The organism is Streptomyces sp. col6, from assembly GCF_008042035.1.
Taxonomy (GTDB): Bacteria; Actinomycetota; Actinomycetes; order Streptomycetales; family Streptomycetaceae; genus Streptomyces.
Genome location: NZ_RDBL01000009.1, coordinates 57,384 through 112,407 on the forward strand (window position 1 = coordinate 57,384; position 55,024 = coordinate 112,407).

Below are 55,024 nucleotides of genomic sequence, written 5' to 3' on the forward strand. Positions count from 1 at the left end.
GTATCCGACGAGATGGCCGCGCTGGCCAAGGGACACCGGCCGGTGATCCCGTTACCGGAACGGCTGGAGATCGTGCGCAGCGTGCGGCATGTGGACGCCGCGTTCGTCGAGACTGTCCCCGACAAGGTCGAGACCTGGCAGCAGGTCCGATTCGACGTCATCTTCAAGGGGGACGACTGGCAGGGCACGGAGAAGGGCCGCCGGCTGGAACGCGCCTTCGCCGAGGTGGGGGTCGAGGTCGTGTACTTCCCGTACACCATGCACACGTCCAGCACCCAGTTGCGGCAGGTGCTGGACGCGCTGGTCAGTGCGCCCGGAGCGCTTTCAGCTCCCTGAACCACTTGGCGAGGAACAGCGCGAGGAACAGGGCGTGCACGGCGGCGAGCACGGCGTATCCGTACCGGAACGCCGTCTCGTCGCCGAGCAGCAGGAACACCAGGCAGAACACCCCGTAGTCGGCGGGCAGCAGTGCCACGGCCCGCAGCCGGGAGGGCGGCGCGGGGGCCTCGGGGGCCTTCTCCGCGCCCCGGGCCGCCGCCTTGCCGAGCTGTTCCCGCAGCAGCCCCGCGCAGAACGTCAGCACGGCGACGAACAGGAAGCCGAGCGGCAGCAGCAGCCAGCCGTCGCCCGGCAGGTCGAACCAGCGGTGGAACGAGATCAGTACGGCGGTGTGGACGAGGATCATCTTGGCGCAGTCGACGACGTGGTCCAGCCACTCGCCGTCGGGCCCGCCCCGGCCGGTCAGCCGGGCGAGCTGCCCGTCGGCCGAGTCCAGGGCGAAGCCCACGGCGAGCCCGAGGTAGACGAGGACGGCGAGCCAGGCCCCGGGGCGGACGAGCGCCACACCCGCCAGGGCGGTGAAGGTGAACGCCGCGCTCACCAGCGTGACCTGATTGGGCGTCACGCCCAGCCGGTACGCGCCCACAGTGAAGATCCGCCCGGCCGGCCGGTTCACGTACCGCGAGTAGAGCGATACCCCCTTGGCCGATTTCTGCGCACCGCGCAGCTGACGCAGCACGGTCGGTGTGCTCTCCATACGCCCCCCAGCGTGTCGGCGTCGCCCGACGCTCCCCCGGCGGCGCACCTCGCGCACCGCCGGAGCCGCATCATGGCACGGGCCGTCCCGCCGCGCGGGTGCTTCACCCCATCTGGTGGGCGTACGGGGGCAGTTGCCCGGAAGCAGCCGCCTCCGCGAGGGCGGTCAGGCGGAGGCGGTGCGGCACTCCGGGTGGCCCCAGCCGTGGTCATTCTTCGCGATCATCTCCTTGGCCGCGTACGGCTTCCCGCAGTGGCAGCGGCCGGCGAACTTGGCCCGGATGGTGGCTCCGGTGCGGCCCGCGCCGCCCGTCCTGCGGGCCGCGCCTCCGGCCCCCTTCACCGGCGCGCCGGTCCGCCGGCCCTCGGTGGCGCGGGAGGGGGCGGGGACGTGCAGGACCGGCTCGGGTTCGGTGTCGACGTACTGCCGCTGGGGGACGAGGTCACCCGCGAGCTGTCGCTGCGCAACTCGAGTGCGGCCGTCATCGGCCGGGCCGAAGGGGCAAAGGCCCTGGCCGCCGTCCGGGACTCCCTGAATCTCGGACTCCGGGAGGGTGGCCCCGAGTTCGCGCCGGGCGCGCTCGGCGACGGCACGGGCGCGGCCGACGGCCTCGGGGTGTCCGGCCAGTTCGGCGGCGACCTGCTCGTCGGTGAGGAACTGCTCGATGGCCTCGCCGTTCAGGAGACGGGTGAGCGCCATCATCAGGTGGCTGGTGAGCATGCCCGTGGTCGCCTCGGTCACGGTGTTGCCCTCCGCCTCCAGGGCGGCCAGCTCGGCCGTGACGAAGTCGGCCACCTCGGGCTTGATCTGTCCGCCTTCGCGGAAGAGCTGAATCCGCAGGGCCAGCTGGTCGTCCATGGCCTTCCTCCTAAAATCGACAATAACCAGGATTTTGTATTTTGATGAGGTCGAAGGTCCCGTCGCGGCAGGACCTTCGACCTGTTCCGGCCGGCCCGTCGGCCGGGGCTCAGTACGAAGGCAGGCGCGTGCCCTCCAGCACCTCGCGCTGGAGCGAGGTGATCAGTCCGAGATTCAGGGAGTCCCGGACGGCGGCCAGGGCCTTTGCCCCTTCGGCCCGGCCGATGACGGCCGCACTCGAGTTGCGCAGCGACAGCTCGCGGGTGACCTCGTCCCCCAGCGGCAGTACGTCGACACCGAACCCGAGCCGGTCCTGCACCTCGTCCAGGTTCCAGACGGTGGCGTCGACCTCTTCGCGGGCGAAGAGGTCGGGCAGCTGCATGTACGAGGCCTCCAGCCGCTGGACGTCCGGGCGCCCGGCGAAGACGAGGTCGACCAGCATGCGCAGATCCTCCGACGCGTGGTCGACCGCGACCCGCAGGCCCGGGGTGTTCAGATCCACGCCGTGCCGCAGGAGCATGCCGTGCGCGCCGACGTAGGTGGCCGGCCCCAGGTCCGCCACCAGCTCCACCGGGTGCTCGGCGATCAGCTCGTCGGCGGCGAAGCGGGACAGGACGACGAGGTCGACCTTGCCTTCGAGCAGGGCCGCTGTACGGGCCCCGGCGCCTCGCATGAACGTGATCGCGAAGGGTGCGCCCGCCTTCTCGAAGGCGCCGCGCAGTCCGGTGGCCAGGCCCTCGTACCGGCGGGAGTACGGAAGGGGCATCGCGGCCAGCAGCGTGCCGAGCCCGGAGAGCCGCCAGAGTATGGAGCGGTCCGAGTGGGCGAGGAAGGTGCCGAGGTGCCCCCGGGCGGTCGTCCTGATGGCGCCGGACTCCTCCAGCAGCTGCAGTGCCGCCTGGACCGTGCCGTTTCCGCAGCCCAGTTCCTCCGCGTAGTCCCGCACCCGGGGCAGTCGCGTGTCCGGCTCATGGTTGAGCAGCAGGACCGCGAGCTGGCGGGCGGCCAGTCCGTTGCGCGTGAGGAAGCGGTCGTCGAAGGCGTTCACAAAGGGAACAGTAAACAGGATTCTGGATATTGACAAGGATCCTCACCGGCCGACGAATGAACCGGCCGGAGCGGACCCGAAGGCCGCGGCGCCGGGTTGCCCTAGCCGGACACGGGGGTCAGCTGCTCGTCCGCCCACTCGGCGAATGTCGTGAGCGGGATGCCCAGCTTCCGGGCGAACTCGGGCCGGGCAGGCTGGAGGACCACGTTGTTCCACTCGTGCCCGGCGCCCCACTTCGGCATCCCCGCCGCGAGGGCCTCCTCGACGTTCATGGAGGGCGCGGTCACGGGGACGCGCCAGGCGGCGGACAAGGTCTGCGCGATCTGGTCCATCGTGCGCAGGTCGCCGGCCAGTTCGAGTTCCACTCGGTGGAACCGGTCGGGATCCCGCAGGGCGTGCGCCGCGGCCGCACCGATGTCCCGCACGGCGACCAGTGCCAACGCCGTGTCCGGCTTCAGCACGGTCATCAGTCCGCCGCGTGGCCCTTTGGGCGCCAGCAGAGGCAGGTTCTCCATGAAGAAGGCCGGCTTGATCACCGTCCAGCGGGCGAAGCCCGCGCCACGCACCGCCTCCATGATCGCCTGCTTCGTGTGGAAGTAGTCCGCCATCGCCGCCCAGCGGCCCTCGGCCCAGCCGGCGGCACGGGTGTGTTCACCGACCCCGCTGGTGGAGGACTGTACGAACTGGCGTACTCCTGCGGCCTTCGCCGTGTCCACCAGGTTGGTGGCCTGGGCGAGTTCGCCCGCGAAATCCACGCCGGCCCCGGTCATGGGCGGCATCTGCACCGAGAACACCGCGCGGACGCCCTCGATCGCCGGGTCGAGGGAGGCCCGGTCGGAAAGATCCGCCCGCACCAGCTCGGCGCCCAGGGCCTCGATCGCCTGCGCGGGCTTCGAGCGTGGATCGCGTACGAGCGCACGTACAGGCACCTCGGCGGCCAGAAGTGCACGAGCCGTGGCCCCGCCTTGCTGACCGGTGGCACCGGTGACCAGGACGGTATCGCTGCTGACGGGCATGGTCGCTGCTCCTCACGGATCGGAGACGCAAAACGGCGGGGCCCGCCGTTTTACGTGCCGCTAAGATATGGCGGGGCCCGCCGTTTAGCAATGGGGAGATCATGACCGGTCAGCGCTCGGACGCCCGACGCAACTACCTGCGCATCCTCGCCGTCGCCGAAGCGGAGGTCGCCGCACAGGGTGCCGAGGCGTCTCTGGAGCAGATCGCCCGTATCGCCGGCGTCGGCTCGGCGACCGTGCGTCGTCACTTCCCCACCCGCCGGGCTCTGCTCGAAGCCGTCTTCCAGGAACGCATGGAGGGCCTGTGCGAGCGCGCCCACCGGCTGGGTGCGACCGAGGACAGCCGCACCGCACTCCTGGAGTGGCTCCACGCCCTCGTCCTCTACGCTGTCTCGGCCCGTGGATTCGCCCATGTCCTCAGCTACGAGCCCCCCACCGAAGAGCCCTCCCCGAACGGCTGTGGCAGCACAATCGAAGCGGCCGGAACTCCTCTGCTCCAACGAGCCGTCCGCGACAACGCCGTAGCGTCGCACGTCACCTTCCACGACCTGCTGACCCTCGCCGTCGGCATCGCCCTGGCCACCGAGCACCACACGGACCCCCACACACAGGCCGACCGCCTCTTCCGCCTCACTGTGGACGGGCTCAGCCCTGAGCGAGGCTGAGCCGGGGTGGCTCGCGCTGCCCGCGAAGTCGCTCGCCCCGAACTGCCTGCGCACTGTCAGGCAATCGAGCCGACCCATAGGCTTCGGACATGACGAACCGTAGCCGCATATCCGGTCTGCTGGGCCACCACGTAATCGTTGTCGGGGTGGCTGTCGCACTGTTCCGCACGCTATTTCTTGAGGAAGCCAGGCCCGCGCCCGGCATGTATCCGCGGGTTCCACCCCCAGAAGGCTTACTTGAGAGAGAAAAGGAGTATGTGGCCTGGTTGGACTCCTATGTCGCATGGCTGGTTCGAGTGGCCAGATCACATCAGAGACGTTTCGTGCTGCTGACATGCGCATCAGGCCTTTCCGCGCTGGCGATCAGTCCCGCTGTGGCTGTTCGGGCACCGATCTGGGTACCTGCGGCCTTGGGCTTCATCACCGCGGCTTGCCAATTCCTGCTGGTCCTCGGGCAGGATCAGAAGCTGTACCTGCTGATTCATGAACAGTCCGTCAAACTGCAGAAGATGCGCAGAGACTTCGGCTTCGGCACGGACTCGACACAGGACGGCTGGGCGATGCGGAAGCGGTTCACAGAGTTCCGCCAGGCCGTGGAGAAGACCAAGGAAAACTACGGGTCCCAGGTATTCAGGATCAAGGGCCAAGAGCCGCCGCCGCCACCGCAGACGGCAATCGCCGGGTGAACCGACGGCCAAGGGGCCGGACCATCGATGCTTCAACACGAATAACGCAGGCGCCCCGGACGCACGGGCATCATGGGCACGCACCGGTGCGTGGGCGCGAGCGTGCCGCCGGTCGGGCGCCCGGGAAGAGGGCCTCGTCTCAGCTCCGCAGGGTGGCGAGCCAATCGGTCAGCAGGCTGTTGACCTCGTCGGGGCGTTCCTGCTGGACCCAGTGACCACAGTCTTCCAGGAGGTGGGAGGCCGACAGGCGGGGGAGCGTGGTGGGGTAGGCATCGATGGCGTCGGACATCCAGGTGGTGGAGGCGTCCCGCGTTCCGCCGATGAACAGGGAGGGCTGCTCGATCGGGGCTCCGCGGTGCGGGGCGAGGTCTTCCCAGTCGCGGTCCATGTTGCGGTAGCGGTTCAGGGCGCCCGCCAGACCGGTGCGCTCGAACTCCCCGGCGAACACGTCGAGATCCTCCTCGCTCAACCAGGACGGGAGCGGACCGGCGGGGAAGCGGTCGCACAGCCGGCCGCCACGGGCGACGAAGTGCGGGTCGGGCTCGCCCTCGGCGGGCATGGTGTCGGCGGACAGGGCCGCGTAGAGGCCGGCGAGCCAGCCACGGACGTCGGGCTCGATCTCCGCCTCGGCACGGCCGGGCTCCTGGAAGTAGGAGACATAGAACTCCTGCTCGGGGCCGCCGATCCGTCCGAAGATGTCGGTGGGGCGAGGGCCACCGGGCGGCGCGTACGGAACGCTCAGCAAACCGACCGCGCGGAAGACCTCGGGGTGGAGCAGGGCTGAGGTGGAGGCGATGTTGGAGCCCCAGTCGTGGCCGACGACCACCGCACTCTCCTCGCCGAGGGCGTGCACGACGGCGACGTTGTCCTCCACCAGGTCGAGCATCCGGTAGGCGTCGAGTGCGGTGGGCTTGGAGGAGCGGCCGTACCCGCGCACGTCGATGGCCACCGCCCGGTACCCGGCCGCGGCGAGGGCCGGGAGCTGGTGGCGCCAGGAGTACCAGGACTCGGGGAAGCCGTGCACGAGCAGAACCAACGGGCCGCTTCCCTGCTCCACCACGTGCAGGCGTCCGGCGGGGGCTTTCACGATGCTGTGGCGAAGTGCGGCAGGCGGCTCGGATCGCATGAGGGACCTCTCCTCGGTTCGCTGGAGTTCGTCGGGAACCAGTCGATCATGCGGCGTTGAGGCCGTTGCGCGCGACAGACGTTGCCGTTTCGGCAAGATGGCGCGCTGCGGACAGGGCGGTCGCGGCAACGTGTTCTACGGTTTTCCGGACGAATCAGCCCACCCGAACAGTTCGAACAGTGATCACTACTGTGAGGCGGATGAAAGACGCGAGTTCGGATCCGGGGGCCCCGGACCACCGCAGCGCCCCTCGGTACCTGTGGTGGCTGGTCACCAGTCAGCGCCGCCGGATCGCCGCCGGTGCGTTGTTCGGCAGTGCCTGGATGCTCTGCCTGGCACTGCCGCCCTACCTCCTGTCGCGCGCCATCGACGACGGGCTCGAACCAGGGCGGTGGACCGCGCTCGTCGGCTGGGTCGCCGCGCTGATGGGCGTCGGGATGCTGAACGCGTGGCTGGCCATCATGCGACACCGGACGATGACCAGGGTGCGGATCGACGCCTCGTTCCGTTCCGTACAGGTGGTGGTCAGGCACGCGACCAGGCTGGGTGGGGCGCTGCCGCGCAAGGTCACCGCCGGGGAGGTGGTGACGATCGGGTTCGGCGATGTCGGTGTGATTGCCCAGACGCTGACCATCACGGGGCCGGGCGTCGGGGCGGTCCTCGTGTATGTCGCCGTGGCCGCGTTGCTGCTGACCGTTTCGCCCTTGCTCGCCGTGGTGGTGCTGCTCGGCGTTCCGCTGCTCGCGGTGCTGGTCGGCCCGCTGCTGGGTCGGTTGCAGGGCATCGAAGCGGCCTACCGGGAGCAGCAGGGCTCACTTGCCGCGCGCTTCGGGGACATCGTCGGCGGGCTGCGCGTGCTCAACGGCATCGGTGGCAAGGAGGTGTACGCCGACCGGTACCGGCGCGGCTCGCAGGCGCTGCGGGCTGAGGGATACCGCGTCGGTACGGTGACCAGCTGGATCCAGGCCCTGGGCGTCGGCCTGCCCACCCTGTTCCTCGGGGCGGTGACCTGGCTGGCGGCCCGGATGGCCACCCAAGGGGACATCTCCGTCGGCGAGTTGGTTGCCGTGTACGGGTACACCGCGGTGCTGGTGGTGCCCGTCTCGTTCTTCATCGAGGGTGGCTACGACCTCACGCGCGGGCTGGTCGCCGCACGTCGGGTCGTCCGGTTCCTGGCCCTGCGACCCGATGCCCCGGACAAGGAGCCCACCTCCGGGGGGCCCGAGGCCCCGGCCGTGCTCCGCGACCCGGAGACCGGGGCCGAGGTGGTGCCCGGCAGGCTGACCGCACTCGTCAGTGCCCGTCCCGCAGAGAGCGCGGCGGTCATCGACCGGCTCGGCCGGTTCGCCGGGTCGGCCGCTACCTGGGGCGGGATACAGCTGGACGAGATTGACCTGACGCAGGTGCGCCGGCGGATCCTGGTCGCGGACAACGAGGCGGACCTGTTCGCCGGTCCGCTGCGCGAGGTGATCTGCGGCGACCGCGAGGTGGACGAGGACACCATCGCCCGGGGCGTCCACGCGGCCGTGGCGCAGGACATCGTCCGCGGTCTGCCGCGCGGACTGGACTCGCCCGTCGAGGCGCAGGGCCGCAATCTCTCCGGAGGCCAGCGGCAGCGCGTCCGGCTGGTCCGGGCGCTGCTGGCCGACCCCGAGGTCCTCCTGGCGGTCGAACCGGCATCGGCCCTCGACGCACACACCGAGGCGGCCGTCGCCACCGGTCTGCGTACCGCACGCTCCGGCCGCACCACGGTCGTCACCAGTACCTCGCCGCTCCTGCTGGACCAGGCGGACACCGTGCACTACCTGGTCGACGGAGCAGTCGCCGCCGTCGGCACCCACCGCGAACTCCTGGACCGCCGGCCCGACTACCGCCACCTGGTCTCCCGGGGCGCGGGGGACGTGGGCCCCGGCCGTACGAACGATGAAACCACCGGGCGAACCCCGTCCCGCCAGGAGGCCGCACGTTGACCACGCCCTCGTCCCTCCCCGTCGCCGAGCGGTCCCGGATACGCAGCGCAGCCCTCCGGCTGGTCCGGCTCGACGGGCGGACGTTTGCCGTCATGCTCGGTCTCAACGCCCTCGCCGCCGCTGCCGGACTCGTCGGCCCGTGGCTGCTCGGCCGCATCATCGACGACGTCAGGGCCGGCGCCCCGGTGGCCTCCGTGGACCGCCTCGCATGCGCCATCCTGGTCTTCGCGCTGGTGCAGCTCGTCCTGGTGCGTTACGCGAGTTACGTCGGCCACCGCTTCGGCGAGCGGGCCCTGGCCCGCATCCGCGAACAGTTCACCGACCGGGCGCTCGCCCTGCCCGCCGCTGTGATCGAACGGGCCGGCACCGGCGACCTGATGACCCGCGGCACCACCGATGTCGCTGCGGTCGGCCACACGCTGCGCAGCGCCGGGCCGGAGATCCTCGTCGCCGGGGTCCAGGCGCTGTTCATCCTCGGCGCGGTCTTCCTGGTGGACCCGCTGCTCGGAGCGTGCGGGGTGGTGGGCCTGTTCGGCATCTGGTTCGCCTCCCGCTGGTACCTGCGCCGGGCGCTCACCGCGTACCTCGCCGAAGGAGCCGCCCACTCGGCGCTCGCGGAACAGCTCGCGGCCACCGCGACCGGCGCTCGTACCATCGAGGCCCTCGGCCTCCAGCAGCAGCGCATCGCCGCGTGCCAGGAACAGATCGAGGCGTGCCGGGCCACCCGGCAGCGGACCCTGTTCCTGCGCAGTGTGCTCTTCCCGGCGATCGACATCTCCTACGTCGTTCCCGTCGCCGGTGTCCTGCTCATCGACGGCCTGCTGCACAGCCACGGTGCGGTGAGCCTGGGCGCCGTGGTCGCCTCGGCCCTGTACCTGCGTCAGCTCGCCCAGCCCCTGGACGTCATCCTCCAGCAGATGGAACAACTGCAGAGCAGCAGCGCCTCCTTCGCCAGGGTCGAAGGGCTCGGCCTGGCCCCGCAGACACCGGCGGCCGCCTCCCTCAATCCGTCCGACGACCGGATCGAGGTGACCGGGGCGCGCTACGCGTACGCCGGTGGCAGCGACGTTCTGCACGGCGTCGACCTGACCGTCCGGCCCGGCGAACGCCTGGTGGTCGTCGGACCGTCCGGTGCGGGCAAGACCACCCTGGGCAGGCTGTTGGCGGGTGTGGAGGCGCCCCGCTCGGGCGCGGTGACGGTGGGCGGCATACCGGTCGCCGACCTGGGTCCCACTCAACTGCGCAAGCACGTTGTCCTCGTCACTCAGGAGCACCACGTCTTCCTGGGCACGCTCCGCGACAACCTGCAGATCGCCTCCTCCCACGCCACTGACGCCGAACTGTGCGCGGCACTCACCGCCGTCGGCGCCGACTGGGCGCGTGAACTCCCCGACGGCCTCGACACCGACCTGGGCCCGGACGGCCACCGCCCGGATGGCGCGCAGTCCCAGCAACTCGCTCTGGCACGCGTGGTGCTGGCCGACCCGCACACCCTGATACTCGACGAGGCCACCGCCCTCCTGGACCCGCAGACCGCCCGCCACACGGAACGGGCCCTGGCCGCCGTCCTGCAAGGCCGGACCGTCATCGCCATCGCCCACCGCCTGCACACGGCCCACGACGCCGACCGGGTCGCGGTGATGGAGGCCGGCCGCCTGACCGAACTCGGCACCCACGACGAGCTGGTCGCGGCCGACGGCGCCTATGCCGCCCTCTGGCACTCCTGGCACGGCGAGCGGCCCTCCACTCGGTGAGACGGCCCCGCGAACCCCGCAGCGGCGCAGGGGCTATGACCACCGGCTTGAGGCCGCTCATCAGCCGGTCTCGCGGCCTCGAAGTCAGGGGCGCCGGACAGTTGGTTCACGCCCCGGCCGCTCCGAGCCCTCGACGAGCGCTGTGTCGAGAGGCACGCGGATGGCTCTCGACCTGGACGTTCACCAGAGCATTGACGTGTCCCTGACCGGTCGATACGCTCCAGAAACCGAGTCTGAGAGCGCTCTCAGACTCGTTCAGGGCATCTCGCACCGGCTACCTCCACAGCACGGCCTTCCGGATGAGGAGTAGAGCATGTCTGCCACCCTTCCTTCCGCCCCCCGCACGCACAGGGCCCGCCACCGCAGGGCCGCCGCCCTGGTCGCCGCGCTCGCGCTGGCCGGCGGAGGTCTCGTCGCCACCCAGGTCACTGCCGCGACCGAGGCCGCGGCCGTCCCCGCGACCATCCCGCTCACGCTCACCAACAACTCCGGGCGCGGCGAGCAGGTGCACGTCTACGTCATCGGCACCGAACTCTCGTCCGGGCGCCAGGGCTGGGCCGACGCGAACGGCACCTTCCATCCGTGGCCTGCCGGCGGCAACCCTCCGACGCCTGCTCCCGACGCGTCCATCGCGGGCCCGGCCAACGGGCAGTCGAAGACGATCCGGATGCCGAAGTTCTCGGGCCGGGTCTACTTCTCCTACGGGCAGAAGCTGGTCTTCAAGCTCACCACCGGCGGTCTGGTGCAGCCCGCGGTGCAGAACCCGAGCGACCCGAACGCGAACATCCTCTTCAACTGGACCGAGTACACACTCAACGACGCGGGCCTGTGGATCAACAGCACCCAGGTCGACATGTTCTCCGCCCCCTACGCGGTCGGAGTGAAGCGCCCGAACGGCACCACCCTGAGCACCGGCCACCTCAAGCCCGGTGGCTACAAGGCGTTCTTCGACTCCCTGCGCAGCCAGTCGGGCGGCTGGGGCGGGCTCATCAGGACCCGCTCCGACGGAACGATCCTGCGGGCGCTCGCCCCCGGCCACGGCATTGAGGCCGGGGCGCTGCCGGCCTCCGTCATGAACGACTACGTCAACCGGGTCTGGAGCAAGTACTCCTCGCAGACGCTGACCGTCCAGCCGTTCGCGGACCAGCCGAACACGAAGTACTTCGGACGGGTCCAGGGCAACACCATGAACTTCACCAACAGTTCGGGAGCGGTCGTCACCAGCTTCCAGAAGCCCGACTCGGACAGCATCTTCGGCTGCTACAAGCTCCTTGACGCGCCCAACGACCTGGTCCGGGGCCCCATCTCGCGTACCCTGTGCGCCGGTTACAACCGGTCGACGCTGCTGAGCAACCCCAACCAGCCCGACGCGAACGACGCGAACTTCTACAAGGACGCGGTCACCAATCACTACTCCGCCAAGATCCACGCCCAGATGGCCGACGGCAAGGCCTACGGCTTCGCCTTCGACGACGTGGGCGCGCACGAATCGCTCGTGCACGACGGCGACCCGCAACAGGCGTACATCACGCTGGACCCGTTCAACTAGACGTCGTCCGTGGACGGGCCCGCCGCCGCCTGGGCTGCGGCGGGTCCGTCGTCATGTGACGGCTGATAACACCACCGGGCCGGACCGGGTATCCCACCCCGGTCCGGCCCCTCACGCGTCCGCTGCGACTCCGACGGGGCAATGGGGGAGGGGTGTCACCGCGAGTTGACCAGCGGCACGAGCTCCCCAACGCCCCGGTAGGCCAACCGTTGCCACAGGTGGTCGTCGGCGGCCGCTCCGGTCACGCCGTAGTCGTGCACTCGCCGGCCAGGAACGGCTTCAACAGCTCCAGCAGGGCGTGTGGGCGATGCAAAGGGATGATGTGGCCGCAGCCCTCGATGACGTGTCCGGTCAGGTCGTCGGTGACGGGGCGGAGCTGGCGTTCCAGCGCAGTACCGACGGGCTGGGCGCCCACTGCCATGGTCGGCACGGTCAGGCGGGTGGTGGCGACGCCCTGCGCGATCTGCCGTGCACTTTCGGGCAGAGCCCGGTAGTACGAGAAGGCGCGGCTCAACGCACCGGTGCCGGTGTACGCCCGGACGAAGGCGTCCCTGATGGCGGAAGGCACTCCGTCGCCGAGCGTGCCAGTGCGCAGGAACCAGTCGATGTAGGTGGCCTCGTGGCCTTCCAGCACGGTCTCGGCGAGGCGAGGTTCGGCAGTGTGGAAGCCGAACCACCACGGTGGCCCGTCGGCCAGGAAGTCCTCGGCGCCGGGCAGCCCGCCCAGTACGGACTCCATGACGACGAGGCGCCGGACGACATCGGGGTGACGGAGGGCGAGCAGGAAGGCCGCCGGTGCTCCCGCGTCGATGCCCACCACTGATGCGGAGCTCTCGCCGAGCTCGGTGAGAAGGGCTGCGGCGTCCTCGGCGAGGCCGGCGGCATCGTATCCGGACGTGGCCGGGCTGCTGGCGCCGAAGCCGCGCAGGTCCGGAGCGATGACGCGGTAGCGGTCGGAGAGGCCGTCCATGATGTCCGTCCACAGCTCCCAGGTGTGGGGGAAGCCGTGCAGCAGCAAGACGGCCGGACCGGAGCCGTCGATGGCGACGTTGAGCTCGGTTCCGTTCACGGCGACGCGTCGCAGTACGGGCATGGAGGCAACTCCCAGGTGGGTGAGGAATGGTGACAGGGTCACCATAGGAAACTAGCCTGGCCCTTCCAAGACGGCACTTTCCCCTCAGGTGGTGAGCTCCCGGTGACCACTCCCACGCCCGGCGAACCCGGTCGGCCAGGTGCACGCGGTGACCTTCTGGACCCGCTCTGTCCGACGCGCCAACTGCTCGACCGGGTCGGCACCAAGTGGACGTCGATGGTGGTCAAAATCCTGGCCGAGACGCATCCCGGCGAAGTCCGGTTCGCGGAACTCAGACGCCGCGTCCCGGGCATCTCCCAGAAGATGCTGTCCGTCACGCTCCAGAGCCTGACCCGAGACGGCCTGGTCTCGCGCCGCGTCGAACCCACGGTGCCGCCGGCCGTCCACTACCGGCTCACCGACCTCGGTCTGTCCCTCGAAGGTCCCCTTTCCGCCCTCCGGGTCTGGGCCGAGACACACATGCCGGAGATCGACCGCAACAACCGGATCGTCGAGGGCCGGTCAGCGGAACAGAAAGAGCTCCAGTGACCTGAGTGGCAGGTTGGCCGGCAGATGGCGGCGACCTCGTCGGGGATCTCCTCGGCGCTCATCGGTCACACGAAGGGCCTGGGGTGTTCGTTCACATGGGCGGACCGCGGGCGGACTCAGCCGCGCCGCCGGGATGCGGCGGCGATCAGGAGGGTGACGTGCTCGCGGTGGTCGTCGTTCCGGCGGGCGATGACGATCCGGCTCGGCCCCGCGTCGGGAACGGGGACGCATACGATGCCCGGCGCCACAGGTGTGACGAGTGAGCGAGGCAGGACCGCGACGACGCGGCCGATCCTCACCAGGGCGATGAGTTCGCCGGCATCCGCGATCTCCGGACCGCTCCCGCCGCCGGGGACACCCGCCCACCGCGGGAAGACCTCATTGCTGAGATCGCCCAAGGAGATACTGTCCCGCCCGGCGAGCCGGTGGCTTTCGGGGAGGACGGCCACCCGGTCCTCGACGTGGAGCGTCTCGGTGACCAGTCCGCCGAGGTCATCGAACGGGGCGTAGAGCAGGCCCGCGTCGGCGCGTCCGTCGCGCAGGTGATCGGTGCGGTCAGCGGCACCGCTGAAGAGGATGTCGACCCGCCGGGCACCGGGCTGCTCCGCATAGGCGGCGAGGATCCCGGAGAGCAGGTTCGCGTCTCCTCCGGGTTTGATCACGAATCTGAGCGGTGCGTCGTCGGCGGCGCGTTGAGTGTTCCTCACGGCGACCGTCATCGCGTTCAGCGCATGCCGGCCGTGCTCCAGCAGGGCCGCGCCTGCGGGCGTCAGTACGACGCTGCGGCTGGTGCGGTCGAAGAGCGTGACGCGCAGCCGGGACTCGATGCGCTTGATGGTCTTCGACAGGGCGGGCTGCGCGACGGCGAGCCTGCCGGCGGCGCGGCCGAAGTGCAGTTCCTCGGCGACAGTGACGAAGTACCGCAGCTCCCTGACCTCCAGCAGATCCATTCCTTCAGGTTATCGAACAGCCGCGGAAGAGGTCTTGGACGCGGCCGGGTAGCCGGTGGTCATATGGATGCATGATCCAGCACACCATGTTCGTCCAGTTCACCGAACCGATTCCCGAAGCTGACCTGAACCAGTACCTAGCGGACCTGGAGAACGCCGCGAAGGGCACCGGCGTGCTCCAGACGTTCGCCGCACAGCGTCACATCCCCGTCCCCGGCGAGGAGCAGATCCCGGCCTTCATCGCCACCGCCGTCGTCCAGCTCGGCGTCGCCGACGTGGAGGCACTGGGCACTCTGTTCGCCGCGCCGCAGGTCGGCGATGTCCTCGACACCTGGCGCACCCGCTATCCGTTCAAGGCGGCGTGGGCGAACCACGAGGCACTGGCCTGAGTGACTTCACGGCAGGGTGTCGTCCTGGTCGCCGGGGACGACAGCGGGATCGGACGGACCATCGCGTCCGGCCTCGCCCGCCGTATCGCGGCGGCACCTGCCCGCGACCACGCGGAACGTGGACGGAACGATCAGATCTGCTGCGATGACGCGGTACGTATCGCGCCTGCCAGTCTTCCGGTCACGGGTCGGACGAACACACTCGGCCGAGCATTGTCGCGGCAGTGGAAGCCGGCGCCGGCGACCTGTGGCCGTGGAGTCGCCCCGAGCCACAACCCCCGCACGTCTACGCCGCCGAGGACGCTCCCGTCACCGGTGTCCGCCTCCATGCCCACGCAGGAAACCGTAGACAGGACCCCTGCACACGAGCGGCACGCACGACGCGAGTCCGTTGGCGAACACCTGATCCGGGTGGTCACCGCCATGCAGGCCTGCGCAGTGGAACTGTGCCCGGCAGCAGGCGGTGACCGATTCACCCAGGGACGATCTCCTTCAGGCTTCAGCATCCGGCACATCTGCAGCCCCTGACGAAATGGGGTGGCGGATGCGCTCCTTGTGGGGTGACGATCTCTCGATACGTGCCGATGAAGGGGCAGCCATGGGCGACATCGCTCCGAGGGAGCTCATCTCTCTCGCCGATGACGAGGGGAACAGCGTCACCGTCAACGTTCTGGGCCGCGATCCGGGCTGGAGCGCCGGGCTCGACGCCGAGATTGTCGTCAGGACGCCGTTCGTTTCCGGCCGTATCGCCCTGGTGCTGTCCGCCTCGAAGCTTGAAAGTTGGGCCACCGCGTTGAACAGGCTCGACGCCGACGAGGACGTCGTGTGGATGGAGTGGGACAGAGGGCCGTCCATCTCCATCCAGCTCACCGGCGAGCGCGACTGTCCGGAGGTGGTCGTGGAGGACGAGTCCGGGTCCATGGTCACCGTTCGGGTGCCGCTCGTCCCGCCGGACGACTGGATCGCCGACCACAGGCACCGTCTGCACAGGGTGATGAATCACTGGGTGCCGATGCTTACGACGTAGGGGAGACAAGCCGGCGCCGGCAGACCAACGCACATCCGAGGTGAGGAAGGCTTCCTGGATGGCGTCCCGTACCTCCCAGCGGATCGGAACCGCGCTTGATGCCCCGGCGGGCCATCACCGGCTCCACTCCGAGGGCGTTCTTGTCGCAGGGAGGCCGACGACATCGGCGACCGCCCCCAGCCAACTGCTCGTTCGGAAAGTCCGCGACCACACCGAGCGCCAGGGCCAGGACGAAGGGGTGGCTGAGCGGAGGTCAGGCCGTTGGTTCACGCAGCGGCGTCCCTGACTCTGTGCGCGAGAACTGCTCGCGAACACCACCGGACGCGCATGTGTCCGCTGTCCTCGAGTGCAGGCTTTCGACGGCGAACCCGATTGCTTCGGCCTCCTTGCCAGTGAACCTGGTCGCACGGACGAGTCGTCCTCTGGCGACCCGTCATCCCTGAGGCGGAGCGTTCGGATTCGTGCTCGCCCGCCCGGCGGACGTCGTTCGGTCTGCGGAGCGATCCTGAGCGGCCGCGCCCGCTGCGAGTCTCGAAGCGCACGGGCCGGTCCCGCCCGTGGACGTGAGGAGTGCGGATGTTCCAGGCCAGGCCGACCACGACTACTGACGAAGCAGCAAACACGTCTCGTCGCGAGAGCCGCCTGCATCGGGCGTGGCGTGCGGCGCACGAGCCCGCCGCAGGGGTGCCGCGCTGGGCCCGCCGGGTCGCCTACGCGGTGCCGTTGGTGGTGCTCCCGTCCGGGATCTGGCGCCTGGGCGTGCTGTTCGCCGCGGACAAGCGTGGCGGGTCGATCGACGACTCGGCGATGAACGCCTACGTCGTCTTCCTCACCCTCATCTCCGAGGCCCTTGCCTTCACGGCCGTCGGGCTGGTCGCCCGCTGGGGCGAGGTGTTCCCGCGCTGGATGCCGGGATTGGGTGGGCGGCGGGTACCGACGGCCGCCGCAGTCGTCCCGGCCACGATCGGGGCGACTGTCCTGACCCTGGTCTTCACGGTCATAGGGATCATCACCACGGTCACCCAGTCCAAGACCAACGGCGATCCGCTGCCGGCCGACTTCCCGAGCAAGGCCGGCGGCTGGGAGACCGTCTACTTCTATGCCTCCTACGCCCCTCTAGTCCTGTGGGGCCCCATGCTCGGCATCCTGACGTACGCATACTGGCACCGACGCAGGTCGGCGACGGCCGGGCCGTTGATGCCGTCGGCAGCCGGCACCACGTGCTAGGCGGCCACCCCGACGTCCCGGCGCCGACGGACAAGGGTGCCATCACGTGATTCGTTGCTGATCAAGCCAGTCGCCGCAGGTCGGGGCGCGGCGGCCGACTCGTCGCGCAGCCCAAGGACAGCACGCCCTGCTCCGGGCTTCGTGCGGCCGTGTACGGCGCTCCGGCGCCCCTGTGGCTTTCGCTCCGGCGGTACGTGCTCCCGCACGCAGAAGCGGCGTCGCACCGCACCGGTGCGACGCCGCTTCGGTGAGGCAGCAGGTCACGTTCGCGGGCGGGTGGCGAAATCGATGGACGGCTCCAGGCGCCGTTGCCGCTGGGCTGCTTGGCCTGTTCCTCCTGTCGACCCGGAAGCGCCCGCGATGATCTGCCCGCCCTGATCGAGCAAGCACAGCAGGCACTCCACCTCGACCCCGCAGCACTGCCTCCGGCACGCCCGCGTCGCCATCGGCACCGCCTCCACCTGGTGCGAGCTGATGATGGACGCCTCGCGGACCCCGCCTCCTCATGGTGCAAAACCTCTGCGACAGCCCCGCCGGTGACCCGCACCCTCACCACGTCGACTGGTCGGAAGCCGTGCAACCAGCGGGATGGCGTGCTCGACGACGCAGCGGTGCACTCCTCGATGCGGGGCAGGGGCTGCAGCCCGTGGTTCAAGTCCCTATCCAAAGTTGGGTATTCGTACTCACGGTGGGGCTGGTCCTTCCGGTGATCATTGATGCAGCGGGGCCCCGGAGGCGCCGTTCAAGCAGACACCATCACGGGGAGAACCATCATGTCTCGACGCATCATCCTGGGCTCGGCTGCCGCACTCGTCATCCTCGGCGGTGCCGGAGCGTTCGCGATGGCTCACGCCGAGGGGCAGCCGCCCGCCCTGAAGAACAGCACCGCCCGATACTCGGCCCCCGCTGCGGAGGGGGAGGGCTCCTTTACGTTCACCACTGACGTCAGGGCGGTTTCCGGCGTCAGGAGTCTCCAGGTACTGGCCTGGCCCGCTGCCGGCCCCTTCACGAAGAACCCGCTGACCGAGAAGGACCTGGTCGGCGCGGACCCTGCCACGTGCAAGCCCGCCGGGGAAGACACCGTTCGCTGCACCTACAAGGTCACGGTGAGCGCGTCCGAGGCCGCCGAGTCGGGGACCGGCCGCTGGCACGTCGCCACCCTCGCCACGGCCGACAACGGCGACACCTCCTTCAACGACAAGACGGCGACCTTTACCGTCGGCTGAGCAACAACTCGTCCAGAGCCGTTGGACCCGGACCGAGTCGGCCGCAGAAGTCGGCTACGTCCCCGCGGTGAGGCAACCCGATAAGTACCTGTTGGAGGCAGAACGCGGAGCAGCGTACGCGCCTTGATCTCGGAATCGGGTGCTTGATCCAACTCTCGCCGAGCATGGTTCGTCCCCACCGACAGGGCCAGGATGCTGTTGTTCGTCCGCTTCTGCATCGCCTGCCACGTCCGAAACGCACGGAACGGGATCAAGTCGCCATCCCCGGCCGCAAGTGCCCACACAGCATATTGCCGACAACTGCTGCTGACCATCACAGGGGTGCTCGGCGAGCACAGCAGTCGTTGCGGGTGGCGGTGGCGGCTCGTGCTCCCAACCGCCGGAGTGATCGCGGCGGGCGCACTGGTGCCGCGGCCCCAGGGCATGGTCAGGCGTCCATGGGGATCACGGTGACGGAATCCCAGGTGATCTCCCACGCCGTCCTGTCGTCGTCGCGTGGGCGTTCGTCGAATCCGACCTCGAGCAGGTGTACCTGGCGCACATGGAAGGGGACGTGACTGGGCGTGATCCGGCGCAGGGCGCTCTGCAGCGAATCGCTGTCTGCCGTGTCCCAGCTGTAGCCGAGGGACATGTGAGGGCGGCCTCCGTCGTGTTGGATCACGTTGGGCCCGCGGGCTTCGATCAACGCGTCCCGCACGTGTCCCTTCAGGTCGACCAGTGGCTCGTCGGGCGCGAGGTCCAGCAGGGCTCCGGCCTTGTTGGCGATGGGCGAGCCCGCGGTGATCTCGAAGGGCGCCAGGTCACCGATGTGCTTGCGTAGGGCCTTGACGAGGTCCTGGCGTTCGGCCGCGCCGATCCGGTCTGCGCCGGTATCGGCGATCATCTCCACGGTCGTGTGCAGCAGCCCGTCAGGGAGAAGGGTGATCGGATACGGTGCCATCGCCTCGTGGCAAGCCGCGATGAGCCGGGCGAGCTCGCGGTCGACCGCGAGCTCGGGCAGCAGGTACACGTGCAGAACCTTGAGCCCGTCCTGCCAGGCGGTTCCCCTGAACTGCGGCGTGAACTTCTTCATACTCCAACTTCCTTTGTCAGTACGGGCCCGGTGGTCGCGCCCCCGGGGGGCGGGCGCCCGGCCCGGTGCGCCCCTGTGCCCGGAACCGCATGGAGCCGACCATGAGCGCGTCGACCATGTGGTGGTGGGGGACGGGCGCTCGATTGCCGCGCCGGCCGCCTCGGCGAGTGACTGGGCGTACCAGCCGCCGTGGAGTGTTCATCGGTGAGAGCGGAGACGCCGTCGAGGAGCCGGCACGCGGAGGCTACGACGGGGCCCTGCCCTTGCCGAGGCGCAGTTCGTGGACGCGCTCGAACGTGTACGTATTGCGCTCGGGAACCTGCCGCTCCCACACCAGCCACACGCAGGAGACGGTGGCACGGGTGCGGGTCGCCGGCCGGATCGCCCTGCCGATGGCGGAGGCGAACATGTCCGAACGCGCCGCGGCCTCGGGCGTGGTCGTGTCCTCCACCCCGTACCCACACGACATGTGGGGCCAGAAGTGCTTCTCTTCCGGTGGGAGGACCAGGCCGGTGCTGAGCAGGCCGGCGCGGACGTGCCGGTTCAGCTCGGCCGGGCCCGCTTCGGGCCAGATCTCCACGATTCCGGCCGACCCACCGGCCCGCGCAGGCCCGATCTCGATGTCGAAGGGCTCCAGACCGTCGAGCTCTCGCTGCACGGCGGCCGCAGCGCGCGCGAGGTGCTCGCCGGCCACGCGCACACCGTCCTCGTTGTGATGCCCGATCGACTGGACCGTCAGATGGAGGTCGTCGTCGGCGATCGGGGCGATCACGTCCGGATAGCGCTCGACGATCTCCCGGAGCCGTCGGAAGTAGGCCATCACCTGCGGCTCGCGTTGCGGCAACCACAGCACGTGCGGCTTCACCCAGTCCTCGTCCGGACCGCCCGCACGGCCCCACAGCCGCTTGGGCTCCATGAATCTGCGCATCTCAACGATCCTTGCTCCGAGGGGAGTTAGTGGAAGAGTAAGTGGGGGAGCTGTTTCGGACGCGGCTTCCGCTCGTCGCCGCCTGCGGCGGGCGGCGACGAATCGGTTGAACGGGCCCGAGCCCACCCCGAAGGCGCGCGGCCCGCTGGCGGTGCATGAGCTCAAGACCGCTGACCGCGGCGGTCCTGAGGGCGCGCTACGAGCGGCAGGCGGTATGGCACTCTGCGGGACCGGGGCGGGCTGTTCGGCGGGCAGACTGAGCCTTGAGGCATGACATTTGTCCTGGACGAGACGGGATTCGCGGACCTACTGGGCGTCTATCGCGACGCGTAGGCTCGCAAGCATGTCGAAATCACAAGAGATGGGGCGAGACGACGCCTGGGAAGGCGTCGTCGCCCACAGGTCCCGGGGCATGCTCGACGGCTCGAACATGTACCACTTCCTCGAAGTCCGCCTTGTTGGCGGCGCGTCGGTCAAGGTCCGGGTCAGCCGCCGCTTCTGGAAAACGGTCGCGGTCGGCGACCGGATCGCCAAGCAGCCGAACGCGGATCCGTACAAGGCGTAGCCCACCCGGGCCGACGAACTCGGTGGCTCGGCCGCCATTCAGGACGTCCCTTTCCAGGCGGGAAGCTCGGCGGCGGTGACGATGCTGCGGACGCCCAAGTCCGCTCGGCGGGCCGGGTCCGCTTGGTCCACGACGACGGAACAGCCGGCCCACTGCCCGCCGCACTCCTCCACCATGGACCGTACGGCAGACGCCTGGCTGCCCGTCTCGATCCAGTCGTCGACCAGCAGCACCCGGTCCTCGGGGCCCACCGCCGCCCGCTGCAGGCGCAGCTCCTGGCGAGTACCCCGGTAGTCGGGGTCGCTGCGCCGGGTGACCTTGTCCCCCGGGAAGATCCCCTCGCCCTTGCGTACCGCCACGAAGCCGACGCCGAGTTCGACGGCCACCGCCGCGCCGAGCAGGAATCCCCGCGACTCGACGCCGCAGACGGCCGTGACGCCATCGTCCCGGAACGGCCCGGCCAGGCCGCGGACCACCACGGCGAGTGCCTCGGGGTCGCGGAAGATCGGCCAGACATCGGCATGGCCGCCGATCCAGCGGAAGCGTTCGAGGGTGACGGCACGTGCCTGAGATGTCATGATCGCTACTCTGCGGACAGGCCGGCAGTCCAGGCTAATGGATACGCGACGGCCGCAGCGTCGAGCCGGTACGTGGCGGAGACAGGGCGATCGGGGCCCGAGGGTATGCGGGTAAGGGGTACAGCCAGCCGTACTGTGCACGCCACAGGGCGTGCCGCACACTGATGCGCATGAGCGAGCCACGAAGACGAGTGACCAGCGCAAGCACGTACCTCCTGGTCGGCCTGCCGACGGCAATGGCGTCCATACTCGTACTGCCGGTACTGGCCGTGGGCGCGATTGCCTCCGGGCTGACTGCGCTCCCCCTCTTGATGCGGGGGCTGCGGCACTGGTCGGAGTGGCACCGGAAACGGGCTGCCGCACTGCTCGGCGTGGAGATACGCCCGCGCCCTGCCCGCCTGCCCAAGGGCCTGTCCGCACAGTGGCGCCGGCTGCTGGACGACCCCGAGTACCGCCGCGATCTGCGCTGGGTGCTGCGCCATGTCATCACCGGCCTGCCCGCGGGGCTGGCCGCACTCCTCTGCGTGGGGACCGCCGTGGGCAGCGTCGTCGTATCCCTGCTGTGGCAGGTGTTTCCCCAGGGTGAGTTGCAACTGTTCGGGACCGTGCCGGTGACCGGATGGGCCACCGCGCTGGCACTCGCTGTGGTCCAGGGCGGCGTGGGCGCCGCTGCTACCTGGTGGGCGGTGCCGCGTCTGGCCCGTATGCACGCGCGTGTCACTCTGGCCGCACTGGAGCCCTCGCCCGAGGCCCGGCTCGCCGAGCGTGTCGGCGAACTGTCCGAGAGCCGCGCGGGGGTGCTGGACGCGCATGGCGCCGAACTGCGCCGTATCGAACGTGACTTGCACGACGGCACGCAGGCCCGGCTCGTCGCCATCGCTATGCGTCTGGGAGTGGCCAGGGAAGAGCTGCCCGACGACGCGGGGGCGCTCGCCACGCTTCTGCAGGAGGCGCACGAGGGCGCCGAGGAGGCGATGGCGGAGCTGCGGAACGTCATCCGCACGATGTATCCGCCGATCCTCGCCGACCGGGGCCTGGAGGGCGCGGTCTCGGCCGTCACCGCGGGTACGGGCATCCCGGCGGATGTGGAGGTCGGCGAACTGGGCAGACTTCCCGCCGCCGTAGAGGCCGCCGCCTACTTCATCGTCGCCGAGACCCTGACCAACGCGGCCAAGTACAGCGGCGCGACGCAGGTCACCGTACGACTCACACGGCCGGCGGAAACGCTGCTGGTCGAGGTGACGGACAACGGGCTCGGCGGCATCGACGAGACCCTCGGCTCCGGCGTCATCGGCATACGCCGCCGAGCCGCCGCACTGGACGGCACCGTCCTCATCAACAGCCCGGTCGGCGGGCCCACCGCGGTCACGGTGGAGCTGCCGTGCGCGTAGTGATCGCCGAGGACAACGTGCTGCTCTCAGCAGGGCTGGAGATGATTCTGGGCAGCAAGGGCATCGAGGTGGCCGCAGTGGTGACGGATGCGCCGTCGCTGCTGGCGAAGGTTGCCGAACTCGTACCGGATGCCGTCATCGCGGACATCAGGCTGCCGCCCTCGTTCCGCGACGAGGGCATCAGAGCGGCGCTCGAACTCCGCCGGAACCACCCCGGTCTGCCCGTGCTGATCCTGTCCCAGTACGTGGAGAAGGTGTACGCGCGGGAGCTGCTGTCCGACGGTTCCGGGAGCGTCGGCTACCTGCTCAAGGACCGTGTGAGCCGGGTCGGTGAGTTCGTCGACGCCCTGCGGCGGGTCGCGGCCGGCGGCACGGCCATGGATCCCGAGGTGATCACACAGCTCCTCACCGGGTCCACGGGGAACGCCGTCGGCACCCTGACCCCCCGCGAGAGCGACGTGCTCACCCTGATGGCTCAGGGTCTCGGCAACGCGGAGATCGGCAAGCGGCTGTTCGTCACGGACAACGCCGTGCAGAAGCACATCGGCAATATCTTCATGAAGCTGGACCTCCCCATCGCCGACGGAGGCCATCGCCGCGTCCTGGCCGTCCTCAGCTACTTGGACAGCCTTGCGACCTGACCGCCCCCGGCTGTGCGGAGACGGTCGGGCCCGCGCTGTCGTCGGACACCCGGCCGCAGGCGAGGAACCGACACGCCGCGGCGGCAGGCGCTACGGGGATGCTCCCGTCTCCGGTTCGTGCTGTACGAGCCTTTCGAAGAGGAACTCGTGCTTCAGGAACGACGTCTCACGCTCCGCCCCCGGGTAGGGAGGGATGAGCTGAGCGGCCTGGATGAGACGCCAGCCGTCCTCCAGCGCGGCCACGCCCGTCTCGTAAGGCGGTTCATCGCTGTCCCCGGTCGTCGGCCGGGTCGCGCCGGTACCGTCGTACCGGGCCCAACCCACGACCTGGGAGTCGAGAGCTGATGTGGCCAGGTACAGGAACAGAACCTGCTGCCGCACGGTGGTGGAACTGATCACGCGCTTCTCCTCTGCGCAGGTCGGTTGCCGACGCGGGTGGCCGCGTACTCGATGTCGAACTCGGGATCGTCCGACAGGAAGCGCCAGAGCTTGATCCGGTTGTGGATCTCGAGCCTGCCCACAGCAGGCTCGTACCAGGGGAAGGTGCGCCCCAACTCCGTCCGCACTTCCGGGTCGTGGAGGTCCTCCGTGTCCCAGAGGCGCACCTGCGGGACGGTCGGGTTGAAGCGGATCTTGTACATGTGGCGGACGAGGTCGCTGTCATTGCGCCGCCCGCCGTGCCAGATGCCGTGATGCAGCAGGACGACGGTGCCCGCCGGGCAGGTCAGCCGGGTCTGGCCGCGGAGGTTCTGGTAGCGGCCGGTGTCCGACTCGTTGGTTTGGCGCAGATGACTGCCCGGAACGATGAGCGTGCCGCCCATGTCCGTGGTGACCGCCTGCGGGTAGTACATGAGCTGCACGTCGAAGGCGTCGGTCCGCAGATCGATGAGAGCGTCGGCATGCAGTGGCTGCGCGCTTCCCTCCCGCGGCTCCCGCGTGTGCACGTAATGGTGGTCGACGGTCGGATCCACCCCCACCAGGCTCTCCACCGCACCGGCGACCTCGGGCAGCTCGACAAGCCGGCGCGCGAAGGATCCCTCGGGGAACGCCTTCGGTACAGGAGTCCCGTACGGCACAGGGGGCAGCCCCGCCGCGAAGACGCCGAACGCCTCCTCGTTGAGCTCCTGCGGCACGATGCCGTCGAGGCGCAGGAAGCCATGGGCCACGAACCGCGCCACCTGGACCGTGCTCAGTAGTCTTCGTGTGGTTGACATGCACCAACCGTAAGAAGCGAGAGCGCCGCAGTCGTGGGCTGAATCCACCAGGGACTGGTAATTTCCCACCATGGCCCATTCCGTGGAACTCTCCCTCGACCTGCCCCCGCGCGTGCACAGCGCGGGCGTGGGAGTCCATGGGTTCGCGGGCCCTCACGACGTGTTCCGCCTGCCGCAGTTGTGGCAGCTGCATCTGTACGACTACTCCGGCACCTTGGAGTACGACGGGTTCCGGCACCCGGTCCGCCCGGGATACGTGAGCCTCGTACCGCCTGGCACAGAGGTGCACTTCCACTACGACACCACGCCCTGCCGGCACCTCTACGCCCACTTCACGTTGCCCGGTCACGGCGAGCGGCTGCGCGTCCCAGCGGTGCAGGACGCGGGCGCGGACGCCACGCTGCTCAGCGGTCTGCTCCGGCAGGCCGCGACGGCCTGCCCGCAGCCTTCGGCGCGAGCAGCGGCGGAACTCTGGACGGCGCTGTGGCGCATGACAAGCCTGGCCGGTGTGTCCGTGAACCACGCAGGTCCCCAGCGCTCCGTTCTGCGGACGGCGATGACCCACATCGAGGAACACCTCGCCGAACCGCTGGACGTCCCGGACATCGCGCGTGCCGTCGGGATCTCCCACACCCATCTGACGCGACTGTTCCGCAAGGACACGGGGCACACCGTCGTCGGCTACATCCGGCACCGCCGCATGAAGCGGGCCCAGCACCTCCTGACCGCCTCGACACTCGCCATCCCCGCGATTGCCGCGACCGTCGGCATCCCCGATCTCCAGGCGTTCAACAAGACCTGCCGCAAGGAACTGGGCGCCTCGCCACGAGCCGTCAGACAGTCGGCGCGGCAACCGGAACCAGCAGACCAGCCGTAGTGGGCAACTGGCGCCGGTTCCAGCTGCTTCGAGTACGGCGAGAAGGAGCCGTGCCACAGTCGGTGATGACCCTCGCGGGCCCGCCGGTCCGGCGGATCGCCGACGCGCAACATCACGGGGTACGGAAGCCCCGGAAAGTCACCGGCCCACGGGTCTGGAACCCGAGGCGTTCGTACAACGCGATCGCGGCAGTGTTCGCCCCGGCCACATGCAGAAAGGGACGATCGCCACGGGCCACGATGCGTGCGGCGAGCGCGCTGACAAGACAGGCGGCATGGCCTTGCTTCCGGGCCTCGGCAGCGGTGCAGACGGCACTGATCTCGGTCCATCCCGGAGGGCGCAGACGCTCCCCGGCCATCGCCACGAGGGTGCCGTCGACCCGGATGCCCAGGTAGGTGCCGAGCTCATGGGTGCGCGGCCAGAAAGGGCCCGGCTTCGTCCGAGCGACGAGATCAAGCATCTCGACCACGTTCTCCGCGCCCAGTTCGACCACGCCGGTGTCGGACTCGGCATGCGGTTGCCCGGGGAGGCCATCATCCGGCCAGATCATCTGACGGCCCTCAAGACTGAAGACCGGCTCCCAGCTCGACGGTGGGACGGCCGGACAGTTGAACATGTCGGCAAAGGCGCCCGGACCGAGCAGGCCCGCCAGGTCGCTCCAGTCCTGCGGGCCCGGATCGGCGGACACCGAGGAGAAGGTCGCCACTTCGGTGAGATAGGTGGTGGCCCTGCCGATCCGCCGGGCAAGATGCGCGTGCCGACCGCCGAGTGACTGCCCCACCGGGTCGTCGAGCACCAGGTCGTCGAGCACCAGGTCGTCGTTCGTCGTCATACCCATTCTTTCCCGGTGAGTGCGGTGGTCGAGCGTCGAGGGCGATTCCGTCGCGTACCCGCCGTGGAGCCCTACGGAATGCGCGGCACGGGCACGGACACGGTGAGCTCGGGCCGAAGCGCTGTCGGGCGAGCCACCGCGTTCACACGCTATGCCGGCGCCTTGCGCACACCGACAGCAGGTATACCCGCCGTACGACGGGACGGTCCCGGCCGGCCGTGAGAGCGCCCCCTACACCGTCGGGCCGGCCGGCAGACGGCCCTTTCCGCAGGTTTCGGCCGCACCCGATGGGCAGACCAGGGACTCGGCGGGACGCCGGCCCGACACGGCCAGGGGTACGCCGTTGGCGCGCAGGACTTCGCGGAGGTCCAGGATCGGAGTGAACACCTCGTGGTTGCGGTCTTCGCCCTGCTCTCCCCACGCGCGCTGCTCCGCCTCGACCACCATGCGGTCCTGCGCGAACACGCGCTCGGTGAATCGCCTGATGAGCGGGGTGGCCAGACCGAGCACGCCCGGGACCCGGGGCTTCTTGATCATGAGCAGGCCGTGGACGTGGCAGGTGCGCTGGTCGGTGCCCACGGGTACGTAGACCGCCCAGAGGCTGAAGACCGGCTGATCCGCGCCCTCAGGTACCAGCTGGAGGGTCTGGTACGGGTAGTCCGTCCGGATGGTCATCACGTCGCTGGAGCCGCCAGCGACGCCCTCGGCCGCCAGCATGCCGGCGGCGGCGTTGCGCTTCCCCCCGGTGTGGGTGAAGAGGTACTCGGCCTCCACCGAGCGAGCGCTGCTGCGGTGACCGAGAAGCTGCGGCCGGAGCCGGCCGACGACGCCTTGGTGCAGGAACTGGTGGTTCATGTCCAGCAGGTTCTCGTGCATGAACGAGTAGTGGCAGCGGACGGTGCGCGAGTACATGAGCGTCTTGTACTGCGGAGAGCCGTAGAGGGGGAGTGACGGCAGTGCGGTGGCTTGGGCCCTGTCCGGGTCACCGGGAAACACGAAGACCAGACCGTATGCCTCGCGTACCGGATAGCTGCGAACACCTCGGGGTGGCCGGCGGTCTTCCTTGGACAGGTACGGGATCTGCGAGATCCGCCCGTCACCGCGGTACGCCCACGCGTGATAGCGGCAACGGAGAACGTCACCCTCCACGACGCCCATGCTCAAAGGGACCTGCCGATGCGCGCACCGGTCCTCAAGCGCGTGAACGGTGCCGTTCGTCCCCCGGTAGAGCGCGAGGCGTGCGCCGGCGAACGAGGCCGCGACCACCTTTCCCGGGCGTACCTCTCTGGCCGGCGCCACGGGGTACCAGTAGTCCGGGTTCGCGCCGACGCGGCGCAGGTCCACCTCACCGGAGAGACCTGTGCCGGCCGCCGCCCCGTCGGTCTCCGCCGCCTTCGCGTCGGTCTCCTTCATGCTTCTCCCTCACCGATGGGTCGCCTGTCCCCATCCTGGCCGCGTCAGCGCGAGCTGCCCTGACAAGCGCGTCCGGACCAGTGACGGGGGCAGCGCCGCACGCGGTCCTCCGGTCCGCGTGCGGCGCTTGATCACCCTGATGGCGGCCGTCTTCGTCGCATGGCGGTGTGGCCGTCTTGACCGCAGGCGTGCGCTACCGGGAACGGCTCGCCCCGCTCACGTACCGGGATGCTCAGGCAGGGCCAGCCAGTCCGACCAGGAGATCTCGCGTCCGATGAAACGTGGCTGCTCGAAGGGCCAGTCGGCGGCGATCCACTGCGGTACCAGTGCGTCGAGGGCCCGCTCGGTCTCGCTGCCCACCAGCTCGTCCACCACCCACCAGGCGATTTCGCCATCCGCACCGATCCGTTCCGGAGGGTCGATATAGACACAGCCGAGCAGAGCCGTCTCAGCCGCGTCGAACAGGGCGTAGTTGAAGGACTGGTGTGCGTTGATTTCCTTCTCGTGCCGCAGGAGGTCCGCCTGGTCGGCTTCGTAGGTCATGGTTGCTGCGGGCCAGCCCCAGGCGGGACCGTAGATGGTCCACAGTCGTTCGCGTGAACCCATCACAGCTGGATAGTCGAGTGCGACGTCTGCTTCCCGGATCGGTCGAAGATGATGACTGCCACCCTGCAGCAGAACCCGGGTGGGATGGACGAAGTCATCGGGGAGCCAGTTCATGGGACGCGACGGTAGCAGCGAACGGCCAGTCGCTCATGGGGGATTCCCTGGTCACCGCGGCCCGCCGGACCAGGAGAACAGTCGGCCGGCTCGCGGGCGAACAGAAGACCGACGGTGGGCGATCCGGATGTTCCGCGCGACCCTTCACCCGCTCGACCGGGACCGCCCCACACCTCGTAGGATCGGTGCATGGTGGCCTTTGTACCGGCGTTCATCTGTTTCGCCCTGTTCTGTGTCGGTGTGGTGCGAGACCGCCGCCGAGTGAGCAACGCGGTCCTCCTGGGGCTGTCCATCGTCTTCGCGGTGATCGCGCTCGTACTGCATGTGGCTTCCGAGCGGGCCCAGTTGGGCCGCGATCTGGTCGTCGTGCTGCTGACCCTTGCGGGCGTGGGGGTCGTCACCCTGGCGTGGTTCCTCATCGCCAACGGGATCACCATGGTCCGCAAGGAGGGCAGGAGCCCGGCGAACCTGCTGTCCCTGGGGGCGGGCATCGCCCTGGTCGCCCTGCTCGTGCTGCTGATCACCGCGCTGGTGCTGCACACGCACACGCTTCTGGTGGTCGCGGCGACGGCGGTGGCGCTCTCCGGATACGTCGCCTTCCTGTTCCTCTGCTTCCTCGTCTACGGGGGCCTGTACGGGCGTCTGCGCATCCGGCGCCGGGCGGACTACGTGGTGGTCCTCGGCTCGGGTCTGATCGGCGGGACCACCGTGCCGCCACTGCTGGCCGGCCGTCTCGACCGGGCCCGAAAGGAACACGCCAGGCAGTCCCGGAAGGGCCGGCGCCCGGTCCTGCTCACCTCGGGAGGGCAGGGACCCGACGAGAAACTGCCGGAGTCCCACGCGATGGCCGACTACCTGGTCACGCAGGGCTTCCCCGCCGACTTGATCGAACGCGAGGACCGCTCGACGACCACGGACGAGAACCTGACGTTCAGCAAAGCCCTGATGGAGCGGGCGAATCCGCACTACCGCTGCGTGATCGTCACGAACAACTACCACGTCTTCCGCGCCGCGGTCATCGCGCGCCGCACCGGAATCAGGGGCCACGTGATCGGCGCCCCGACAGCCGCGTACTTCTGGCCGAGCGCCATGATCCGCGAGTTCGTCGCCCTCCTCGTCGCCTACCGCCGCACCAACGCCGTACTCTTCCTGCTCGTCCTGCTGAGCGGCCTCTTCATCTGGTGGCTGGGGTGGCCGTCGCCAGGGGCCGTCACGTAGAAGACGAACCGCGAGTCCGTCTCACCCTCCTCCAACGGCGGATCAACGACGTGAGGCCGAGACTCGTGGCGCCCGGGGGAGGCCCCGGGAGGTGTTCGCGCTCAGCCCTGGAAGGCTGCGCGCAGGGCATCGCCGAACGCGCCGGGGTGGGTGGTCAGCCCGAGGTGGCCGCCGGGGAAGATCCGGGGCTCCGCGCCCAGCTGCTCGGCGAGGGCGGTTGCCGCGCGGTGGGGGAGTTCACCGTACGAATCCTGTCCGACGGCGAGTACGAGGCGGTCCGACGCGCTCTTGAGCCGGTGGATGTCCGGGGCGTAGGACATGAAGGCAGGGACGATGCGCCCGAGGAAGTAGGGCAAACCAGCCACCCTCGCGTCGGTCGGCTCCAGCGCCGGGGGCGGAAGATCGGGGACGGGCTCCGGCCCGGGGACGCCGCCGCCCTTCGCCAGGCCTGCCGCGAACAGGGCCATCGCCGGCCCGAGCCCCTGCCTCCGGAGTGCGTCCCGCACCCGGTCGAGGAAGGCTCGGTGCTCGATGGCATCCGACAGAACCTCCACGACCGGCGGCTCGTGCGCCACGACGCGCGCGAGGCGACCGGGGTGGGCGGCGAGCAGCTGGAGTGCGGCAATCCCGCCCGAGCTGGCGCCGAACACCCGCGCCGGCTCACCGGGAGTCAGCAGCTCCAGCAGCCGGAGCGCGTCATCGGCGTGCTCGGCCACGGACTGCGCGGCACCGGGGGCGTCCAACGGACTGCGAGAGATCCCGCGCGGGTCGTAGGCGGCGACGGTGTATGCCGTGGCCAGACGGTCGGCGACGCCGTCGAACGAGGCCGCGCCGCCCGTCCCGCCGGGAATCAGCAGGAGGAGCGGTCCGCGGCCGCGTACCTCGAAATGCAGGGTCGCGCCGGGTACCCGAAGGCTGCCGATGGTCGGGCCGCTCATGGGAGTTCTCCTTCTCGATAGACGGCACAGGCCACTCGGGTGCCGCCCGTCGCGGAGCGGTGGACCCGACCTGAAACCTAGGACCTCTAGGTTTAACCTAGAGGTCCTAGGAAAGCAATGGGCTGCATCCGTCAGGCGGAGGGGTGGTTGCCGGGGCCGTCCTGTCTCTCCGCGAGTGGGGTGGGGGAGAGGTGTGAGGGGTCCTCGCCGCGTTCCATGAGCGTCTCGGCCGCACCGACGATCAAAGGATCGGGCTCGCCGATGGCCTCGGGGTCCTTGTTGTCATAGGGGACGCGCCACAGGAGGCTGCGCATCGCTTCCAGGCGGCCGCGCCGTTTGTCGTTGTTCTTCACGACGGTCCAGTGGGCGCAGGCGGTGTCGGTGGCGCGGAACATCGCGACCTTGGCCGCCGTGTACGCGTCCCACAAGTCCAGGGACGCGACGTCGGTCGGCGACAGCTTCCACCGCCGTACGGGATCCACCTGGCGAATCGCGAAGCGGGTGCGCTGCTCCGCCCGCGAAACCGAGAACCAGAACTTCACCAGCGTGATGCCGTCGTCCACCAGCATTTCCTCGAAGGTCGGGCACTGACGCAGAAACCGCTCGTACTCGTCCTCGGTGCAGAAGCCCATCACCTTTTCCACGCCGGCGCGGTTGTACCAGGAGCGGTCGAAGAACACGATTTCTCCGCGTGAGGGGAGATGTGGCACGTACCGCTGGAAGTACCACTGCCCCGCTTCGCGCTCGGACGGTTTGTCCAGTGCGACGATCCGCGCCGTACGAGGGTTGAGCCGCTCACTGAAGCGCTGGATCGTGCCCCCTTTACCGGCCGCGTCGCGCCCCTCGAAGAGCACGGCGATCCGGGCCCCCGACTCCTGTGCCCACCGTTGTAGTTTGAGCAACTCGATCTGCAGCACGCGCTTGGTTCGTTCGTATTCCTTGCGCCGCATCCTGCGGTCGTAGGGATAGTTGTCTCGCCACGTCTGAATGTCCTCACCGGCACCATCGAGCAGCACCGGGCGCTCGGGCCGCCTGTCGTCCACACTCAGGCCACGCAGTAGCTCCGGCTTCTCGTCCTCGTTCATGAGGATCGCCATACCCTCAGGCGCTTTGCTTACGCTGTGCCGTGGGCGAGTCGCGGTGACAGGGCGCGAAGTTACGCCGGATGGCCATGCGCGAGCGCTGCCATCCCGACGCGGAGAGGGCACCGCCGATCTTCAGGTCGGTGACGCGGTACGCCTGCTGCGGGAAGACCGCTTCTTCCGGAACCCGGGACGAATGCCGAGCGAGCTCTACTGCTCCGAGTGAGGGGCATCGCTGTTTCTCCCGGCGCCCAGGGAGGGAGGCCGCTCAACTGCGGTTTCACGCGCGTATGCGAGCAGATTGACCGTGGCCCCGACTGTGAAGCCATGGCGGCGCATCAACGCCAGCGAGGCTTCGTTGCGTGCCTCCACATCGGTAATGACGGCGTCCGCTCCCTGAGCCATGAGGTGGTCACGGCACACCGCCACCAGTCGGCCGGCCACGCCTCGACCTCGTACGGCAGAATCGACGGCGATCCATTCCAGGTATCCCCAGTCTGCGCGCTGCTCGAAAGTCATGGAGCCGAGTACAAAACCACACAGCTCACTTCCCCTCAGGGCTACGAAGCACGCGGGATGCGCAGCGTCGATGTGTACGGCCGCGGCAGACAACGACCAGCTGGTGTAGGGCTTGACTTCGGTATCAAAGGCTTTATGGCCCAACTCAAAGACATCAGGCAGGTGCCGAATGGTCATCGGCGCAATGACAATGTCGGATTCTTCGGACTGTTTCTCCATGCTGTTCATTCCTCACCTGTTCTTTTTCGAGGCACCAAGCTTCCCCATCTCGTAGAAAGTACCTTCACCTACCGGAAGGCGGCGGGGCTGACGTCGCGCCTGGCCCTGTGGCGTTGCGGACGACTGCGCGGGAGGGTTTCCCGGATGGTGTCGAAGCAGGTGTCGGGCAGGCCGGTCTCGTGGCGAAGGGCGGGTTGGGTGCCAGGACCCGGTTCGTGAGCCAATGGGGTCGGTTGTGGCCCCGTCCACGCAAGTAGCGTCAATCACCCAAGCGGCCCTCACCCCGGAGCGGGAGTACTGAGAACGGTCACTGATCAGGCGCTTGGGCGAGCGACACGCTGTTTCCATCGGGGTCGGTCACGACGGCATGGCGCACGCCGTTGCTGTATGTCTCAAGTGGCTCGTGGCTGATCCCGTGTGCCGCGAGACGCGCCAGAATGTCGTCCAGGTCCTCCACACCGAGCGTGATCATGGCTCCGCCCACTCGCTCGGCGCGCATGCTCCGATCGTCGACGACGAGCCATGCGCATTCGCCGAGCTGCCACAGGTACTCCTCACCGATGATCTCGTCGGCTGGGCGGCCGAGGAGCGCTTGGTACCACGCGCGCGCTTTGTTCCGGTCACTCACACACATGACGCTGTAAAGGTCCACGCGGATCCCTCCTCGGGGCTGTCTGCGAAGTGGACCACTCCTATGCCCCGGACTGCGCGCACCATCCCGCTCCTGTCCGATGTCGCCCTCCCCCTGGGGGCGCGATGCAGCCCCGTCACGCCCACGCCCCTCCTGCATGCCTCGGAGGGGCGGGCCTCGGCGTTCGTGCGCGGGAGCCGCAGGGGCGTCGTCACGCCTCGCCCTCTCTCGGCAGCGGATCGGTGAGCTCGGCGTAGAAAGCCTGTTCGGCCCGGCGGAGCCGGGCGATCTGCAGCTGACCGGCGCCGCGACAGACAGGGCATACTCGCTGCTTCCGGCATTCCGTGCACACCTTCCTCAGGCCGGCGCCGTCCAGTACCCAGGTGAGGCCACCACAGGCCGGGCACCAGCCGAGCCCGTTGCACTCGTAACAGAGCGCATGACCCGGTTCGACGGTTTCCGCCGTGTGTACGGGGTCGGGGCGCTCCGGTGCTCGCGGGGCCGACAGGGTCACCGTGGGTGTGACGCCGGCATAGACGACATCGCCGGTGGAGGGCCAGACGCGGACATCGATCCGGAACCCGGCACGGCTCCCGCTCACCACAACACGCGCCGCGACCCTACCGGCACGGCGTTCCTCGACGATGTCGAAGCCACCGGTGGTGAAGGCCTCGACGGCGCGGCGAACGGCCTCGTCGGCAGAGATCCCGGTGCCGAGGCCGGTCTGCGCCCGCAGCGCAAGCCGATGGCCCGGCGGATCGGTCCACTCGGCGACCTGGGGTGCGTCGGGCAGCGCGGAGTCGGGGATCACCGTCTCGGTGACGTGCGCGGCGATGCTCCGTACCTGCGCAAGCAACGTGCGGCCGAGACGGCGCAGTTCCGCGTCGGGTGCGGGATCCTGCCGCTTCGTCACATGGTCGACACCCGCCTGCTCGTGTACGGGCGGCGGCTGGGCCGGGTCACTCTTCGACATGGTTGAAGAGCATGCCGCGAACGGGCTGCGGCGTCCATGCTCGGCAGTGCGGTGCGCCGACCGCGACGGGACGTGCACTGCCTGTCGGCAGAGCTTCCGGAACCGGGATCCGATTCACCGCAATGTTCCTTTCACTGCGAAGTCTTGGCTGTAGCGTCAGCCGCGAGCCCTCGTAGGAAGGGCCATCGGAATAGGGGGAGGACTGTGCCAGACATTTCCCGGAGAGCGCTCCTGGGCGCCACCGGCGTAGCTGCCACATCGACACTTCTCACGACAACCGGAACCGCTCAGGCCGCCGATACCGGGGGTGGCGAGGACGGGCACACACCACAGAGCACCTCGAAGGAAGCCGGGACACTAATGGCCAGTGGCAGTCAGACCCTCAAGTACGTGGCATACATCTCGAGTCCCGACATGGAGGTGCTGAACGACGCTACGTTCGGCGTCGGTGCAGACCTCGCCGATATGTGGGCGTATCTCGACGATGCCACGGCACGTCTTCAGGCGAGACATCCCTCGTATTCCTTTACCCCTCGTCTCGTCCGGTACGAGCAGGTCACCACGGAGATGCCGCGCCCGTAACGCACACGGCGCCGGCCCCGCCCCCAGGCGGGCCGGCGCACCCGCGGAATGGTGTGCCGGCCTTCGGCCGCTCGGGGCCCCGTTCCCGCTCCTGCTGGATTCGTCGGTGTGGTCGATGCGTTCGATCAGGGCGGGCGGAGGCCGGCGGCTCAGCCCGGGTCCAGGACCGAGTCGTCCAGCGGGCGGGCCCCGGGCAGCTGGTGCCGGGCCGCGATCAGCGCCGCGTCGATGTCACGGGTGCCGGTGGATACGCACAACGTGTAGGCGACGTCACTCATGCGCCGACGCACCTGTGCGCTGTGCGCACGGGAGGCGTCCACGGCGGCAAGGGCCTCGTACTGGTCGATCAGGTTCCGCAGCACCGCGGGGTGGGCCATCAGCATCAAAGAACCGTCCTTGTTTCACCCGAACAACTGGCCGGGGGCCGTGCCCTCGTACCCGCTTCTCCGCACCGCACTCCTCGGTCGTCACACACGTCTCAGGCGCGTACAGACGCCGACTCCGCGGCCGGTCCGGTGCACCTCGGTCGCAAGCTCACCCACCGGCGTTCCGACGACGCGCACGATGAGGCGGATCCGGGGCAGGGAACTGATCACAGCCCAGTCATGTCGGACGGAGGAACGTATGACGAGGAGCCGGGCACAGGCGAGGTTCAGGCATCCGCGTCATGAGCGGCGAGGTGAGGCGCGACTGCCTGCCGTCGTGGCGACGCTCGTGGCGATCGTTCTCTACCTGGCTCTCCCGCAGCAGTTGCTGGTCGCCCCGCGGTACGTACTGCCCGGCCTGGAACTGCTGCTCCTCGTACCCCTGGTGGCGATCAACCCCCGACGGCTGACTCGCCAGACCCGAACGTTCCGTGTCCTGTCCCTGACCCTCGTCTTCGTGATCGCGGCAAGCAACATGACCGCACTGGGCATCCTGGTCCACGAACTGATCCATGCCGGGATCAAGGACGGCCCCGCGCTGCTCACGGCCGCGTTGCAGGTGTGGCTGACGAACATCATCGTGTTCGGGCTGGCCTTCTGGGAACTGGACCGCGGCGGCCCCGTCGCCCGGACACAAGCGCCCCGGAACGAGCTGCCCCTGGCGGACTTCCGGTTCTCCCAGGACGAGAACGGTGACGCGGTCCAAGAGGTCGCCGACGGCGCGAGCGGTTCCTCCGACTGGGTGCCCACTCTCGTGGACTACCTGTACATCTCCGTGACAAACTCCACCGCCTTCAGCCCCACCGACACCATGCCACTCTCCAGCCGTGCCAAGCTGCTGATGAGCGTGGAGAGCATCGCGGCACTGACGACGTCGCTCCTCGTCATCGCACGCGCAGTCAGCGTCCTGCACTGACACCGCGACTCCCGTTGTACGCCGGGGCTGCCGAGGCAGGGGCCGCCAGGCATGCCGGCGGCCCCGATTCGACGTGACCGTCAGCGGCCGATGAGGACGAAGACCCCCCACCCGAGGTACTCACGCTGGTACCTGGCATAGCGGGCCGGTTCCTCGGAGAGCTCGGCTCTCAACTCGGGGGCCAACTCGTCATCGGGATTCCGGTCGAGCCAGCGTCGGATGTTGAGCCACTGCGCGGCCCGATACCGATCCCAGCTGTCCTGGTCGGCAAGCATCATCTCGACGACGTCGTAATCCAGCGCGCCGAACTGCTCGATCAGCTCGGGCAGCAGTCGGAAGTCATCCTTGCCACCGGCATGGCACGCTTCGACGGTGTGCTGATCCGGGGGATCCTGACGCCAGTACGGTTCGCCGATCAGCAGGGTGCCGCCGGGGCGGAGGCTGCGCCGCAGCAGATCGATCGTGCCGGCCACTCCGTTGCCGATCCAGGTCGCACCGACGCAGGCGGCGAGTTCGACGGGTTCGTCCGCGACATAGCCGGACGCATCGCCGTGAACGAAGTCCACCTGACTGGCAACGCCGAGCTCGTGGGCCCGGGTGCGGGCCCCGGCCGTGAACTCGGTGCTGATGTCCACGCCGGTCCCGATGATGCCGTGGGCGTGCGCCCAGGTGCACAGCATTTCGCCCGACCCGCTGGCGAGGTCGAGCACGCGTGTCCCGGGGGCCAACTGCAGGGCCTGCCCCAGGGCAGCCAGCTTCTCGCTGGTGAACGGGTTGTGGATACGGTGGCTGCTCTCGCGGATGGTGAAACTACGTGGAAGATCCACTCTTGGGAGTCCTTACGTCCGATGAGGTCATGACATGAGCGGGGAACGGCCTGGTGACCAGGGCCGCCGTTGCCTGGACCGTCATCAAATGCACCTCATCCGGACGTGCGGGACTCGAACCTCGGTGAGGCTAGAAGGCGCAAGTGCCTGTGTCCATCGGTTTTCACCTGCGATCACAGCCCCGCAAGGGCGAAACCGACCCCACCACCCTGCGGTGCTCGCTCTAGTGGTCAGCGGTGCAGTGCTCCCCTCGGTTCCGCGTCTCGAAAGCAGATGGCGCCATCATTAACAATTAGTGCATGGGGCTCGCTTGTATGGTTACTGTCATGCAATTGGATTTGAATCTGCTCACCGCCCTGGACGCGCTGCTGGAGGAGGGCAGCGTGGCCGGAGCCGCGGACCGGCTCCATGTCACCGCGCCGGCGATGAGCCGCTCGCTGGGCCGTATCCGCAGGGCCACCGGGGACCAGATCCTGGTCCGAACCGGGCGCCACATGACGCCCACCCCGCGTGCGCTGGCCATGCGCACCGAGGTCCACACCCTGGTCCAGCAGGCCCACCAGTTGCTGTCCGCCCATACTGACCTCGACCTGGCAGGACTGGAGCGGGTGTTCACCGTCCGCTGGCACGACGCCCTCACCACCGCCTGCGGGACCGCCCTTGTCGCCGCGGTGCACCGCCAGGCCCCGGGGGTGAAGATGCGTCTCACGGTCGAGCCCGGCCACGACACCCCTGAGCTGCGTCGCGGGGAGGTCGATGTGGCTTCCAGCGCCGTTCCGCCGTCTCAGCCCGACATCCGCCACCGACTCATCGGCCAGGACAGGATCATCCTCGCAGTCCGGGCGGGCCACCCGCTCACCGAAGGACCGGTGACCGTCGAGAGGTACGCGGCAGCCGATCACGTGACCGTCTCCCGGCGTGGAAGCCTGCACGACCGGGTCGACGAGGTCGTCGCCACCCTCGGCCACGAGCGCCGTGTCATCGTCTCCGCCCCCGCGACGGACACCGCGCTGCAGCTCGCTCGTGACGCCGACGTCGTGGTCACCCTCCCCGACGCGGTGACCCGCTCCGCTCGCGAGCAGCTGGGCCTGACCACGCTGCCACTGCCGTTCGAACTGCCGCCCGTACCTCTCTATCTCCTCTGGCACCAGCGTTACGACAACGACCCCGCCCACAGCTGGCTGCTCAACCTGGCGACCCAGACCCTCCAGGACCTGTTCACCACCCCGGACGCCTCTGACCGGTAGCATCCCGTCGGCGCATTCCCGATGGGTCTCGGAGGGCGGCGTCGTCTCGCAACCGACGACGCGGTAGAGGAGAGTTGAGGCGGTCGGCGGGCGCCGCCGGGTTTCCCCGTACGCAGCGCACGGTTGCGGTCGCCGGTCTCAGCAGGCCGCGGCCCTACCGCAGGAACTCGCCGGCCTGCGCCCCGAGTACGTTCAGCAGCGCCAGGGCCTCGGCGTCGGGGGATCGGGCCGGTGCGGAGTAGAGAACGAGGCGCTGGTCCCGGTCGTCGAGGACGAGTGAGTCGCAGTCGACGGTGATCTCCCCGACGACCGGATGCCGGAAGGTCTTCGTGAGCGTCGGCGCGGCCCGGACGTCGTGCAGCTCCCAGAGCCGGGCGAACTCGGGGCAGCCCTCGTACAGCTCGTCGACGAGCCCCCGCAGCACGGGATCCGACGGGTAGCGGGCGAGGGCGGACCGCAGTCCCATGACGACGTGCAGCCGGAAGTCCGCCCCGTGGGAGGTTCCCTGCAACTGCGCACCGGTCTCCGTGGTGCCGAGGAACGCCCACCGTGCGAGGTTGCGGTCCCTGGGGGAGAGCTCGGAGAAGTCCTCCATGAGCGCGGCCGCGAGGCTGTTCCACGCGAGCACGTCGTACGCGGCGGAGACCACGAAGGCGGCCGTCTGAGGCAGCCGCTCGATGAGCGCGAGGATGCTTGGACGGACATCGCGCCGGTGCAGTCCCGTACGGCTCGGCGCGGTACCGGCCAGGACGTGGAGGTGGTCGGACTCGGTGTCCGTGAGCCGCAGGGCCGCCGCGATCCCGGCAAGGACCTCGCCCGACGGCCGCGGCGCCCTGCCCTGCTCCAGGCGAACGTAGTACTCGGTGGAGATGTGCGCGAGGACCGCCACCTCCTCGCGCCGAAGACCCGGCGTCCGGCGCCGCGGCCCGGAGGGGAGGCCGGCGTCCTCCGGGCGGAGCCGCTCGCGGTGGCTGCGGAGGAATGCCCCGAGTTCCTTCTTGTCCATACCTCAAGTCTGCACGCCGCACGGGGAAGGTTGCCTGGTACAGCTTGTGCCTGTATCCGCCCGGCGGCCGGCCGGACGCTGTCACCATGACGAACGACACGAACTCCACGCACCACATCACCAGCACGCCCATCGGCCTGCTCACCGGCAAGGTCGTGTTCATCACCGGTGCCAGTCGCGGCATCGGGGCGGCCGCGGCCCGGCTCTTCGCCGCCGAAGGCGCTGCCGTCGTGCTGGCCGCCCGGACCGCCGACGCCCTCGACCGCGTCGTGACGGAGATCCGCGCTGACGGCGGAGTCGCCGATGCCGTCCCCCTGGACCTCGCCGACCCCGCGAGCGTCCGGGCCGCCGTCGACCGCGTCGAAGCACTGCACGGCCGGCTCGACGGCGCCTTCAACAACGGCGCGGCGATCCAGCAGCCCGGCCCGCTCGACACGACGAGCGACGAGGACATCGACCGGCAGTTCGTCGTCAACTTCCGCTCTCACTGGACCGCCATGAACGCCGAGGCCGCACTCATGCGCCGCGACGGCGGCGGGGCGATCGTCAACACGTCGAGCATCGGCAGCCGCCGCGCGAACCCCGCCCTCCCGGCATACGGCGCCATGAAGCGCGCGCTGAACAGCCTCACCGAGACCGCCGCGGTGAGCTGGGCCGGGGACCGCATCCGGGTGAACGGCATCACACCGGGCGGCACCGCCACGGAGATGATCGACACGTGGGAAGCGGCAACCCCCGGCATCGTGGAGCGCATCAGCACGTCGACCGCGCTCGGCCGGATGGCCGAGCCCCGTGAGGTCGCCGAGGTGGCCGCATGGCTGCTCAGCGACCGCGCATCGTGGGTGACGGGGGCCATCGTGCCGGTCGACGGCGGCGCCGGCGCCTGAGCTTCGCCGGAGCGCAGTTCGTCCGATCACTGGTCTCACGGCCTACTGGCCGGTATACAGACGAGGTCGGGTCCGCTGGGTACGTGCGGCCGGGTGCCTTCTGACGTCCTGTGCGCCTCGGCCAACGTTGCCTGTCCGCGGACTGCCGGAATTCTGGGGAGGGCACCATGATGCATCGGAAGCGTCCGGGCGAGGCCGTATCGAGGCGACGCACCGCCATCACACTGGCCGCACTGAGCACCTGCGTGCTCACCGTCGGCCTCACCGGCACGGCCTCGGCCGCGCCGCGGGAGACACACGGGACACCCCGGTCCACCTACGTGGCGCTGGGCGACTCCTATACGTCCGGCCCTCTGATACCCACTCAGGTCGACGCCAACTGTGCCCGCTCCGACCACAACTATCCGTCGATCACCGCGCGCGAGCGCCACGCCACCTCGTTCACCGACGTGAGCTGCGGCGGTGCGACGACCGCCGAGATGTGGCAGGCGCAGGGCACCAACGGACCTCAACTGGACTCGGTGAAACCCGGCACGGACCTCGTGACCGTGCAGATCGGCGGCAACGACGTCGGCTTCGGCTCCATCATCAGCACCTGCGCCGGCCTCAGCGCCAAGGACCTCGCCGGCAACCCCTGTCAGCAGTACTACAGGGCCGCGGGCTACGACCAGTTGTCGCTGAAGATCCTCCAGACAGCGCCCAAGGTCGCCCGCGTACTGCGGGAGGTGCACAACAAGGCCCCCCACGCACGCGTGGTCGTCGTCGGCTACCCGGACCTCCTCCCTGACGACGGCAGCGGCTGCTACCCCGACGTCCCGTTCGCCGCGAAGGACTTCCCGTACCTGCGGGACACGGAGAAGCGCCTCAACCTGATGCTGCGCGCGGTCGCGCTGCTGAACCGGGCCGACTACGTGGACACATACGGACCGACGGTGGGCCACGACATGTGCAAGGCACCCGCCGACCGGTGGATCGAGCCGCTGCGCCCCGCGGCGCCCGCCGCTCCGGCCCATCCCAACGCGAAGGGCGAGGAGGTCATGGCACAAGCGCTCCTGAAGACCCTCGGCAGGGGTGCCGGGCACCACTGACCTGTCAGGTGGCGGAGCGCCCGTGCGCCCGCGGCGCAAAGGCCCCGCCCGCGTCCCCCGGAGGAGACGCGGGCGGGTCCGCCCGCACGTGTCGGATCAGCGCTTGGCGGCTCCCTTCGTGGGGCTGCCCGTGAAGGTGAACTGCGAGCCCGGCTCGACGAGCAGGTCACCGTCGCGCGAGTTCGAGATCATCACGTTGGAGAGGGTCGCGTCGCCGCGGGCACCGCTCATCGCGAGGATGCCCGAGCCGTTGTTCGACTTGTCGATGCGTACGTCGGAGATCTTCGTCCCGGTGTACTGGCCGCCGCCCGTCTTGAACTGGATGCCGTCGTACGTCGAGTCGAAGATGTCGGTGTCCCGGATGGTGACGCCGGGGATGTTGGTCGCCTGCGCGAAGAGCGTGATGGCGCCGAACTCCTGGTCCTCGTTCCAGAACGCCCCGCCGGTACGGTTCAGGGTGTTGCCCGCGATGAGCGTCTGACCGCTGAAGGGGATCGGGTCGTGGTCGGTGGCGAGCATGATGCCCGGGTAGTTCATCGTGTCGGAGACGACGTTGTTCTCGATGGTGTTCCCGAAGCCGCCGTAGACCGCGATTCCGTTGGCCCGCCAGGGCAGTTGAATCGTGTTGTTGCGGAAGTGGTTGTTGGAGCCGACGTCGACCGAGGTGTCCTTGACGTACTTGCTCGACCAGACGGCGAGTGAGTCGTCGCCGGTGTTGCGGAAGGACGAGTTGTAGACGGTCGAGTTATGGGTGCCGTTGGTGAAGTTGATGCCGTCCGCGTACGTGTCGCGGATCCGCATCCCGGTGAACTCCAGGCCGTCGCCCGGCCCCCACAACTCGGGGATGTTGGAGTAGTCGCGGCCGACCCAGACACCGACGTTGGCGTGCTCGATCCACACGTTGGAGATCTTGGTGTTCTTCCCCAGACGCCCGTTGATGCCGACGCCGCCCTCCGCGTTGCCGTCGCCGCCGCGGATCCGTCCGGAGCCGAAGATGGCGAGGTCGGAGATCTGCGTGTTGTCGTCGATGTCGAAGCCGAAGTTGCCCTCGTGCGGGTGGTTGATGCCGCCGGCGTCCTGCGGCTGAGTGAGGGTGTAGAGCTGCGAGTACCACATGCCGGCGCCCACGATCTTCACGTTCTTGATGCCGACCTGGTTGTACTGGCCGCGGTGCTGCGGGTCGGGGGTGAGGATCTTCTGCTCCTGGCGCCACTGGCCGGCCGGGATCCAGACGCAGGAGATCTGACCGGCCTGGTCCGCCATGACGGCGCGCTGGAGGGCGTCGGTGTCGTCGATGCCGTCGTTGGGGACGGCGCCGTACTCGGTGATCGAGGTGCACTCGGAGGGCTTCGTCTTCGCCGGGGCGACCTGCTCCAGGTCGACCAGGTCCACGATGTAGAAGGCCGCGGAGTCCCCCGCATCGCGCTGCAGACGGAACTTGGTGCCCACCGGATAGGTCTGGGCGAGCAGCGCGTTCGACTCGTCGAAGAGACGTCGCGCGTCCCCGCCGGGGGTGTTGGTCAGGCCCTCGGGGTCGTCGGTCGAGCCGTAGAGCCACGAGTGCTTCGAGGAGAGGTCGAGCTTGCGGACGAACTTCCCGTCCGCGTAGAGGCTGAGCGTCGCGGACTGCCCGCCGCCCCCCGCGGCGTCCGGGATGGAGTTGCGCACCACGATCGAGTTTGTGGGGTTGGTCGAGGTGAACTCGACGTACTCACCGGTGTTGTCGAGCCGCACCGACTTGCGCCCGCTGGACTCGGTGGCGAAGTTGGTGTGCCCGAAGGTGCGCTTGGCGTCGGTGGTGAGGAGCTTGCCGGTGTACGTGCCGTTCTCGGCCTCGTACTCGGTGTACGGCACCGCGGCGCCCCGGCCCACGACGATCGAGCGGGCGAAGGTGTTGTTGTTCTCGTCGGTCTCGGCGACGGTGTTCGTCGCGTCGGCGCTCGCGGTGAGCGTCGCGCCGCCGTCGGTCGCCGTCCAGCTACCGGAGATCGGCACCTGGACCGAGGCGCCCGCAGCGACGGCGGGGGTGGTGCCGTTGAGCGTGGTCGTCCCGGCCGTCAGCCGGGTGACGGTGCCGGCCGCGACGGCGCTCGTGCCGCGGTTTTTCACGGTGACGGTGAAGCTGACGCTCGCCCCGCTCGCCGGGCTGTCCGGGTTGGTGGCGATGCCGGTGACCTGGAGGTCGGGGCCGGGGCTCTGCGCGACGACGAGCGGCGTGGCGCCCGCCCGGCTGTTGTTGCTGTCGTCCTGCTCGACGACGGTGTTGTTCGGGTCCACCACGGCGGAGACCGCGTAGGAGCCCTGCGGGTGCTTGCCGGTGTCCACCGTGACGGTCGCCGAGGCGCCGGCGGCGAGAGTGCCGACGGCGGCGGTGCCCGCTGCCGTGCCGTCCAGACTGACAGCGACGGTGGTGGCCGGGGAGGTGGCCGTGCCGGCGTTGCGGACGGTGGCCTTGACGCTCACCGCGTCCTTCTCGGACGGGGAGCTGGGCGTCCAGCTCAGGTCGGTCAGCGTGAGGTCGGGGTTGGGCGCGGCGGTGCCGACAACCTCGACCTCGGCGATCTGGCCCCCGGGTGCACCGGAGTTGGCGCTGAGCGCGAGCCGGAGGTCGGCAGCGCGGCCGGAGACCGGAATGGTCACGGTGTTCTTGTTCCCGGCCGGGCTGAAGTCGTAGTTGGCGCGCGCCTTGAGCGTGGTGAAGGCGGAGGCGCTCTGGCCGCGGCCGCTCACCTCGATCGCCTGCGTCCGCGCGCCCCACGCGGTGTCGGGGTTGAGCTTGACGACGACGGCGGAGAGGTCCGCGTCGGCGCCGAGCTTCACGGTGAGCTGCCCCGGCAGTCCGGCGGACTCCCAGTAGGTGTTCACGTCCCCATCGTTGGCGTTGGCCGGGATGAAGGTGTGGACGTAGCCGTTGGCCTCGACGGGCTTGCCCTTGGCGAGGTTGGTACCGGTGGGCGGGGTGCCGGGGTCACCCGGGTCGCTTCCGCCGCCCGCACCGCGGACCTCCAGCTCCGAGAGCTGCGCGGCCTGCCAGCCGCTGTTGGCGGTGACCTGCACCCGGACGTACCGGACGTCGGCGGCGTTGAACCCGAGGGTCACGGCGCCGGCGGCGGCGGGGGTGAAGGTGCGCTTGGCGGAGCCGGAAAGGGTGCTCCAGGTGTCGCCGTCGGTGCTGCCCTGCACGGTGAGGGTCTCGTCGCGCGCCTCCCACGTCGTGGGGAGCTTGAGGGTCACCTCGTCGACGGACGTCTTGGTGCCGAGGTCGACACGGACCCACTGCGGGAATGAGCCGGCGGGGCCCTCCCAGTAGCTGGCCTGGTTCCCGTCGGTGACGTTGCCCGCGCCGTACTCGCCGTTGGCACCGCTTGCGGTGGCCGGGCGGCCCAGGGCGAGGTTGGGCCCGGCGGCGGCGGCCGGGGGCGCGGCGGCGTGCGCTGTGGCGGGGAGTCCGAGGGGGATCAGACAGGCTGCGAGCAGCCCGGTGACCAGCCGTCGGACGGATGACTTCCGTCTCATGCTGTCCTCTGTTCGGTGAGGGGCGGGGAGTGGAGGCGGGGCGGTTCGTCCAAGAAGGAGGGTGATAATTTTTTGAGTGAACTAGTCAATCTTTTGCGGCTACGTGGAGACAGATTTCTGTCAGGTTAAAGATTTGTCAACGGTTCTGACCGCGTCATGACGCTTGGTGTCCCGAGGTGACGCACCGTGCGAGAAGTGGAATGGGAGCTTCACCTGGGGGTGGTCCGGGCGCGCCGGTGAGGCCGGCGCCCGCGACGGACAGGGCCCGCCTCCGCGGCCGACGGGCCCTGCCTTCACGCTCGTTGTGAGGGGTCAGACGGCGTTGACGTAGGCGGGAAGCTGCCAGTCGCCGCCGCGGTCCTCCTTGGACATGCGCATCACCAGGTCGGGGATGTGCAGGAAGCAGGCCAGTGCGGTGAGGTTCTGGAACGCGGCTATGGCATGCCTGGTCGAGGGCATACCCACCCGCAGGATGTGCGGGTTGACCTCGCCCTGGATCTGGTCGACGAACGGGCGCAGGACACGTTCGTAGTTGGCCAGCGCGGCCGGCAGGTCGCTCGGGCTGCTGTTGATCTCCCCGGCCAGGACGTAGGCGCCGACCAGTCCGCCGGAAATCCCCATACCGCTGTAGGGGGAGGCGCAGTGTGCGGCGTCCCCGGCCAGGGCCACCCGGCCCTTGGACCAACTGTCGATACGTACCTGGACGATCTCCTGGGAGTAGAAGAACGGGCTGTCCTGCATGCCCCGGACGAACCGCTCGGTCTGCCAGCCTGCGTCCCTGAACCGTTCGGCCCAGAACGTCCGCTGCTGCTCGATCTCGGCGCGGTGGATCGCGGAGGCTTCCGCCGACTCCTCGCGCATGACGAAGTACACCTGCGTCTCGGTCGCGTTGTGGCTGCGCCGCATGATCTGCCGGCCGCCCGGAACCATGTAGGTGTCGCGGATGTTGGTGTCGGAGGCGATGCGCGGCACGAACCAGTACGCCATGTGGATGCCCACGCGCCAGTACGGGTCGAAGTCCTCGGGCAGCAGCGCGCGGCGGGTGCGCGAGCTCTGCCCGTCGGCGCCGATCAGCAGGTCGTACTCATCCGACGTCCCGTCCGAGAAGTGCGCGGTGACCTTGTCCGCGTGCTGATCGAAGCCGTCGACGCTCTTGCCGAAGACGTATGCGGCATCGTCCTTCGTCGCCGCGTGCAGGATGCGCACCAGGTCACCGCGCATGATTTCGTACTCCGAGGTCAGGGCCTGGCGGCCCTTGCCGGAGGTGTTGGCCATGATCGTCGCTTTCGGCTTCCCGCGGGAGTCGATGAACGCCACGCCCGCCTCGTCCACCAGCTGACTGCGCACCTCCTGCAGCAGCCCCATCCGCTCCACCGCGTCGATGCCCTGCCCGCGCAGGTCCACCTGCGCCCCCGAGTCGCGCAGCGCCGGGAACCGCTCGACGACCGTCACGGCGTGGCCGCCGCGGGTGAGCCAGAAGGCCAGCGCCTGCCCCGCGACGCCGCCGCCCGCCACCAGGATCCGCAGCGAACGCTTCGCGATCACGTTCATCATGACCCCGCTCCAAAATCTATCGGTGATTGATTCTTTCCCAGATTCTTCTATCACCGATAGAATGTCAACGTGACCAAGATGAACCGCGAGACCGTCGTCACAGAGGCACTGGACCTGCTGGACGACGTGGGCCTGGAAACTGTCAGCACCCGGCGGCTGGCCAAGCGCCTGGGCGTCGAGCAGCCGTCGCTCTACTACCACTTCAAGACCAAGAAGGACCTGCTGGCCGCCATGGCGGAGGCGGCCATGGCCCCGCACACCCATGCCGCCCTGCCGGAACCCGAGGACGACTGGCGGAGCTGGTTCCTCGACAACTCCCGCAGCTTCCGCCGCACCCTGCTGATGCGCCGCGACGGGGCCCGTCTGCATGCCGGCAGCACGCCGGCCGGCGACCTCGACCGAATCCGCCGCAAGATGGCCTTCCTGGTCGCCTCCGGCGTGCCCGAGCAGCAGGCGCAAATGGCGATGCTGGCCGCCGGCCGCTTCACCGTGGGATGCGTACTGGAGGAGCAGGCCGAGGCCGACGCGCCAAAGGCCGGGGGTCTACCGGACGACGTCCCTGTACTCGACCATGAGGCGGCGTTCGAGGCGGGCCTCGCCCTCATCCTCGGCGGCCTCGAACAGCACGTGCCGTCCCGCTCCTGATCGCCGACAGGCATCCACCGCGCGGGGTGACCTCACGCTGGACGCATGGGTCCCCGACGGTGTGTGCCTTGTCGCCCGACAGCCGGAAGTGACGCTTCGGCAGGTCCTTGCCGGTCCCTGCTGTGTGGCTGATTCCAGCAATGCCTGGTCGGCTGTCGGGGTGCGGAGACGGTCGGCGGGCGGGACGGGTACCGTCCTGGCATGACACAAGAGTTCGATCTTGTCGCGTCGCTTGCCAAGGGCGTGGAGGGCCGCAGTGCCGCCTGGGCTTTCATCCAGGGCTTCGCCGCGCACTGGGCCGGCGCCGCTGTGGGCAGCGGTGATGGATGGACGGAAGCCGATCTCGACGCTGCCGAGGCGAGGCTGGGTCTCCCGCTGTCGCCGGCGTTGCGTGAGGCGTACGTGCTGTTCGGGCGTCGGCGGGATCTCACCAGCAACCACGATGTGCTGCTCGGCCCGGCAGAACTCCATGTCGATGATGCCGAGGAGGCCCTGGTCTTCCGTCACGAGAACCAGGGAGCCGCGTCCTGGGGCATCCTCCTCGACAGCCTCCAGGACGACGATCCCGCGGTGTTCGTCCGGCTCGACCTTGCCGACAAGAGCGCCGAGCGCTGGGAGGAGTGGCTGGAGCGTCTCTCCCTGTGTTTCGTCGAGATTGTTCTCTCCGAGTCCCTGCAGGCCGATGAAACGCTGTGCGACTTTCTCGACCTGGACGACGACGGCCTCGAACTGGTGGAGACGAACTTCGTCCGACTACCGTTCCCCGCATATCCCCTGGGCGGGGATACCCGGTGGTTCCTGGGGCAGGACGTGCTCGTCCGCGATGACGACGGCGCGGCCATCCTGGCCCGTGGTCGGACGCCGGAAGCCATCGACCGTGTACGTGACGTGATCCCGGGCGACTGGCTCAACGACTGTCGCTGACCCCGCCTCGGACTCCCGCCGACCGAGCGGACGGCCTTCCCCGGTCACGTAGTGGTTCGGAGGGCTTCGGCCAGGTGTACCCCTTCGCCCGGTGAGCCCATGCCGCGAGGACCATCAGCATGGCTACCGGCCCGCCCACCGCCATCACCGTCGAGGGCGAGGAACGGTCGAGGACGGCCCCTCCCGCCAGGGCGCCGATGGAGATGGTGGCCTGGAAGGAGGCGGTGAAGAGGACGGAGGACGCCTCGGGGGAGTCGGGGGCGGCCTTGGAGAACCACGTCTGCGAGCAGACCGGGACGGCACCGTAGGCAACGCCCCAGACGGCCAGCAGCACCACCGCGCCGGCGTCCGAGCGTCCCAGGACGGGCAGGAGCAGGGTCGCGGCGCCGATCAGGGCCGCCGCCGTGGCGAAGGCGGATCGCGGACAGGGACCCACCACGGACCCGCCGACGAAGTTTCCGACGATGCCGGCCGCACCGTAGATGAGCAGGTAGATCGTAATGCGACCCGAACCGACGTGGGTCACCTGCTCGAGGAAGGGGGTGACGTACGTGTACATGCCGAAATGGGCGAGTACCACGAGGAAGGTCATGACCACGGCGAAGCGGGTGTTGACGCTTCGAAGCATGCCGCCGAGGACGTCGATGCGTGTCGCCCGGCCGGAAGGGAGAGGCGGGACGACCGCCAGGAGCAGCACGAGGACGGCCAGCGTGAAGCCGCCCATGACGAGGAACGCCGTCCGCCAGCCCGCGATGTCGCCGATGTACGTGCCCAGGGGTACGCCGAGCACGGAGCCGAGCGGTACGGAGGAGAAGATCACCGCGGTCGCCCGGCTCACGGACTTCGCGGGAACCAGTTGACGGGCGAGTCCGGCCCCGATGGACCAGAAGCCGCCGATGGTGATCCCCACCAGGACGCGGGAAAGCAGGACCAGCCAGTAGCTCGACGCGACGGCCGCCAGGAAGTTGGCCAGCGCGAGGAGAAGGATGAACGCGCCCAGCATGACCCGCCGGTCAATACGTCCCGTGGCCACCGTGACCACAGGGGCGGAGACCGCGGCGAGGAATCCCGGCATGGTCATCATGAGCCCGGCCATTCCGTCCGAAATGGTGAAACTCGATCCGATCGACGTGAGAAGGCCGATCGGAAGAATTTCCGTCGTGACGATGGCGAAGATCCCCAGCATGACTGAAATGACAGCCAGCCAGGAGACGAATGGCGTGCGGTCCGGCGACGCGGGGGATTGGACAGAAGGGGTGATTGCTGTGGACATGAATCCCGTCCCGAGTGGGGCATCACATGGAGAGCGTGACCTCCAGTCCAGCAGGAAAGGGCACCGTCTTCTGGCGGATTTCCGACCCCAACAGTCGCCCCCTGCTATGCGCAGACGGCAAGTGCTCAGGGACTCGAAGGCTGACCAAACCCGATTGTCAGACGAGGTCGGGCCGTGCCACCCTCCCGTTATGGAGCAGGACCAACCTCTCGTTCGCGACGTCTTCCCCGGCCTCGTCGCCGAGCTGACCGCTCTCCTGGAGGCAGAAGGCGAACACTGGCTGGCCATCAGCGCCTGGGATGTCCGCATGGCCGGCACATGCAGCTGTACTGACGACTTCTGCCAGAGCATCCGGACGGCGGACCATCCGCAGGGGGAGCCCTACGGTCCAGGACATCGGTGCGTTCCGCTCATACCTGCGGAAGGCATGCTGAACCTCGACGTCCTGGACGGCCGGATCATGTTTATCGAAGTACTTGACCGGGCGCCGATGCGCAACATGTCCGGCACAGGCGACGACACCAAGGCCGACGAGTGAGCGAGGACGGTGGGCTGTTCAGCGATCTGCTGACGCAGTGGCGGGAGAAGTGGCAGACGGAGCCGACGAGCGCGCATGAACTCCGCGCGGAGCGTGCTGAACGCTGGGTCCGGTTCCACAGCCTGCCGAACTCACAGCGCTACCCGCAGAACGAGGCCGAGTACACGGTTGTCCTGGAGCGCCACAACGCGGTGCTGGACGAACTGTTCACGGGGCGGGACGTCTTCGTGATCACTACCGGGTGGTCGGATCCCGGCGATCCCGCAGTACGTTCCGACGATGCGCTTCGACTCCACCCCGGCAGTGAACTGTGGACGTCTTCACCGACCGATGAGCCTGATCCGGAGTACCGGATATGCGTGTACTCCTACATCAGTTGCATCCGATGGCGGCCCACGTGCCTCGACCCGCTGCTTCGCTCGGTGGCGGACGACGTATCCGCGGGAGTGATCATCGCCGACATGAACCTCGCTCAGCTCTATCACCCCTACGACGGCAGAGCTGACGTCATCCTTGCCGACAGCGCCGGCCGGGACGCCATGCGCGAACGACACAGAGGCTGGCTGTCGCAGCACCCCCAAGGGCTCTGAAAGTCTCCCGTCTGGGCGAGTCCTTGGCGGCTCGGGGCGATCACACCGGTGCCGCCGACGGTGACGCGTAAGGGGCAAGGGGATTGTGGATCAAGTCGGCGCCAGTCGTCTGTTCTCCGTGGTCCGATCCGGCGACGCCCCCGCCCACCGGCTTCCCCGACGGCAACCGATGCCTGCGAACCCCTTGAGGACGCAGGCCACGATCTGGTCGACTACCTCGCCGGCCCCCGGACGACGCCGCGTCCTGCTCGACGGTGTCGCCCGGAGGAGCCCGCCTCCGGCCCGCGCGCACGCTGCGCGGAAGTGCCCCGGCTCGCGGGCCCGCACTGTGCCCGGCGGAAGAGCCGGCCTCAAGGTTGCAGGTCAGGCGGCCGGCCCGTAGGCCCGTAGGAAGGTGTCCACAGCGGCCTCGGCCACCGCGCGCGTCTCTGCGGCGGAAACCGCGCGGGTGCCGAGTCTGGAGCGTGCCTCCATGGGGCCGGTGAGCAGAGTGAGGAGTTGCTCGGCCGCCAGGGCCGGGTCGCACGGTCGCAGTCGGCCGGCCAGCGAGAGGTGGGCCAGCCGGTCCGCCAAGGCCTCGCCGAGCCTGCCGTAGGTGCGTTCCTGGACGGTCTCGATCAGGTCGGCAAAGCCCCCGACCTGGGCGTACATCAGCCATTTCAGGGCGCGGGCGCGCTCGCTGCAGCAGACCTGCAGCATCCGGAATGCCGTGTCCTCCAGGGCGGCGTGCAGATCGTCGCCAGGGGTGCGCAGTCGTTCGACCACGGCGAGGTTCTCCGCCATCACCGTGTCGGCCGCCGCCTCGATCGCGTGGCGGAAGATGTTCTCCTTGTCCCTGAGGTGGTTGTAGACCGTCGGCTTGGCGACTCCTGCCTCCTCGGCGATCTCCCGCACGCAGGCGTTCTCGTACCCCCGACGCGAAAAGACCACGAAGGCGGCGTCGAGGATCGCCTGCCGCTTGTCGATACGCCCCCGGGGCGCCGTCCGCCCGGACGGAGTGGTCGCTGCTGTCATCTCCGCAGGGTAACCGCCGCCTTGTTCTGTACTATTCGGACCTCTAAATTGAACCCGTTGGTTCAATCATGAGGCTCGTCCCACGAGAGGGGATCCAGTGATCGTCAACACGTTGCGTTTCAGCTTCAGGGAAGGAACGACGCAGGAGGAGAGGGAGGAGGTGCTGGCCGCGATGCGGCGCACGTCGACCGTGGAATCCGCCGCGTTCGGAGTGGTGGGCCAGGATCTCGGCGACCCTGCGGACGGGTTCACCCACACATACTGCGCGGGAGTCGCGGACTTGGCGGCGCTGGAGCGGTACCTGCACGACCCGGTTCACCTCGAGGGCGACTCCGTCATCCTCCCCCGCCTCGCGCGCCTCTCGGCCGTACGGTTCTCCGACGACATGGATCCCGGGCTGAGCGAGAGGATCATGGCGCTGCACATGGAAAAGGTCGCTCAGTACCCCGAGTGGGGCCGGCTCCTTCACTCCATCCCCGATGTGCGCGTTTCTGCCGAGACCTGACGGGCAGTCGGCGCGGGGCAGGGGCCGGCGCGGACCTGCCCGCAGCCCCGCGTCACATCCGCACGTGGCCCTGCCCGCTCCCCGTGCGAGGGTGGACGCCGGCGAAATTCCCACTCCGCTTGACGTCGTACGGCCGAGGCGGCCGGGCCCCGGCGGAGCGCGCCGTTGCCCGGCGAGATGCCGCTTGCCTGGGTTTCAGTCGGCGACAAGGACCTCCACGCCGAGTGTCCTGAGTCGCTCGACGACCGTGTCGTGAGGATCGGTGTCGGTGATCAGCCCGGTGATCTTCTCCCACGACAGGACGCGGTAGGGCGAGGCCGTGCCGATCTTCTCGCGGGAGGCGAGGATGTAGGTGTCCGCGGCCCGCGCGGCCAGGGCACGCTTCATCGCCGCCTCCTCCGCGTCCCCCGTGGTCAGTCCCGCCTCGGGGTGTACGCCGGTGACGCCGAGCAGGCACAGGTCTGCGGAGACGTTCTGCGCGGCCTCGACCGCGGCGGCGCCGCAGGTGACCGCCGAGTGCTTGAAGACGCGTCCCCCGAGGAGAAAGAGCTCTGCCCGCGGGTGGTCGATCAGAGCCGTGGCGATCGTCGGGCTGTGGGTGATCACCGTGCAGCCGAGGTCCTTCGGGAGTGCCCGTGCCACGGCGAGGGCGGTGGTGCCGCCGTCGAGGATCACCGAGCCGCCCGGCCGCACCAGCGCGGCTGCCGCGGCGGCCACCTTCCGTTTTCCGTCCGGAGCCACCGTCTGCCGGGCGTCGTAGTCCACCACTGCCGGAGAGGCGGGCAGCGCGCCGCCGTACACCCGTTGGCACAACCCCTCGGCGGCGAGATCGCGAAGGTCACGCCGCACGCTGTCCTCGGAAATGCCCAGTTCGGCGGCGACGTCCTTGGCCACGATCTTGCCCTCGCGGGCGAGTAGACCGAGCAGGTGGTCGCGCCGTTCAGCAGCCAGCATTCGTACTCTCTCCTGTTCTTGCATGTTTCTGCATGTATCGTAGCGAGGGTGAACGACAAGCCCAAGCTCATCCTGATTGCCGGCCCCTACCGCTCCGGTACCGCCGGCGACCCGCAGGCCATGGCCGCCAACCTCACCCGCCTCGAAGCCGCCGCCTGGCCGATCTTCGAGGCCGGACATCTTCCCGTGATAGGTGAATGGATCGCCCTGCCCGTCCTGCAGTCGGCGGGTGCCGGCCCCACGGACTCGCTCGCCGACCAGGTGCTCTACCCGACCGCCGACCGTCTGCTCGCGCGCTGCGACGCCGTGCTGCGCCTGCCGGGCGAATCCGCCGGCGCCGACCAGGACGTCGCCACCGCTCGCCGCCGTGGCCTGCCCGTCTATCACGACGTGGCCGAGATCCCGCGTCGCACCCCGGAGGAGGCCGCGTGACGAGCCGCCCCGGTATCGACACCCCCGACCACCGCGGCCGCACCGGCCTCGACCGGGCCGGACGTGGGCTGGACCGTAACCCCGACGTCCGGATACGCGACGTCGAGCTCACCTCCCAGGGCTGGCACGTCCTGCGCCGCACCACCTTCGACTACCGGCGTCGCGACGGCCGGTGGGAGACCCAGCAGCGCGAGACCTACGACCGCGGCGACGGCGCCGTCGTCCTGCCCTACGACACCGGGCGCGGCCGTGTTCTGCTCACCCGTCAGTTCCGCTACCCCGCCTACGTGAACGGCCACCCCGACGGCATGCTCATCGAGGCGGCGGCCGGACTGCTCGACGCGGAAGACCCGCACACCGCGATCCGCCGCGAGAGCGAGGAGGAACTCGGCGTCAGGCTCGGCCCGCTCACCCCCATCCTCGACGCATACATGAGCCCGGGGTCCGTCACCGAACGCCTCCACTTCTTCGCCGCTCCGTACACCCCGGCCGACCGGACCGGCACGGGCGGAGGAGTCGAGGAAGAGGGCGAGGACATCGAAGTCCTCGAACTTCCCTTTGCCGAGGCCCTCACCATGGCCCACGACGGACGCATCACCGACGGCAAGACCATCTTGCTCCTGCAATGGGCGGCCCTGCACGGCCTCTTCGCCCAACCGCAGAACACCTGAGGGCTGCCTCCACCAAACCCGGGAATTCGTCTGGGGAAGGCGTCGCAGCGACGCTTCCGGCGTCCTTTTCGGCGGGTGCGAGAGCACACCACGCGTGCCGGCAGCCGTCCGAGCAGGGGAGGACTCCGTTCGTTGGTACCGGAAGAGGGTTCAGTGCGGGAACGACCTCGGCGGACGCTGACGGGGCAGCGTGGTGCGGAACTCCTCGATCACGGAACTCACCTGCCGCATCAGCGAAGTCCGTTCCAGCAGACCGAGGTAGAGATTACGGCGGGCCAGTCCCGGCAGGTCCACACAGAAGTACATCGCCATCAGCGGGTTGATGAACAACTCGCTGTCCTTGGTCCTCTCCGTGAACCGGACGTTGCCGAAGTCACCGCGCACGGCAGCGGCCACGGATCCGTTCACGATGCTCGGGTGGCTCGCGGTGTGGCGCTGGGCGTGCGCCACCGCGTCGAGATACAGCGCGCCCTCCCGCCCCGCCCCGAGCAGTGAGAACGCGCCGAGATAGGAGCCATCCCGGTCCAGAGCGGCCAAGTTCTCCAGCACGAGCGAGTGGTTCACGCCGTGATAGGCGTCCACCCCGAAGCCGAGGCAGGCCACCAGCCGGTTCGCGACCTCGTCGAGTCCGCTCACGGCGGCGAGGCTCGCCATGTCCTCCTCCGGGGTGCCGAGACCGTGCTCGTCGCCGCGCATCAGGATGTCGGTACCGCCGTCCACCAGCACGATCGCGTCAACACCACCGAGATGCTTGATCAGCGTCCGGTAGGCCGCCCGCAGCGGCCCGACCCCGATGCTCGGGAAGGCGTACACGGTCGGCGGCAGATCCTGCGTCACGAGCCACTGGGCGAGCGTCCGTTCAGGGAAGTAATCGCCACGCACGGGGATGTCGGGCCCGATGGCCGCGACGTCCTGGTCCACCCACACATCGAGGTCCAGGCCGTACAAGTCGGCGAAGGACAGGTTGGCAAGGTGCACCTCCTTGCCCGCCGACCGCAGCGCGAGTGCGAGCGGCAGTCCGGCGTACACGTCGAAGCCGCCGCCCGCTCCGGCGATGAGCACCCGTCGCGCGTCGTGCAGACGGGTGAAGAAAGCAGGTTCCCCCAGAGAAATCACCGCATGACGCTAGCAGAAGGGCAAGTCGGCACCGGAGCGATCAGACTTCAGTGGGATCGATCAAGGGCCGATGAGAAGGCACGTCTGCGCGCGGCGGGCACGGAATGCCGTGTACCAGGCGCTCGTCGTAGGGCACCCCCCTGCTACTTCGCTGTGCCGCACCGCCGGTTGCCGTGGCTGGCGGTCTTCCTGGACGTGCAACGAATACATCCGCGGGCCCGCGCGAGTGGAGACTCACAACCCGTTCGTCGTGAGGATCTCCATCAGTTTCGGCTTGCGTTTGAGCTCCTTGCGGAGTGCGGCGAGGAAGTGCGTGAAGGCGTCGGGGGTGCCGAGGCGTTCGTGACAGGCCCGG

57 protein-coding genes (2 of these 57 only partly in view) are annotated in these 55,024 nt (G+C 69.1%); 27 read left to right on the forward strand and 30 right to left on the reverse strand.

The window, feature by feature from the left end; translation table 11 throughout:
- Positions 1–336, forward strand: the 3' portion of a protein-coding gene (locus EAO73_RS13095) for an adenylyltransferase/cytidyltransferase family protein (protein ID WP_147971716.1). Its footprint begins 111 nt before the window's first position; 336 of the gene's 447 nt are visible here — the last part of the coding sequence; the start codon falls outside the window, past its left edge; it ends in the stop codon at positions 334–336.
- Here EAO73_RS13095 and EAO73_RS13100 read toward each other — a convergent pair.
- The 4 genes from EAO73_RS13100 to EAO73_RS13125 all read right to left on the reverse strand — a co-directional run bounded on the left by EAO73_RS13100 (position 305) and on the right by EAO73_RS13125 (position 3,958).
- On the reverse strand, positions 305–1,036 hold the full coding sequence (locus tag EAO73_RS13100; protein ID WP_147971717.1) for a CDP-alcohol phosphatidyltransferase family protein: 732 nt from the start codon (positions 1,034–1,036) through the stop codon (positions 305–307). The two genes, EAO73_RS13095 and EAO73_RS13100, sit on opposite strands and share 32 nt — an antisense overlap.
- A gap of 165 nt (positions 1,037–1,201) precedes the next feature.
- On the reverse strand, positions 1,202–1,894 hold the full coding sequence (locus EAO73_RS36465) for a hypothetical protein (protein ID WP_224756266.1): 693 nt from the start codon (positions 1,892–1,894) through the stop codon (positions 1,202–1,204).
- A gap of 109 nt (positions 1,895–2,003) precedes the next feature.
- Entirely contained in the window at positions 2,004–2,942 is a 939-nt protein-coding gene (gene yhfZ / locus EAO73_RS13120) for a GntR family transcriptional regulator YhfZ (protein WP_147971718.1), read from the reverse strand.
- A 101-nt stretch (positions 2,943–3,043) separates the two neighbouring features.
- Positions 3,044–3,958: an NmrA/HSCARG family protein gene (locus EAO73_RS13125; protein ID WP_147971719.1), complete on the reverse strand. Its 915-nt coding sequence runs from the start codon at positions 3,956–3,958 to the stop codon at positions 3,044–3,046.
- Positions 3,959–4,059: 101 nt separating this feature from the next.
- Between EAO73_RS13125 and EAO73_RS13130 the strand changes: the two genes are divergently transcribed.
- Together EAO73_RS13130 and EAO73_RS13135 are read left to right on the forward strand one after the other, a co-directional pair.
- Positions 4,060–4,623 carry a TetR/AcrR family transcriptional regulator gene (locus EAO73_RS13130; protein WP_147971720.1) on the forward strand — a complete coding sequence of 188 codons (564 nt, stop codon included), beginning with the start codon at positions 4,060–4,062 and terminating at the stop codon, positions 4,621–4,623.
- 89 nt (positions 4,624–4,712) lie between these two features.
- Positions 4,713–5,309 carry a hypothetical protein gene (locus EAO73_RS13135; protein ID WP_147971721.1) on the forward strand — a complete coding sequence of 199 codons (597 nt, stop codon included), beginning with the start codon at positions 4,713–4,715 and terminating at the stop codon, positions 5,307–5,309.
- Positions 5,310–5,448: 139 nt separating this feature from the next.
- Here the strand turns inward: EAO73_RS13135 and EAO73_RS13140 are convergent, their stop codons facing one another.
- Complete coding sequence (locus EAO73_RS13140) at positions 5,449–6,435, reverse strand: alpha/beta fold hydrolase (protein ID WP_147971722.1); 987 nt, start codon at positions 6,433–6,435, stop codon at positions 5,449–5,451.
- A gap of 200 nt (positions 6,436–6,635) precedes the next feature.
- Between EAO73_RS13140 and EAO73_RS13145 the strand changes: the two genes are divergently transcribed.
- The 3 genes from EAO73_RS13145 to EAO73_RS13155 all read left to right on the forward strand — a co-directional run bounded on the left by EAO73_RS13145 (position 6,636) and on the right by EAO73_RS13155 (position 11,708).
- Complete coding sequence (locus EAO73_RS13145; protein WP_147971723.1) at positions 6,636–8,405, forward strand: ABC transporter transmembrane domain-containing protein; 1,770 nt, start codon at positions 6,636–6,638, stop codon at positions 8,403–8,405.
- Between the two features lie 92 nt (positions 8,406–8,497).
- Positions 8,498–10,159: an ABC transporter ATP-binding protein gene (locus tag EAO73_RS13150; RefSeq protein ID WP_224756313.1), complete on the forward strand. Its 1,662-nt coding sequence runs from the start codon at positions 8,498–8,500 to the stop codon at positions 10,157–10,159.
- Positions 10,160–10,472: 313 nt separating this feature from the next.
- Positions 10,473–11,708: a glycoside hydrolase family 64 protein gene (locus tag EAO73_RS13155; RefSeq protein ID WP_147971725.1), complete on the forward strand. Its 1,236-nt coding sequence runs from the start codon at positions 10,473–10,475 to the stop codon at positions 11,706–11,708.
- 241 nt (positions 11,709–11,949) lie between these two features.
- Here EAO73_RS13155 and EAO73_RS13160 read toward each other — a convergent pair whose 3' ends face one another.
- A complete protein-coding gene (locus EAO73_RS13160) occupies positions 11,950–12,801 on the reverse strand; it encodes an alpha/beta fold hydrolase (protein ID WP_191134044.1) in 852 nt (283 codons plus the stop codon).
- A 102-nt stretch (positions 12,802–12,903) separates the two neighbouring features.
- Here EAO73_RS13160 and EAO73_RS13165 point away from each other — a divergent pair, with 102 nt between their 5' ends.
- Complete coding sequence (locus tag EAO73_RS13165) at positions 12,904–13,329, forward strand: winged helix-turn-helix transcriptional regulator (RefSeq protein WP_147971726.1); 426 nt, start codon at positions 12,904–12,906, stop codon at positions 13,327–13,329.
- Between the two features lie 116 nt (positions 13,330–13,445).
- On the opposite strand, the gene EAO73_RS13170 is transcribed toward EAO73_RS13165, so the two are convergent.
- Positions 13,446–14,279: a LysR family transcriptional regulator gene (locus EAO73_RS13170; RefSeq protein WP_147971727.1), complete on the reverse strand. Its 834-nt coding sequence runs from the start codon at positions 14,277–14,279 to the stop codon at positions 13,446–13,448.
- A 71-nt stretch (positions 14,280–14,350) separates the two neighbouring features.
- On the opposite strand from EAO73_RS13170, the gene EAO73_RS13175 reads away from it, so the two are divergent.
- The 4 genes from EAO73_RS13175 (at position 14,351) to EAO73_RS13190 (ending at position 18,148) form a co-directional block, all read left to right on the forward strand.
- Positions 14,351–14,668 carry a hypothetical protein gene (locus EAO73_RS13175; RefSeq protein WP_147971728.1) on the forward strand — a complete coding sequence of 106 codons (318 nt, stop codon included), beginning with the start codon at positions 14,351–14,353 and terminating at the stop codon, positions 14,666–14,668.
- Positions 14,669–15,266: 598 nt separating this feature from the next.
- Positions 15,267–15,695, forward strand: coding sequence for a DUF5959 family protein (locus EAO73_RS13180; protein ID WP_147971729.1), 429 nt, complete (start codon positions 15,267–15,269; stop codon positions 15,693–15,695).
- A gap of 684 nt (positions 15,696–16,379) precedes the next feature.
- A complete protein-coding gene (locus tag EAO73_RS13185) occupies positions 16,380–16,922 on the forward strand; it encodes a hypothetical protein (protein ID WP_147971730.1) in 543 nt (180 codons plus the stop codon).
- A gap of 773 nt (positions 16,923–17,695) precedes the next feature.
- Complete coding sequence (locus EAO73_RS13190) at positions 17,696–18,148, forward strand: DUF5707 domain-containing protein (protein WP_191134045.1); 453 nt, start codon at positions 17,696–17,698, stop codon at positions 18,146–18,148.
- Positions 18,149–18,575: 427 nt separating this feature from the next.
- Here EAO73_RS13190 and EAO73_RS13195 read toward each other — a convergent pair whose 3' ends face one another.
- Entirely contained in the window at positions 18,576–19,220 is a 645-nt protein-coding gene (locus EAO73_RS13195) for a 2'-5' RNA ligase family protein (RefSeq protein ID WP_147971732.1), read from the reverse strand.
- A 244-nt stretch (positions 19,221–19,464) separates the two neighbouring features.
- Positions 19,465–20,148, reverse strand: a complete 684-nt coding sequence (locus tag EAO73_RS13200) for a 2'-5' RNA ligase family protein (RefSeq protein WP_147971733.1) — start codon at positions 20,146–20,148, stop codon at positions 19,465–19,467.
- A gap of 343 nt (positions 20,149–20,491) precedes the next feature.
- Between EAO73_RS13200 and EAO73_RS13205 the strand changes: the two genes are divergently transcribed.
- Positions 20,492–20,713 carry a hypothetical protein gene (locus tag EAO73_RS13205; protein ID WP_147971734.1) on the forward strand — a complete coding sequence of 74 codons (222 nt, stop codon included), beginning with the start codon at positions 20,492–20,494 and terminating at the stop codon, positions 20,711–20,713.
- Positions 20,714–20,751: 38 nt separating this feature from the next.
- Here EAO73_RS13205 and EAO73_RS13210 read toward each other — a convergent pair whose 3' ends face one another.
- Complete coding sequence (locus EAO73_RS13210) at positions 20,752–21,291, reverse strand: phosphoribosyltransferase family protein (RefSeq protein ID WP_147971735.1); 540 nt, start codon at positions 21,289–21,291, stop codon at positions 20,752–20,754.
- Positions 21,292–21,461: 170 nt separating this feature from the next.
- Here EAO73_RS13210 and EAO73_RS13215 point away from each other — a divergent pair, with 170 nt between their 5' ends.
- Together EAO73_RS13215 and EAO73_RS13220 are read left to right on the forward strand one after the other, a co-directional pair.
- Complete coding sequence (locus EAO73_RS13215; protein ID WP_147971736.1) at positions 21,462–22,682, forward strand: sensor histidine kinase; 1,221 nt, start codon at positions 21,462–21,464, stop codon at positions 22,680–22,682.
- Positions 22,673–23,323, forward strand: a complete 651-nt coding sequence (locus EAO73_RS13220) for a response regulator transcription factor (protein WP_147971737.1) — start codon at positions 22,673–22,675, stop codon at positions 23,321–23,323. Before EAO73_RS13215 ends, EAO73_RS13220 begins: the two co-directional genes overlap by 10 nt.
- 90 nt (positions 23,324–23,413) lie before the next feature.
- Here EAO73_RS13220 and EAO73_RS13225 read toward each other — a convergent pair whose 3' ends face one another.
- The gene (locus EAO73_RS13225; RefSeq protein ID WP_376557114.1) at positions 23,414–23,704 is read right to left on the reverse strand and encodes a hypothetical protein; all 291 of its coding nucleotides are present in this window, start codon (positions 23,702–23,704) and stop codon (positions 23,414–23,416) included.
- Positions 23,705–23,718: 14 nt separating this feature from the next.
- Positions 23,719–24,537, reverse strand: a complete 819-nt coding sequence (locus EAO73_RS13230; RefSeq protein ID WP_147971739.1) for a phytanoyl-CoA dioxygenase family protein — start codon at positions 24,535–24,537, stop codon at positions 23,719–23,721.
- Positions 24,538–24,607: 70 nt separating this feature from the next.
- Here EAO73_RS13230 and EAO73_RS13235 point away from each other — a divergent pair, with 70 nt between their 5' ends.
- Positions 24,608–25,414 carry an AraC family transcriptional regulator gene (locus EAO73_RS13235; RefSeq protein WP_147971740.1) on the forward strand — a complete coding sequence of 269 codons (807 nt, stop codon included), beginning with the start codon at positions 24,608–24,610 and terminating at the stop codon, positions 25,412–25,414.
- A gap of 112 nt (positions 25,415–25,526) precedes the next feature.
- On the opposite strand, the gene EAO73_RS13240 is transcribed toward EAO73_RS13235, so the two are convergent.
- The 3 genes from EAO73_RS13240 to EAO73_RS13250 all read right to left on the reverse strand — a co-directional run bounded on the left by EAO73_RS13240 (position 25,527) and on the right by EAO73_RS13250 (position 28,379).
- Positions 25,527–26,246 (reverse strand): GNAT family N-acetyltransferase, encoded by a 720-nt coding sequence (locus EAO73_RS13240; protein WP_147971741.1) that lies wholly within the window; start codon positions 26,244–26,246, stop codon positions 25,527–25,529.
- A gap of 231 nt (positions 26,247–26,477) precedes the next feature.
- Complete coding sequence (locus EAO73_RS13245; protein WP_147971742.1) at positions 26,478–27,659, reverse strand: aromatic ring-hydroxylating oxygenase subunit alpha; 1,182 nt, start codon at positions 27,657–27,659, stop codon at positions 26,478–26,480.
- Positions 27,660–27,875: 216 nt separating this feature from the next.
- Entirely contained in the window at positions 27,876–28,379 is a 504-nt protein-coding gene (locus EAO73_RS13250; RefSeq protein WP_147971743.1) for an N-acetyltransferase, read from the reverse strand.
- A 189-nt stretch (positions 28,380–28,568) separates the two neighbouring features.
- On the opposite strand from EAO73_RS13250, the gene EAO73_RS13255 reads away from it, so the two are divergent.
- Positions 28,569–29,597: a YdcF family protein gene (locus EAO73_RS13255; protein WP_147971744.1), complete on the forward strand. Its 1,029-nt coding sequence runs from the start codon at positions 28,569–28,571 to the stop codon at positions 29,595–29,597.
- A gap of 101 nt (positions 29,598–29,698) precedes the next feature.
- Here EAO73_RS13255 and EAO73_RS13260 read toward each other — a convergent pair whose 3' ends face one another.
- From EAO73_RS13260 to EAO73_RS13285, 6 genes are all read right to left on the reverse strand, one after another.
- A complete protein-coding gene (locus tag EAO73_RS13260; protein WP_147971745.1) occupies positions 29,699–30,535 on the reverse strand; it encodes an alpha/beta fold hydrolase in 837 nt (278 codons plus the stop codon).
- Positions 30,536–30,666: 131 nt separating this feature from the next.
- Positions 30,667–31,620, reverse strand: a complete 954-nt coding sequence (ppk2, locus tag EAO73_RS13265) for a polyphosphate kinase 2 (RefSeq protein WP_147971746.1) — start codon at positions 31,618–31,620, stop codon at positions 30,667–30,669.
- A 207-nt stretch (positions 31,621–31,827) separates the two neighbouring features.
- Positions 31,828–32,355, reverse strand: coding sequence for a GNAT family N-acetyltransferase (locus EAO73_RS13270; protein WP_147971747.1), 528 nt, complete (start codon positions 32,353–32,355; stop codon positions 31,828–31,830).
- A gap of 307 nt (positions 32,356–32,662) precedes the next feature.
- Positions 32,663–33,007 (reverse strand): VOC family protein, encoded by a 345-nt coding sequence (locus tag EAO73_RS13275; protein WP_147971748.1) that lies wholly within the window; start codon positions 33,005–33,007, stop codon positions 32,663–32,665.
- A 190-nt stretch (positions 33,008–33,197) separates the two neighbouring features.
- Positions 33,198–33,959 carry a hypothetical protein gene (locus EAO73_RS13280; protein ID WP_224756267.1) on the reverse strand — a complete coding sequence of 254 codons (762 nt, stop codon included), beginning with the start codon at positions 33,957–33,959 and terminating at the stop codon, positions 33,198–33,200.
- Positions 33,960–34,690: 731 nt separating this feature from the next.
- Positions 34,691–34,924 (reverse strand): DUF5133 domain-containing protein, encoded by a 234-nt coding sequence (locus tag EAO73_RS13285; protein WP_147971749.1) that lies wholly within the window; start codon positions 34,922–34,924, stop codon positions 34,691–34,693.
- Positions 34,925–35,243: 319 nt separating this feature from the next.
- Between EAO73_RS13285 and EAO73_RS13290 the strand changes: the two genes are divergently transcribed.
- Positions 35,244–35,882, forward strand: a complete 639-nt coding sequence (locus EAO73_RS13290; protein WP_224756268.1) for a hypothetical protein — start codon at positions 35,244–35,246, stop codon at positions 35,880–35,882.
- 80 nt (positions 35,883–35,962) lie between these two features.
- On the opposite strand, the gene EAO73_RS13295 is transcribed toward EAO73_RS13290, so the two are convergent.
- Positions 35,963–36,709, reverse strand: a complete 747-nt coding sequence (locus tag EAO73_RS13295) for a class I SAM-dependent methyltransferase (protein WP_147971751.1) — start codon at positions 36,707–36,709, stop codon at positions 35,963–35,965.
- Positions 36,710–37,035: 326 nt separating this feature from the next.
- On the opposite strand from EAO73_RS13295, the gene EAO73_RS13300 reads away from it, so the two are divergent.
- Positions 37,036–37,956: a LysR family transcriptional regulator gene (locus tag EAO73_RS13300; RefSeq protein WP_147971752.1), complete on the forward strand. Its 921-nt coding sequence runs from the start codon at positions 37,036–37,038 to the stop codon at positions 37,954–37,956.
- A 154-nt stretch (positions 37,957–38,110) separates the two neighbouring features.
- Here EAO73_RS13300 and EAO73_RS13305 read toward each other — a convergent pair whose 3' ends face one another.
- Complete coding sequence (locus EAO73_RS13305) at positions 38,111–38,962, reverse strand: helix-turn-helix transcriptional regulator (protein ID WP_147971753.1); 852 nt, start codon at positions 38,960–38,962, stop codon at positions 38,111–38,113.
- Positions 38,963–39,048: 86 nt separating this feature from the next.
- On the opposite strand from EAO73_RS13305, the gene EAO73_RS13310 reads away from it, so the two are divergent.
- The gene (locus EAO73_RS13310; protein ID WP_147971754.1) at positions 39,049–39,849 is read left to right on the forward strand and encodes an SDR family NAD(P)-dependent oxidoreductase; all 801 of its coding nucleotides are present in this window, start codon (positions 39,049–39,051) and stop codon (positions 39,847–39,849) included.
- 167 nt (positions 39,850–40,016) lie between these two features.
- Positions 40,017–40,937, forward strand: a complete 921-nt coding sequence (locus EAO73_RS13315; protein WP_147971755.1) for an SGNH/GDSL hydrolase family protein — start codon at positions 40,017–40,019, stop codon at positions 40,935–40,937.
- Positions 40,938–41,033: 96 nt separating this feature from the next.
- Here the strand turns inward: EAO73_RS13315 and EAO73_RS13320 are convergent, their stop codons facing one another.
- Positions 41,034–44,453: a CARDB domain-containing protein gene (locus EAO73_RS13320; RefSeq protein WP_147971756.1), complete on the reverse strand. Its 3,420-nt coding sequence runs from the start codon at positions 44,451–44,453 to the stop codon at positions 41,034–41,036.
- 312 nt (positions 44,454–44,765) lie between these two features.
- Positions 44,766–46,007, reverse strand: a complete 1,242-nt coding sequence (locus EAO73_RS13325; RefSeq protein ID WP_147971757.1) for an FAD-dependent monooxygenase — start codon at positions 46,005–46,007, stop codon at positions 44,766–44,768.
- Positions 46,008–46,085: 78 nt separating this feature from the next.
- Here EAO73_RS13325 and EAO73_RS13330 point away from each other — a divergent pair, with 78 nt between their 5' ends.
- Complete coding sequence (locus EAO73_RS13330; RefSeq protein WP_318153261.1) at positions 46,086–46,652, forward strand: TetR/AcrR family transcriptional regulator C-terminal domain-containing protein; 567 nt, start codon at positions 46,086–46,088, stop codon at positions 46,650–46,652.
- A gap of 201 nt (positions 46,653–46,853) precedes the next feature.
- Positions 46,854–47,576 (forward strand): SMI1/KNR4 family protein, encoded by a 723-nt coding sequence (locus EAO73_RS13335; RefSeq protein ID WP_147971759.1) that lies wholly within the window; start codon positions 46,854–46,856, stop codon positions 47,574–47,576.
- On the opposite strand, the gene EAO73_RS13340 is transcribed toward EAO73_RS13335, so the two are convergent.
- Entirely contained in the window at positions 47,560–48,762 is a 1,203-nt protein-coding gene (locus tag EAO73_RS13340) for an MFS transporter (protein WP_224756269.1), read from the reverse strand. The genes EAO73_RS13335 and EAO73_RS13340 overlap by 17 nt on opposite strands.
- On the opposite strand from EAO73_RS13340, the gene EAO73_RS36470 reads away from it, so the two are divergent.
- Both EAO73_RS36470 and EAO73_RS13350 read left to right on the forward strand, forming a co-directional pair.
- Entirely contained in the window at positions 48,650–49,387 is a 738-nt protein-coding gene (locus tag EAO73_RS36470) for a hypothetical protein (protein ID WP_224756322.1), read from the forward strand. The genes EAO73_RS13340 and EAO73_RS36470 overlap by 113 nt on opposite strands.
- Positions 49,384–49,977 carry a hypothetical protein gene (locus tag EAO73_RS13350; RefSeq protein WP_224756270.1) on the forward strand — a complete coding sequence of 198 codons (594 nt, stop codon included), beginning with the start codon at positions 49,384–49,386 and terminating at the stop codon, positions 49,975–49,977. The genes EAO73_RS36470 and EAO73_RS13350 overlap by 4 nt, the downstream gene beginning before the upstream one ends.
- Before the next feature lie 363 nt (positions 49,978–50,340).
- Here the strand turns inward: EAO73_RS13350 and EAO73_RS13355 are convergent, their stop codons facing one another.
- Positions 50,341–50,991 (reverse strand): TetR/AcrR family transcriptional regulator, encoded by a 651-nt coding sequence (locus EAO73_RS13355; RefSeq protein ID WP_147971762.1) that lies wholly within the window; start codon positions 50,989–50,991, stop codon positions 50,341–50,343.
- 97 nt (positions 50,992–51,088) lie between these two features.
- Here EAO73_RS13355 and EAO73_RS13360 point away from each other — a divergent pair, with 97 nt between their 5' ends.
- Positions 51,089–51,496 (forward strand): Dabb family protein, encoded by a 408-nt coding sequence (locus EAO73_RS13360; RefSeq protein ID WP_147971763.1) that lies wholly within the window; start codon positions 51,089–51,091, stop codon positions 51,494–51,496.
- Between the two features lie 195 nt (positions 51,497–51,691).
- On the opposite strand, the gene EAO73_RS13365 is transcribed toward EAO73_RS13360, so the two are convergent.
- Entirely contained in the window at positions 51,692–52,450 is a 759-nt protein-coding gene (locus EAO73_RS13365) for a DeoR/GlpR family DNA-binding transcription regulator (RefSeq protein WP_147971764.1), read from the reverse strand.
- A gap of 48 nt (positions 52,451–52,498) precedes the next feature.
- Between EAO73_RS13365 and EAO73_RS13370 the strand changes: the two genes are divergently transcribed.
- On the forward strand, positions 52,499–52,882 hold the full coding sequence (locus tag EAO73_RS13370) for a DUF4406 domain-containing protein (protein ID WP_191134046.1): 384 nt from the start codon (positions 52,499–52,501) through the stop codon (positions 52,880–52,882).
- Positions 52,879–53,553, forward strand: coding sequence for an NUDIX domain-containing protein (locus tag EAO73_RS13375; RefSeq protein WP_147971765.1), 675 nt, complete (start codon positions 52,879–52,881; stop codon positions 53,551–53,553). Before EAO73_RS13370 ends, EAO73_RS13375 begins: the two co-directional genes overlap by 4 nt.
- Positions 53,554–53,703: 150 nt before the next feature.
- On the opposite strand, the gene EAO73_RS13380 is transcribed toward EAO73_RS13375, so the two are convergent.
- Positions 53,704–54,669: a DUF1152 domain-containing protein gene (locus EAO73_RS13380; protein ID WP_147971766.1), complete on the reverse strand. Its 966-nt coding sequence runs from the start codon at positions 54,667–54,669 to the stop codon at positions 53,704–53,706.
- A gap of 234 nt (positions 54,670–54,903) precedes the next feature.
- Positions 54,904–55,024, reverse strand: the final stretch of a protein-coding gene (locus tag EAO73_RS13385; RefSeq protein WP_224756271.1) for an SWIM zinc finger family protein. The gene runs 1,448 nt beyond the window's last position; the window shows 121 of its 1,569 coding nt (coding positions 1,449–1,569); its start codon lies off the right edge, out of view — the gene reads right to left on this strand; it ends in the stop codon at positions 54,904–54,906.

What these genes read in the sequence shown, in the direction of transcription:
- EAO73_RS13100 (WP_147971717.1), bottom strand. Translation starts at nt 1,036, where the DNA reads ATGGAGAGCACACCGACCGTGCTGCGTCAGCTGCGCGGTGCGCAGAAA.
- EAO73_RS36465 (WP_224756266.1), bottom strand. Translation starts at nt 1,894, where the DNA reads ATGGACGACCAGCTGGCCCTGCGGATTCAGCTCTTCCGCGAAGGCGGA.
- EAO73_RS13125 (WP_147971719.1), bottom strand. Translation starts at nt 3,958, where the DNA reads ATGCCCGTCAGCAGCGATACCGTCCTGGTCACCGGTGCCACCGGTCAG.
- EAO73_RS13130 (WP_147971720.1), top strand. Translation starts at nt 4,060, where the DNA reads ATGACCGGTCAGCGCTCGGACGCCCGACGCAACTACCTGCGCATCCTC.
- EAO73_RS13135 (WP_147971721.1), top strand. Translation starts at nt 4,713, where the DNA reads ATGACGAACCGTAGCCGCATATCCGGTCTGCTGGGCCACCACGTAATC.
- EAO73_RS13140 (WP_147971722.1), bottom strand. Translation starts at nt 6,435, where the DNA reads ATGCGATCCGAGCCGCCTGCCGCACTTCGCCACAGCATCGTGAAAGCC.
- EAO73_RS13145 (WP_147971723.1), top strand. Translation starts at nt 6,636, where the DNA reads ATGAAAGACGCGAGTTCGGATCCGGGGGCCCCGGACCACCGCAGCGCC.
- EAO73_RS13150 (WP_224756313.1), top strand. Translation starts at nt 8,498, where the DNA reads ATGCTCGGTCTCAACGCCCTCGCCGCCGCTGCCGGACTCGTCGGCCCG.
- EAO73_RS13155 (WP_147971725.1), top strand. Translation starts at nt 10,473, where the DNA reads ATGTCTGCCACCCTTCCTTCCGCCCCCCGCACGCACAGGGCCCGCCAC.
- EAO73_RS13160 (WP_191134044.1), bottom strand. Translation starts at nt 12,801, where the DNA reads ATGCCCGTACTGCGACGCGTCGCCGTGAACGGAACCGAGCTCAACGTC.
- EAO73_RS13170 (WP_147971727.1), bottom strand. Translation starts at nt 14,279, where the DNA reads ATGGATCTGCTGGAGGTCAGGGAGCTGCGGTACTTCGTCACTGTCGCC.
- EAO73_RS13175 (WP_147971728.1), top strand. Translation starts at nt 14,351, where the DNA reads ATGATCCAGCACACCATGTTCGTCCAGTTCACCGAACCGATTCCCGAA.
- EAO73_RS13180 (WP_147971729.1), top strand. Translation starts at nt 15,267, where the DNA reads ATGGGCGACATCGCTCCGAGGGAGCTCATCTCTCTCGCCGATGACGAG.
- EAO73_RS13190 (WP_191134045.1), top strand. Translation starts at nt 17,696, where the DNA reads ATGTCTCGACGCATCATCCTGGGCTCGGCTGCCGCACTCGTCATCCTC.
- EAO73_RS13195 (WP_147971732.1), bottom strand. Translation starts at nt 19,220, where the DNA reads ATGAAGAAGTTCACGCCGCAGTTCAGGGGAACCGCCTGGCAGGACGGG.
- EAO73_RS13200 (WP_147971733.1), bottom strand. Translation starts at nt 20,148, where the DNA reads ATGCGCAGATTCATGGAGCCCAAGCGGCTGTGGGGCCGTGCGGGCGGT.
- EAO73_RS13205 (WP_147971734.1), top strand. Translation starts at nt 20,492, where the DNA reads ATGTCGAAATCACAAGAGATGGGGCGAGACGACGCCTGGGAAGGCGTC.
- EAO73_RS13210 (WP_147971735.1), bottom strand. Translation starts at nt 21,291, where the DNA reads ATGACATCTCAGGCACGTGCCGTCACCCTCGAACGCTTCCGCTGGATC.
- EAO73_RS13215 (WP_147971736.1), top strand. Translation starts at nt 21,462, where the DNA reads ATGAGCGAGCCACGAAGACGAGTGACCAGCGCAAGCACGTACCTCCTG.
- EAO73_RS13230 (WP_147971739.1), bottom strand. Translation starts at nt 24,537, where the DNA reads ATGTCAACCACACGAAGACTACTGAGCACGGTCCAGGTGGCGCGGTTC.
- EAO73_RS13235 (WP_147971740.1), top strand. Translation starts at nt 24,608, where the DNA reads ATGGCCCATTCCGTGGAACTCTCCCTCGACCTGCCCCCGCGCGTGCAC.
- EAO73_RS13240 (WP_147971741.1), bottom strand. Translation starts at nt 26,246, where the DNA reads ATGACGACGAACGACGACCTGGTGCTCGACGACCTGGTGCTCGACGAC.
- EAO73_RS13245 (WP_147971742.1), bottom strand. Translation starts at nt 27,659, where the DNA reads ATGAAGGAGACCGACGCGAAGGCGGCGGAGACCGACGGGGCGGCGGCC.
- EAO73_RS13250 (WP_147971743.1), bottom strand. Translation starts at nt 28,379, where the DNA reads ATGAACTGGCTCCCCGATGACTTCGTCCATCCCACCCGGGTTCTGCTG.
- EAO73_RS13255 (WP_147971744.1), top strand. Translation starts at nt 28,569, where the DNA reads ATGGTGGCCTTTGTACCGGCGTTCATCTGTTTCGCCCTGTTCTGTGTC.
- EAO73_RS13260 (WP_147971745.1), bottom strand. Translation starts at nt 30,535, where the DNA reads ATGAGCGGCCCGACCATCGGCAGCCTTCGGGTACCCGGCGCGACCCTG.
- ppk2 (WP_147971746.1), bottom strand. Translation starts at nt 31,620, where the DNA reads ATGAACGAGGACGAGAAGCCGGAGCTACTGCGTGGCCTGAGTGTGGAC.
- EAO73_RS13270 (WP_147971747.1), bottom strand. Translation starts at nt 32,355, where the DNA reads ATGGAGAAACAGTCCGAAGAATCCGACATTGTCATTGCGCCGATGACC.
- EAO73_RS13280 (WP_224756267.1), bottom strand. Translation starts at nt 33,959, where the DNA reads ATGTCGAAGAGTGACCCGGCCCAGCCGCCGCCCGTACACGAGCAGGCG.
- EAO73_RS13285 (WP_147971749.1), bottom strand. Translation starts at nt 34,924, where the DNA reads ATGCTGATGGCCCACCCCGCGGTGCTGCGGAACCTGATCGACCAGTAC.
- EAO73_RS13300 (WP_147971752.1), top strand. Translation starts at nt 37,036, where the DNA reads ATGCAATTGGATTTGAATCTGCTCACCGCCCTGGACGCGCTGCTGGAG.
- EAO73_RS13305 (WP_147971753.1), bottom strand. Translation starts at nt 38,962, where the DNA reads ATGGACAAGAAGGAACTCGGGGCATTCCTCCGCAGCCACCGCGAGCGG.
- EAO73_RS13310 (WP_147971754.1), top strand. Translation starts at nt 39,049, where the DNA reads ATGACGAACGACACGAACTCCACGCACCACATCACCAGCACGCCCATC.
- EAO73_RS13315 (WP_147971755.1), top strand. Translation starts at nt 40,017, where the DNA reads ATGATGCATCGGAAGCGTCCGGGCGAGGCCGTATCGAGGCGACGCACC.
- EAO73_RS13320 (WP_147971756.1), bottom strand. Translation starts at nt 44,453, where the DNA reads ATGAGACGGAAGTCATCCGTCCGACGGCTGGTCACCGGGCTGCTCGCA.
- EAO73_RS13325 (WP_147971757.1), bottom strand. Translation starts at nt 46,007, where the DNA reads ATGATGAACGTGATCGCGAAGCGTTCGCTGCGGATCCTGGTGGCGGGC.
- EAO73_RS13330 (WP_318153261.1), top strand. Translation starts at nt 46,086, where the DNA reads ATGAACCGCGAGACCGTCGTCACAGAGGCACTGGACCTGCTGGACGAC.
- EAO73_RS13335 (WP_147971759.1), top strand. Translation starts at nt 46,854, where the DNA reads ATGACACAAGAGTTCGATCTTGTCGCGTCGCTTGCCAAGGGCGTGGAG.
- EAO73_RS36470 (WP_224756322.1), top strand. Translation starts at nt 48,650, where the DNA reads ATGGTCATCATGAGCCCGGCCATTCCGTCCGAAATGGTGAAACTCGAT.
- EAO73_RS13340 (WP_224756269.1), bottom strand. Translation starts at nt 48,762, where the DNA reads ATGCTGGGGATCTTCGCCATCGTCACGACGGAAATTCTTCCGATCGGC.
- EAO73_RS13355 (WP_147971762.1), bottom strand. Translation starts at nt 50,991, where the DNA reads ATGACAGCAGCGACCACTCCGTCCGGGCGGACGGCGCCCCGGGGGCGT.
- EAO73_RS13365 (WP_147971764.1), bottom strand. Translation starts at nt 52,450, where the DNA reads ATGCTGGCTGCTGAACGGCGCGACCACCTGCTCGGTCTACTCGCCCGC.